49 protein-coding genes, 1 pseudogene and 3 riboswitches (1 of these 53 cut by a window edge) are annotated in these 55,888 nt (G+C 73.2%); of the genes and pseudogenes, 31 read left to right on the forward strand and 19 right to left on the reverse strand.

The features are described from left to right. Nucleotides 1-39: 39 nt before the first annotated feature. The 3 genes from ACH9D3_RS06615 to ACH9D3_RS06625 form a co-directional block, all read right to left on the reverse strand. The gene (locus ACH9D3_RS06615; protein ID WP_396410323.1) at nucleotides 40-1,458 is read right to left on the reverse strand and encodes an NtaA/DmoA family FMN-dependent monooxygenase; all 1,419 of its coding nucleotides are present in this window, start codon (nucleotides 1,456-1,458) and stop codon (nucleotides 40-42) included. Nucleotides 1,459-1,535: 77 nt separating this feature from the next. After that, nucleotides 1,536-1,650: riboswitch (SAM riboswitch) on the reverse strand. Nucleotides 1,651-1,721: 71 nt separating this feature from the next. After that, nucleotides 1,722-2,186 carry a CoA-binding protein gene (locus tag ACH9D3_RS06620; protein ID WP_396410324.1) on the reverse strand — a complete coding sequence of 155 codons (465 nt, stop codon included), beginning with the start codon at nucleotides 2,184-2,186 and terminating at the stop codon, nucleotides 1,722-1,724. Between the two features lie 53 nt (nucleotides 2,187-2,239). Then, nucleotides 2,240-2,920 carry a maleylpyruvate isomerase N-terminal domain-containing protein gene (locus ACH9D3_RS06625; protein ID WP_396410325.1) on the reverse strand — a complete coding sequence of 227 codons (681 nt, stop codon included), beginning with the start codon at nucleotides 2,918-2,920 and terminating at the stop codon, nucleotides 2,240-2,242. A gap of 106 nt (nucleotides 2,921-3,026) precedes the next feature. After that, a riboswitch (SAM riboswitch) is annotated at nucleotides 3,027-3,131 on the forward strand. A gap of 5 nt (nucleotides 3,132-3,136) precedes the next feature. On the opposite strand from ACH9D3_RS06625, the gene ACH9D3_RS06630 reads away from it, so the two are divergent. The 7 genes from ACH9D3_RS06630 to ACH9D3_RS06660 all read left to right on the forward strand — a co-directional run bounded on the left by ACH9D3_RS06630 (nucleotide 3,137) and on the right by ACH9D3_RS06660 (nucleotide 11,542). After that, nucleotides 3,137-3,958 carry an ATP-binding cassette domain-containing protein gene (locus ACH9D3_RS06630; RefSeq protein ID WP_396410326.1) on the forward strand — a complete coding sequence of 274 codons (822 nt, stop codon included), beginning with the start codon at nucleotides 3,137-3,139 and terminating at the stop codon, nucleotides 3,956-3,958. A gap of 102 nt (nucleotides 3,959-4,060) precedes the next feature. Continuing rightward, entirely contained in the window at nucleotides 4,061-5,098 is a 1,038-nt protein-coding gene (locus tag ACH9D3_RS06635) for an aliphatic sulfonate ABC transporter substrate-binding protein (protein ID WP_396410327.1), read from the forward strand. Next, complete coding sequence (locus ACH9D3_RS06640; protein WP_396398711.1) at nucleotides 5,095-5,934, forward strand: ABC transporter permease; 840 nt, start codon at nucleotides 5,095-5,097, stop codon at nucleotides 5,932-5,934. Before ACH9D3_RS06635 ends, ACH9D3_RS06640 begins: the two co-directional genes overlap by 4 nt. A 131-nt stretch (nucleotides 5,935-6,065) precedes the next feature. After that, the gene (locus ACH9D3_RS06645) at nucleotides 6,066-8,192 is read left to right on the forward strand and encodes an AMP-binding protein (protein ID WP_396410328.1); all 2,127 of its coding nucleotides are present in this window, start codon (nucleotides 6,066-6,068) and stop codon (nucleotides 8,190-8,192) included. An 85-nt stretch (nucleotides 8,193-8,277) separates the two neighbouring features. Continuing rightward, entirely contained in the window at nucleotides 8,278-9,036 is a 759-nt protein-coding gene (locus tag ACH9D3_RS06650) for a succinate dehydrogenase (RefSeq protein WP_396410329.1), read from the forward strand. Nucleotides 9,037-9,120: 84 nt separating this feature from the next. Continuing rightward, on the forward strand, nucleotides 9,121-9,843 hold the full coding sequence (locus ACH9D3_RS06655) for a 2Fe-2S iron-sulfur cluster-binding protein (protein ID WP_396410330.1): 723 nt from the start codon (nucleotides 9,121-9,123) through the stop codon (nucleotides 9,841-9,843). 79 nt (nucleotides 9,844-9,922) lie between these two features. Further along, entirely contained in the window at nucleotides 9,923-11,542 is a 1,620-nt protein-coding gene (locus tag ACH9D3_RS06660) for an SLC13 family permease (RefSeq protein ID WP_396410331.1), read from the forward strand. A 63-nt stretch (nucleotides 11,543-11,605) separates the two neighbouring features. Here the strand turns inward: ACH9D3_RS06660 and ACH9D3_RS06665 are convergent, their stop codons facing one another. Continuing rightward, nucleotides 11,606-12,706 (reverse strand): tartrate dehydrogenase, encoded by a 1,101-nt coding sequence (locus ACH9D3_RS06665; protein WP_396410332.1) that lies wholly within the window; start codon nucleotides 12,704-12,706, stop codon nucleotides 11,606-11,608. A 330-nt stretch (nucleotides 12,707-13,036) separates the two neighbouring features. Between ACH9D3_RS06665 and ACH9D3_RS06670 the strand changes: the two genes are divergently transcribed. Further along, nucleotides 13,037-14,380, forward strand: a complete 1,344-nt coding sequence (locus ACH9D3_RS06670) for an aminotransferase class I/II-fold pyridoxal phosphate-dependent enzyme (RefSeq protein WP_396410333.1) — start codon at nucleotides 13,037-13,039, stop codon at nucleotides 14,378-14,380. Then, nucleotides 14,377-14,871, forward strand: coding sequence for a CoA-binding protein (locus ACH9D3_RS06675; RefSeq protein ID WP_396398718.1), 495 nt, complete (start codon nucleotides 14,377-14,379; stop codon nucleotides 14,869-14,871). Before ACH9D3_RS06670 ends, ACH9D3_RS06675 begins: the two co-directional genes overlap by 4 nt. Nucleotides 14,872-14,935: 64 nt before the next feature. On the opposite strand, the gene ACH9D3_RS06680 is transcribed toward ACH9D3_RS06675, so the two are convergent. The 3 genes from ACH9D3_RS06680 to ilvD all read right to left on the reverse strand — a co-directional run bounded on the left by ACH9D3_RS06680 (nucleotide 14,936) and on the right by ilvD (nucleotide 19,039). Further along, entirely contained in the window at nucleotides 14,936-15,457 is a 522-nt protein-coding gene (locus ACH9D3_RS06680; RefSeq protein ID WP_396410334.1) for an OsmC family protein, read from the reverse strand. 81 nt (nucleotides 15,458-15,538) lie between these two features. Then, nucleotides 15,539-17,023, reverse strand: coding sequence for an amino acid carrier protein (locus ACH9D3_RS06685; protein WP_396410335.1), 1,485 nt, complete (start codon nucleotides 17,021-17,023; stop codon nucleotides 15,539-15,541). Nucleotides 17,024-17,206: 183 nt separating this feature from the next. Beyond that, entirely contained in the window at nucleotides 17,207-19,039 is a 1,833-nt protein-coding gene (gene ilvD, locus ACH9D3_RS06690) for a dihydroxy-acid dehydratase (RefSeq protein ID WP_396410336.1), read from the reverse strand. 219 nt (nucleotides 19,040-19,258) lie between these two features. Between ilvD and ACH9D3_RS06695 the strand changes: the two genes are divergently transcribed. Continuing rightward, a complete protein-coding gene (locus ACH9D3_RS06695) occupies nucleotides 19,259-20,785 on the forward strand; it encodes an FGGY family carbohydrate kinase (protein WP_396410337.1) in 1,527 nt (508 codons plus the stop codon). A gap of 298 nt (nucleotides 20,786-21,083) precedes the next feature. Beyond that, nucleotides 21,084-21,374 carry a hypothetical protein gene (locus ACH9D3_RS06700; RefSeq protein WP_396398723.1) on the forward strand — a complete coding sequence of 97 codons (291 nt, stop codon included), beginning with the start codon at nucleotides 21,084-21,086 and terminating at the stop codon, nucleotides 21,372-21,374. 30 nt (nucleotides 21,375-21,404) lie between these two features. Here ACH9D3_RS06700 and ACH9D3_RS06705 read toward each other — a convergent pair whose 3' ends face one another. The 3 genes from ACH9D3_RS06705 to ACH9D3_RS06715 are packed head-to-tail and all read right to left on the reverse strand — an operon-like array spanning nucleotide 21,405 to nucleotide 24,036. Then, on the reverse strand, nucleotides 21,405-22,595 hold the full coding sequence (locus ACH9D3_RS06705; protein ID WP_396398724.1) for an acetyl-CoA C-acetyltransferase: 1,191 nt from the start codon (nucleotides 22,593-22,595) through the stop codon (nucleotides 21,405-21,407). Then, the gene (locus ACH9D3_RS06710; protein WP_396398725.1) at nucleotides 22,592-23,296 is read right to left on the reverse strand and encodes a CoA transferase subunit B; all 705 of its coding nucleotides are present in this window, start codon (nucleotides 23,294-23,296) and stop codon (nucleotides 22,592-22,594) included. The genes ACH9D3_RS06705 and ACH9D3_RS06710 overlap by 4 nt, the downstream gene beginning before the upstream one ends. After that, on the reverse strand, nucleotides 23,293-24,036 hold the full coding sequence (locus tag ACH9D3_RS06715; RefSeq protein ID WP_396410338.1) for a 3-oxoacid CoA-transferase subunit A: 744 nt from the start codon (nucleotides 24,034-24,036) through the stop codon (nucleotides 23,293-23,295). Before ACH9D3_RS06715 ends, ACH9D3_RS06710 begins: the two co-directional genes overlap by 4 nt. 142 nt (nucleotides 24,037-24,178) lie before the next feature. Between ACH9D3_RS06715 and ACH9D3_RS06720 the strand changes: the two genes are divergently transcribed. After that, a complete protein-coding gene (locus ACH9D3_RS06720) occupies nucleotides 24,179-24,958 on the forward strand; it encodes an IclR family transcriptional regulator (RefSeq protein WP_396398727.1) in 780 nt (259 codons plus the stop codon). Between the two features lie 119 nt (nucleotides 24,959-25,077). Here ACH9D3_RS06720 and ACH9D3_RS06725 read toward each other — a convergent pair whose 3' ends face one another. After that, complete coding sequence (locus ACH9D3_RS06725) at nucleotides 25,078-25,842, reverse strand: 3-hydroxybutyrate dehydrogenase (RefSeq protein WP_396398728.1); 765 nt, start codon at nucleotides 25,840-25,842, stop codon at nucleotides 25,078-25,080. A 191-nt stretch (nucleotides 25,843-26,033) separates the two neighbouring features. Continuing rightward, a riboswitch (SAM riboswitch) is annotated at nucleotides 26,034-26,139 on the forward strand. 13 nt (nucleotides 26,140-26,152) lie between these two features. Between ACH9D3_RS06725 and ACH9D3_RS06730 the strand changes: the two genes are divergently transcribed. The 4 genes from ACH9D3_RS06730 (at nucleotide 26,153) to ACH9D3_RS06745 (ending at nucleotide 32,161) form a co-directional block, all read left to right on the forward strand. Then, nucleotides 26,153-27,355, forward strand: coding sequence for a cobalamin-independent methionine synthase II family protein (locus ACH9D3_RS06730; RefSeq protein ID WP_396410339.1), 1,203 nt, complete (start codon nucleotides 26,153-26,155; stop codon nucleotides 27,353-27,355). A gap of 74 nt (nucleotides 27,356-27,429) precedes the next feature. Continuing rightward, the gene (locus ACH9D3_RS06735; RefSeq protein WP_396410340.1) at nucleotides 27,430-28,647 is read left to right on the forward strand and encodes a cobalamin-independent methionine synthase II family protein; all 1,218 of its coding nucleotides are present in this window, start codon (nucleotides 27,430-27,432) and stop codon (nucleotides 28,645-28,647) included. Between the two features lie 291 nt (nucleotides 28,648-28,938). After that, nucleotides 28,939-30,348, forward strand: coding sequence for an MFS transporter (locus ACH9D3_RS06740; protein WP_396410341.1), 1,410 nt, complete (start codon nucleotides 28,939-28,941; stop codon nucleotides 30,346-30,348). Between the two features lie 142 nt (nucleotides 30,349-30,490). Further along, a complete protein-coding gene (locus ACH9D3_RS06745; protein WP_396410342.1) occupies nucleotides 30,491-32,161 on the forward strand; it encodes a thiamine pyrophosphate-binding protein in 1,671 nt (556 codons plus the stop codon). Between the two features lie 22 nt (nucleotides 32,162-32,183). Here the strand turns inward: ACH9D3_RS06745 and ACH9D3_RS06750 are convergent, their stop codons facing one another. Further along, nucleotides 32,184-32,978 (reverse strand): alpha/beta fold hydrolase, encoded by a 795-nt coding sequence (locus ACH9D3_RS06750; protein ID WP_396410343.1) that lies wholly within the window; start codon nucleotides 32,976-32,978, stop codon nucleotides 32,184-32,186. Nucleotides 32,979-33,067: 89 nt separating this feature from the next. On the opposite strand from ACH9D3_RS06750, the gene ACH9D3_RS06755 reads away from it, so the two are divergent. Together ACH9D3_RS06755 and ACH9D3_RS06760 are read left to right on the forward strand one after the other, a co-directional pair. Further along, nucleotides 33,068-34,399 (forward strand): condensation domain-containing protein, encoded by a 1,332-nt coding sequence (locus ACH9D3_RS06755; RefSeq protein ID WP_396410344.1) that lies wholly within the window; start codon nucleotides 33,068-33,070, stop codon nucleotides 34,397-34,399. Between the two features lie 200 nt (nucleotides 34,400-34,599). After that, on the forward strand, nucleotides 34,600-34,872 hold the full coding sequence (locus tag ACH9D3_RS06760) for a hypothetical protein (protein WP_396410345.1): 273 nt from the start codon (nucleotides 34,600-34,602) through the stop codon (nucleotides 34,870-34,872). Nucleotides 34,873-34,882: 10 nt separating this feature from the next. On the opposite strand, the gene ACH9D3_RS06765 is transcribed toward ACH9D3_RS06760, so the two are convergent. Next, a complete protein-coding gene (locus ACH9D3_RS06765) occupies nucleotides 34,883-35,254 on the reverse strand; it encodes a DUF1622 domain-containing protein (RefSeq protein WP_396410346.1) in 372 nt (123 codons plus the stop codon). 206 nt (nucleotides 35,255-35,460) lie between these two features. Here ACH9D3_RS06765 and ACH9D3_RS06770 point away from each other — a divergent pair, with 206 nt between their 5' ends. The 4 genes from ACH9D3_RS06770 to ACH9D3_RS06785 all read left to right on the forward strand — a co-directional run bounded on the left by ACH9D3_RS06770 (nucleotide 35,461) and on the right by ACH9D3_RS06785 (nucleotide 39,231). Then, the gene (locus tag ACH9D3_RS06770) at nucleotides 35,461-36,669 is read left to right on the forward strand and encodes an acetyl-CoA C-acyltransferase (RefSeq protein ID WP_396410347.1); all 1,209 of its coding nucleotides are present in this window, start codon (nucleotides 35,461-35,463) and stop codon (nucleotides 36,667-36,669) included. Beyond that, nucleotides 36,669-37,502, forward strand: a complete 834-nt coding sequence (locus tag ACH9D3_RS06775; RefSeq protein WP_396410348.1) for an enoyl-CoA hydratase-related protein — start codon at nucleotides 36,669-36,671, stop codon at nucleotides 37,500-37,502. The genes ACH9D3_RS06770 and ACH9D3_RS06775 overlap by 1 nt, the downstream gene beginning before the upstream one ends. A gap of 13 nt (nucleotides 37,503-37,515) precedes the next feature. Continuing rightward, on the forward strand, nucleotides 37,516-38,388 hold the full coding sequence (locus ACH9D3_RS06780) for a 3-hydroxyacyl-CoA dehydrogenase NAD-binding domain-containing protein (protein WP_396410349.1): 873 nt from the start codon (nucleotides 37,516-37,518) through the stop codon (nucleotides 38,386-38,388). A gap of 132 nt (nucleotides 38,389-38,520) precedes the next feature. Continuing rightward, nucleotides 38,521-39,231, forward strand: coding sequence for a tyrosine-protein phosphatase (locus ACH9D3_RS06785; protein ID WP_396398746.1), 711 nt, complete (start codon nucleotides 38,521-38,523; stop codon nucleotides 39,229-39,231). 174 nt (nucleotides 39,232-39,405) lie between these two features. Here ACH9D3_RS06785 and ACH9D3_RS06790 read toward each other — a convergent pair whose 3' ends face one another. Continuing rightward, nucleotides 39,406-39,855: a PaaI family thioesterase gene (locus ACH9D3_RS06790; RefSeq protein WP_396398747.1), complete on the reverse strand. Its 450-nt coding sequence runs from the start codon at nucleotides 39,853-39,855 to the stop codon at nucleotides 39,406-39,408. Nucleotides 39,856-40,008: 153 nt separating this feature from the next. Here ACH9D3_RS06790 and paaZ point away from each other — a divergent pair, with 153 nt between their 5' ends. Together paaZ and ACH9D3_RS06800 are read left to right on the forward strand one after the other, a co-directional pair. Beyond that, nucleotides 40,009-42,099, forward strand: coding sequence for a phenylacetic acid degradation bifunctional protein PaaZ (gene paaZ / locus ACH9D3_RS06795; protein WP_396410350.1), 2,091 nt, complete (start codon nucleotides 40,009-40,011; stop codon nucleotides 42,097-42,099). Between the two features lie 285 nt (nucleotides 42,100-42,384). Then, a complete protein-coding gene (locus tag ACH9D3_RS06800; RefSeq protein WP_396410351.1) occupies nucleotides 42,385-44,217 on the forward strand; it encodes a gamma-glutamyltransferase in 1,833 nt (610 codons plus the stop codon). Nucleotides 44,218-44,281: 64 nt separating this feature from the next. Here the strand turns inward: ACH9D3_RS06800 and ACH9D3_RS06805 are convergent, their stop codons facing one another. The 3 genes and pseudogenes from ACH9D3_RS06805 to paaI form a co-directional block, all read right to left on the reverse strand. Beyond that, nucleotides 44,282-44,905 (reverse strand): TetR/AcrR family transcriptional regulator, encoded by a 624-nt coding sequence (locus ACH9D3_RS06805; protein WP_396398750.1) that lies wholly within the window; start codon nucleotides 44,903-44,905, stop codon nucleotides 44,282-44,284. Nucleotides 44,906-45,010: 105 nt separating this feature from the next. Then, on the reverse strand, nucleotides 45,011-46,354 hold the full coding sequence (locus tag ACH9D3_RS06810) for an AMP-binding protein (RefSeq protein WP_396410352.1): 1,344 nt from the start codon (nucleotides 46,352-46,354) through the stop codon (nucleotides 45,011-45,013). Between the two features lie 143 nt (nucleotides 46,355-46,497). Next, nucleotides 46,498-46,896, reverse strand: a pseudogene (gene paaI / locus ACH9D3_RS06815) (hydroxyphenylacetyl-CoA thioesterase PaaI); the annotation flags it as partial. Between the two features lie 235 nt (nucleotides 46,897-47,131). On the opposite strand from paaI, the gene paaA reads away from it, so the two are divergent. The 7 genes from paaA (at nucleotide 47,132) to ACH9D3_RS06850 (ending at nucleotide 54,162) form a co-directional block, all read left to right on the forward strand. Further along, entirely contained in the window at nucleotides 47,132-48,148 is a 1,017-nt protein-coding gene (gene paaA, locus ACH9D3_RS06820; protein WP_396410353.1) for a 1,2-phenylacetyl-CoA epoxidase subunit PaaA, read from the forward strand. Between the two features lie 2 nt (nucleotides 48,149-48,150). Next, on the forward strand, nucleotides 48,151-48,468 hold the full coding sequence (gene paaB, locus ACH9D3_RS06825; RefSeq protein WP_017833090.1) for a 1,2-phenylacetyl-CoA epoxidase subunit PaaB: 318 nt from the start codon (nucleotides 48,151-48,153) through the stop codon (nucleotides 48,466-48,468). Further along, the gene (gene paaC / locus ACH9D3_RS06830; RefSeq protein ID WP_396410354.1) at nucleotides 48,465-49,292 is read left to right on the forward strand and encodes a 1,2-phenylacetyl-CoA epoxidase subunit PaaC; all 828 of its coding nucleotides are present in this window, start codon (nucleotides 48,465-48,467) and stop codon (nucleotides 49,290-49,292) included. The genes paaB and paaC overlap by 4 nt, the downstream gene beginning before the upstream one ends. 14 nt (nucleotides 49,293-49,306) lie before the next feature. Further along, nucleotides 49,307-49,855 (forward strand): 1,2-phenylacetyl-CoA epoxidase subunit PaaD, encoded by a 549-nt coding sequence (gene paaD, locus ACH9D3_RS06835; RefSeq protein WP_396398754.1) that lies wholly within the window; start codon nucleotides 49,307-49,309, stop codon nucleotides 49,853-49,855. Further along, a complete protein-coding gene (gene paaE / locus ACH9D3_RS06840; RefSeq protein WP_396410355.1) occupies nucleotides 49,855-51,015 on the forward strand; it encodes a 1,2-phenylacetyl-CoA epoxidase subunit PaaE in 1,161 nt (386 codons plus the stop codon). Before paaD ends, paaE begins: the two co-directional genes overlap by 1 nt. Before the next feature lie 142 nt (nucleotides 51,016-51,157). After that, nucleotides 51,158-51,934: an enoyl-CoA hydratase-related protein gene (locus ACH9D3_RS06845; protein WP_396410356.1), complete on the forward strand. Its 777-nt coding sequence runs from the start codon at nucleotides 51,158-51,160 to the stop codon at nucleotides 51,932-51,934. 245 nt (nucleotides 51,935-52,179) lie between these two features. Continuing rightward, entirely contained in the window at nucleotides 52,180-54,162 is a 1,983-nt protein-coding gene (locus ACH9D3_RS06850) for a M13-type metalloendopeptidase (RefSeq protein ID WP_396410357.1), read from the forward strand. Nucleotides 54,163-54,237: 75 nt separating this feature from the next. Here the strand turns inward: ACH9D3_RS06850 and ACH9D3_RS06855 are convergent, their stop codons facing one another. Further along, nucleotides 54,238-55,773, reverse strand: coding sequence for a DUF2142 domain-containing protein (locus ACH9D3_RS06855; RefSeq protein ID WP_396410358.1), 1,536 nt, complete (start codon nucleotides 55,771-55,773; stop codon nucleotides 54,238-54,240). Nucleotides 55,774-55,777: 4 nt separating this feature from the next. Next, a protein-coding gene (locus ACH9D3_RS06860; RefSeq protein WP_396410359.1) for a carbon-nitrogen hydrolase family protein crosses the window boundary here: on the reverse strand, nucleotides 55,778-55,888 show its 3' portion. It continues 696 nt past the right edge of the window; 111 of the gene's 807 nt are visible here — the last part of the coding sequence; its start codon lies beyond the right edge, outside the window; the stop codon is at nucleotides 55,778-55,780.

A 55,888-nucleotide genomic window follows, 5' to 3' on the forward strand; every position in this document is an offset into this window, starting at 1 on the left:
TCGTCCGTCCGTGACCGCCCCTCCGGGAGCGCGGCGGGGTCAGGGGGCCAGCGCGCGGGCGGGGGTGTCGGCGGCGGAGGGCTTGCCCGCGTAGGCGCCCCGGTGCGCGGCGGCCGGGTGGGTGCCGAGCACCTTGGTCCGGCCCTGGCCGTAGAGGTTCTCGCGCAGCGTGGTGCCCTCGTACCCGGTCCGGTAGCGGCCGCGCTTCTGCAGCTCCGGCACGACCCACTCCACGAAGTCCTCGAACGATCCCGGGGACACGTGGTAGGCGAGGTTGATGCCGTCCAGCCCGCCCTCGTCGATCCAGCGCTCGAGCTCGTCGGCCACCGTCTGCGGGGAGCCGACGATGGGCACGCCCATGCCGCCCATCGAGATGTGCTTCGCGACCTCCTTGACCGTCCACTTCTTGTGGGGGTCGGCGGTGGTGAACGGGGTCAGGAAGGACTGGATGGACTCGGTCTTGATGTACTCCAGGACGTCGTTCTCGTCGTAGCGGCCCAGGTCCACGCCGGACCAGCCGCCCACGAGGCCCAGGGCCCCGTCGGTGTCCGCGTAGCGCTCGTAGTCGCGGCGCTTCTGCTCGGCCTTCGCGTCGGTCTCGTCGACGATCACGTGCAGCATGGCGAAGATCTTGAGGTCGTCACGGCCCCGCCCGTGGGCTTCCGCCTCGTCCCGCAGCTTGTCGGTGACCACGCGGGTGAGGTCGGGTCGGATGCCGCCCACGAACACCGCCTCGGCGTGGCGGCCGGCGAACGCCCGCCCGCGGGAGGACGCACCGGCCTGGAAGATCAGCGGCGTGCGCTGCGGCGAGGGCTCGGTCAGGCCGATGCCCGGGACGTCGAAGTACTTGCCGTGGTGCTGGATGGGGTGCACGAGGGCCGGGTCGGCGAAGACCCCGTTGGCCCGGTCGCGCCGGACGGCGCCGTCCTCCCAGGAGCCCTCCCAGAGCTTGTAGCAGACCTCCATGAACTCCTCGGCGATCTCGTAGCGCTCGTCGTGGGAGATCTGCTCCGTCAGCCCGTGGTTCTCGGCGGCGGACCTGAGGTAGGACGTCACCACGTTGAAGCCCATCCGGCCCCGGGTCAGGTGGTCGAGCGTGGCGAACTTCCGGGCCAGCGGGTACGGCTGCTCGTAGGTGATGGCGCTGGTCACGCCGAAGCCCAGGTGCTTCGTCACGGCCGCCATCGCGGAGATCTGCATGAAGGGGTCGTTGACCGGGATCTGGGTGGCGTCCCTGATCACCGGTGCGGCGGAGTTCTGGTAGACGTCGTAGTACCCGACGACGTCCGCGAGGAACAGGGCGTCGAACAGCCCCCGCTCCAGGAGCTGGGCCACGTCCGTCCAGTACTCGATCGTGTTGTACTCGTCCGCGCGGGAGCGCGGGTGCTTCCACAGGCCGGGGGCCTGGTGGCCCACGCAGGTCATGTCGAACGCGTTCAGGGCGATGCGCTTGCTCAAGGGTGTTCCTCCCGGGTCGATGCCGACCCGCGCCCGTGCGTCGTGGAGACCTGCTCGCGGGTCCGACGCACTCAGGGGCGCCGTACTTGCCACGGAGCGGGTGCACCGCGGCCCGATGTTCATCTGGGGCACCCCGCTACGGGAGAGGGTTGCCGCCCGACCAGCCAGAGCTTCGCGTCGGGACTCGTCATCGTCGTCGCGGAACAGTTTAGCGGCTCTCCCCGCGCCCGGCGCAAGCCGCGTCCCGCCGGGGACGGGGCGGCTCAGGCGGGCGGGAGGAACGGCGGATCCCGGCGGGGGTCGAGGGTCCAGCCCCGCCGGAGCCGGGGCCGGAGCTCGATCAGGGGGCAGGTGTCCATGACCACGTCGAGGCCGGCCCGTTCGGCCCGGGCGGCCGCGTCCTCGTCCACGACGCCGAGCTGCAGCCACACCGCTCCCGCGCCGGCGGCGATGGCCTGGTCCACCACCGCGCCGACGCGCCGGGAGTTGACGAAGCAGTCCACCACGTCGATCGGCCGCGGGACCTCGGCGAGCGTGCGGAAGCCGCGCTCGCCGTGCACCGGCTCGCCCTTCGGGTTCACGGGGACGATCGTCATGCCGAGGTCGTCCCGGAGCCGCCGCGCGACCGAGTGCGCGGTGCGGGCCGTGTTGCCGGTCAGTCCCACGACGGCCCACCGGCCGGGCCGGGTCAGGAGGCGGTCGATGACGGCGGGGTCGTTGCGGCTCATGCCCCCAGCCTGGCACGGGAACCACGTCCCCGCCCCGGGGTAGCGGGGGAGGTTCAGGAGAAGAGGGGCAGGAGGTCGGCGTACGCTCCCAGCTCCGCGCGCTCCGGGGCGGACAGCTCCGCCCGGCCGGTGCCCACGCGGGCGAAGTGCTCGTCGCTCCAGTGCTCGAGCGGCTCCCGCTCCCAGAGGTCGGTGAGGACCCGGCGGACCTCGGCGAGCCCGTCCGCGGCGGGCCCGGGCGAGCCGTCCAGGTGCTGGATCAGGTCCAGGTGGTGCACCGTGGCCTCCACCGCGAGGGTGCTCAGCAGGTCCTCGACGCGCAGCACGTGCCCGTCGGTGCGGACCGCGCCGCCGCTGCCGCGGTGCTCGGCCGCGTGCACGAGCGCCCCGGCGGTCCCGCGGTAGAGCTCGCGCACGGCGTCCCAGTCCGGGAGCATGGAGGCCGCCACCCGGGCCCGGCGCCGGCTCTCGGCGGCCGCCTCCGGGTCCCCGCCCCAGTCCGTCCAGTAGGTCGCGGCGTCCCGGTCCGGGCGGGCGGTCGTGGGCGTGTGCAGGGCGACCAGCCCCCGCAGCCCATCCATCGCACAGTGGTGCACGAGGTCCCGGACCGACCACCCCGTGCACCCGGTCGCGGCCCAGGAGTCGTCGTCGCCGAGGCCGTCGAGGACCGCGCCGAACGCCGTGCAGGCGTCGCGCACCAGGTCGGCTCGGGGCGAGGGATTGCGGCTCGTCATGGGTCCATGGTGGGGCACGGACGGCCCGCGTGCCACCCGGTCCCGCCGTCGCCGCGGAGGGAGCGCATTTGCCAGGGAACACGTCGAGGACGTTCAATGGACCGCGTAACCATCCGGAGCGGCTGAGAGACCTGGCTCGTCGACGTCGCAGCAACCGGCACGGATCCTCCTGATCCCCCGTGCAAGGTGCTAAAGCCAGGACCGATGGAGTTGATCATGAGCACCTCCCTGCTCCGCCCTGCGCCGTCCGGCGCACCGGGCACCCCGAAGCGCGCCTTCTCCGTGGCGTTCGAGCACGTCGGCAAGGCCTTCCCGTCCGGCCGCGAGACCCACCACGTCCTGCAGGACGTGGACGTCACCGCCGGGCCCGGCGAGGTGCTGGCGATCCTGGGGCCGTCGGGGTGCGGGAAGTCCACCCTGCTGCGCGCCGCGGCGGGGCTCGACACCGCCTCCGCGGGCCGGGTGCTCATCGACGGCACGCCCGTGTCCGGGATCGACCCGCGCTGCGCGGTCGCCTTCCAGGAGCCCCGCCTGCTGCCGTGGCGCTCCGTCCGCGAGAACGTCCGCCTGGGCCTGCCCCGTGGGCTCCCCCGCGACGAGGGCAACGCCGAGATCGACGACCTGCTGCGCCTGGTCGGCCTCACCGCGCACGCGGACCACCGCCCCCGTGCGATCTCCGGAGGCATGGCCCAGCGCGCTTCCCTGGCCCGGGCCCTCGCCCGCAACCCCGGCGTCCTCCTGCTCGACGAGCCCTTCGGCGCGCTCGACGCCCTCACCCGCCTCCGGATGCAGGACCTCCTGCTCACGATCCACGAGGCCCAGCCCACGACCGTCCTGCTCGTCACCCACGACGTGGACGAGGCGCTGCAGCTCGCGGACCGGATCGTGGTCCTGGACCGGACCGGCCCCACCGCCCCGGCGTCGATCAGCACGGTGCTCCCGGTGCCCGGGGAGCGCCCCCGGGACCGGTCCTCCGAGGTCCTCGCCGACCTGCGCGTGCAGCTCCTCGGCCACCTCGGCGTCGACACCCACCACTGACGCGACCCGCTGACCCGCCCCCGAACCGCCCCGCCCCGTTCCCCGGACCGCCGCGCCCGCCCGCGCCACCGGCCCCGCCCGTCCACCACGAAAGGCCCCGCCATGCCCCTGCCCCAGCGCTCCGTCCGCACGATCCCCGCTCTCACCGCCGTCCTGGCGCTCGCCCTGACCGGCTGCATGGCCGGTGAGGGCGAGGGCCAGGCGGAGGCCGCCGGCGACGGCACCGTCCGCGTGGACTGGGCCACCTACAACCCGCTCTCCGTCGTGATCAAGGAGAAGGGGTGGCTCGAGGAGGCGTTCTCCGCTGAGGGCGTCGAGGTCGAGTGGGTGCAGTCCGCCGGGTCGAACAAGGCCAACGAGGCGCTGCGCGCCGAGGCGGTCGACATCGGCTCCACCGCGGGCTCCGCGGCGCTGCTGGCCCGCAGCAACGGCACCCCGATCCACGTGATCGACGTCTACTCGCAGCCGGAGTGGTCCGCCCTGGTGACCACGGCGGACAGCGAGGTGCAGGAGGTCGCCGATCTGGCGGGCCGCACCGTGGCCGCGACCAAGGGCACCGACCCCTACTTCTTCCTGCTCCAGGCCCTCGACGAGGCGGGGGTGGACCCGGGGGACGTCACGATCCAGACCCTGCAGCACGCCGACGGCCGCGCCGCCCTCGAGAACGGCCAGGTGGACGCCTGGGCCGGGCTCGACCCGATCATGGCCGCCGCGGAGGAGGACGGCGCCGAGCTGTTCTACCGCAACGTCGACTTCAACACCTACGGCTTCCTGAACGCGCACGAGACCTTCCTCGAGGAGCGGCCCGAGGCCGCCCAGACCGTGGTGGACGTCTACGCCTACGCCCGGGAGTGGGCGCAGGCGAACACCCGGGAGACCGCGCAGCTGCTCTCCGAGGCGGCCGGGATCGAGCTGTCCGTGGCCGAGAAGGTGCTCGAGCGCACCAACCTGGACATCGACCACGTGCCCGGCGACGAGCAGCTCGCGGTCCTCGAGAAGGTGGGTCCGATCTTCGTCGAGTCCGACGACGTGGCCGGCCAGGAGCAGATCGACGAGGCGCTCGCGAGCATCGTGGAGAGCTCCTACGCCGAGAACGCCGACGCCGACCGCGGGGCCGAGCTCGTCGGGGAGCAGGAATGACGCGGCCGCTGCCCCCTGCCGAGGAGGCCGAGCGCACCGACGCCCCGGACGACGCGCCCCCGCCGGCCGCGGAGGCTTCCCGGCGGCGGCCCCTGCTGCGCACCGGGCTGGGCCTGCTCCTGCCCGCGGCGCTGCTGCTGCTGTGGCACGTGCTGTCCACCGCCGGAGTCTTCAGCGCCGTCCAGCTGCCGGCCCCGCTCGCGGTGCTCGAGGCCGGGCTCGGCCTGCTGGCCGGCGGGGACCTGTGGACGCACGTGGGCATCTCGACCCAGCGCGTGCTGATCGGCTTCCTGCTCGGCGCCGGGCTGGGCCTCCTGGCGGGGTCCTTCATCGGCCTCTCCCGCTGGGGCTCCACGCTGGTCGGCCCCACGATCGGGGCCTTCCGGGCCGTGCCCTCGCTGGCGTGGGTGCCGCTGCTGCTGCTGTGGATCGGCCTCGGCGAGGACTCGAAGGTGACGCTGGTGGCCATCGGCGCGTTCTTCCCCGTCTACACCACCGTCTCCGCGGCGCTGCGGCACGTGGACCGCAACCTCATCGAGGCGGCGCGGGCCTTCGGGATCCACGGGCTGCGCCTGCTCACCACGGTGCAGCTGCCGGCGGTCATGCCGTCGGTGATCTCGGGTCTCCGCCTGGCCCTGGCCCAGGCGTGGCTGTTCCTGGTGGCCGCCGAGCTGCTGGGGGCCTCCATGGGCCTGGGCTGGCTGCTCACCGACTCGCAGAACAACGGCCGCACCGACCGCCTGCTCCTGGCGATCGTCCTGCTGGCCGTGCTCGGCAAGCTCTCCGACGCCCTGCTGGGCGTGTTCGAGAAGTGGGCCGTCCGGAAATGGGCGTGACACGTGCGCCTGGCACAGTGGACCCGTCCGCCCGAGCAGGAACCGCGCAGACCGGAGCCGGGCAGACAGGTTTCGCGCAGACAGATTTCGCGCAGACAGATTTCGCGCCGGCAGGAAAGGACCGCAGCACCGTGAGCCACAGCTGGAGCGACCCGCACTCCCCCGTCCCGAACCCCGCGCGCGTCTCGGACGAGGCCCGGATCGCGTTCTGGGAGAACCAGGCCTCCCGCCTGGACTGGGCCGAGCCGTGGACCACGGCCCACCGCTTCGCGGCGCCGCGGCGGATCGGCAAGGACGCCGACGGCAGCCCCACCTGGTCGGTCCCGGAGCTCGCGTGGTTCGAGGGCGGGAAGCTCAACGTGGCGCACAACTGCGTGGACCGCCACGTCGAGGCCGGCCGCGGCGCCCACGTGGCCCTGTACTTCGAGGGGGAGCCCGGCGACCGCCTAGTCTACACCTACGCGGACCTGCAGCGGGAGGTCTCCCGGGCGGCCAACGCCCTGCTCGCGCTGGGCGTGGAGCAGGGCGACCGGGTGGTGATCTATCTTCCCGTCATCCCGGAAACCGTGATCATCACCCTGGCCTGCGCCCGCATCGGTGCGGTGCACTCGCTGGTCTTCGGGGGCTTCTCCGCCGAGGCGCTGCGGTTCCGGGTGGAGGACACCGGCGCGAAGGTCCTCGTGACCACGGACGGGCAGCACCGGCGCGGGGCCGTGGTTCCCGTCAAGGCCGTCGCGGACGAGGCCTGCGGCGGCGACAACGCGGTCGAACACGTCGTCGTCGTGCGCCGCACCTCGCGGCCGGGCCGCACGGACCTGCCGCGGGGCACCCGGGGCACGCACTCCAAGGACGAGGACGCGGTCCCGTGGACGCGCGGGCGCGACGTGTGGTGGCACGAGCTGATCGCCGAGCAGTCCGACGTGCACGAGCCCGAGGCGTTCGACGCCGAGACGCCGCTGTTCATCATCTACACCTCCGGGACCACCGGGAGGCCCAAGGGCCTGGTGCACACGATGGGCGGCTACCTCGTGCAGACCGCGTACACGCACGCCCTGCTGTTCGACCTCCTACCGGACGTGCTCGACGACGGGGGGCGGCTGCGCCCGGACGAGCTGTCCACCCGCAACGACCCGGCCAAGGTGGACTCGACCGTGCACTGGTGCACGGCCGACCTCGCGTGGGTCACCGCGCACACCTACGAGATCTACGGCCCGCTGGTCAACGGCGTGTCCGAGGTGATCTACGAGGGGACCCCGAACACCCCGCACTGGGGCCGGCACTTCGAGGTCGTCGAGCGCTACGGGGTCACCACCTACTACACGGCGCCCACGCTGATCCGCTCCCTCATGGGCGCGTTCCCGAAGGGCGTCCCGCAGATCTACAACCTGAACTCGGTCCGGCTGCTCGGCTCCGTGGGCGAGTCCATCAACCCGGAGGCCTGGCGCTGGCTGCGCACCCAGGTGGGCCGGGACGAGGTCCCGTTCGTGGACACGTGGTGGCAGTCCGAGACCGGTGCCGCGGTGATGTCCCCGCGCCCGCACGACCCGCAGTTCGCGCCCCCGGGGACCTTCGACGACGGAGCCCCGCGCACCGCGCCCAAGCCCGGCTGCGCGACCCGCGCCGTCCCGGGGATCTCGACCCGCGTGGTCGACGAGGCCGGCCGGACCGTGCCGCCCGGGGTGCAGGGCTTCGTGGTGGTGGACCGGACCGGTCCGGCGATGGCCCGCACCGTGTGGGGCGATCCGCAGCGCTACCTCACCTCCTACTGGCAGGCCTACGCGGAGCAGGGCTGGTTCCTGGCCGGGGACGGCGCCCGCTACGACGAGGACGGGGACATCCACATCCTCGGGCGGATCGACGACGTCATCAACGTCTCCGGGCACCGGCTGTCCACCATCGAGATCGAGTCGGCGCTCGTCACCCACCCGTGGGTCGTGGAGGCCGGTGCGGCGCCCGTGCGCGACGACCTGACCGGGCACGCGGTCCTGGCCTACGTCGTGCTGACCCCCGAGGGCGGGCGGGTCCCGGAGGAGGCGCTGACCGCGGCGCTGCGCGAGCACGTGGCGCACCAGATCGGGCCGATCGCGAGGCCCCGGGCCGTCGTGGCCGTCCCGGACCTGCCGAAGACGCGGTCCGGGAAGATCACCCGGCGCCTGCTCGCGCAGCTGTGGGAGGGCGCCCCGCTCGGCGACCGCTCCTCGCTGCAGAACGAGGAGTCGCTCGAGCACATCGCCGAGGTCCTGGCCGCGCGGCGGTAGCCCCCGGCACCGCCGCGGGACGGCCCCCGGCTCCTTCCGCAAGGACGTTGAGCCATGTGACGTCCCAGCCCGCACCGCCCCTAGGATGAATGCCGTGAACGTTCCCCCCCGTCCCGCCGGCGCCGCCCGCTCCGCGCCCGCCCGGCTGCTGCCCGAGGTGCCGAACACCGACCTCAAGCTCGCGATGGCCGGTTCCGGCGCCCTGTTCTCGGCCTACGTGCTGGTGCACATGCTCGGGAACCTGAAGGTCTACCAGGGCGCGGAGAAGTTCGACGCCTATGCCGAGTTCCTCCGCACGGCCGGCGCCCCCGTGCTGCCGCGCGGGACCGTGCTCTGGACGGCCCGCGGGGTGCTCGCCGCCGGCCTGGTCGTCCACGTGGGCGCCGCCGCGGTGCTCACCGCACGGTCCTGGACGGCGAACGGGACGCTGCTGCCGCGCACCGGCCGGCGCCCGCGGGGACGCCGTCGCAGCCCCTGGCAGGTGGCGAAGCGCTCGATGCGCAGCACGGGCGGCGTGCTCGGGCTGTTCACCCTCTTCCACGTCCTCGACCTGACCCTGGGCGCCCGGCCCGCCGCGGCCCCGGGCTTCGCGCACGGCAGCGCCTACGGCAACCTCGTGGCCAGTCTCTCCCGCCCGCCGGTGGCGGCCGCCTACGCCGTGTCCATGGCGGCCCTGGCGGCCCACCTGGTGCACGGGATCCCGGAGATCGCGAACGACGTCGGCGCGGCCGGCGACCGGGACGTCCAGCGGCGGCTGCGGATCGTGGCGAACGCCCTCGGCGCCACGGTGGCCGCCGGCAACACCACGATCCCGGTGGCCGTCCTGACCCGCGCGGTCCGCTGACCCCGCGGCCGTCCCCCTTTTCCGCCCAGACGACAAGTTCCTTCCAGACGACAAGTTCCCCCCAGACGACAAGGACCCGAGCGAGTGAGCACCTTCTCCCTGACCGTGGACGTGTGGCGCCAGCCCGCCCCGGACGAGCCCGGGCGCTTCACGGTCCACGTCGTCCCGGACGCGCACCCGGAGATGACCGTGCTCGAGCTCCTCGACCGGATCAACGCGCAGCTGGAGGCCGACGGCGAGGAGCCGGTCGTCTTCGACGACGGCTGCCGCGAGGGCGTCTGCGGCAAGTGCGGCGTGACGGTCGACGGTGTGGCGCACGGGCCCGAGCGCAACGCCGCGAGCTGCATGCAGCACCTGGGGGCCTACCGGGACGGGGACCGGGTGCGCATCGAACCGCTGCGGGCGGCGTCCTTCCCGGTCAAGCAGGACCTCTCCGTGGACAAGAAGGCGCTGCGCCTGGTGGCGAAGGCCGGCAAGTTCCCGGTCGCGATGAAGGCCCTGGCCAACGGCGGCTGCATCAGCTGCGGGGCGTGCGTCGCGTCCTGCCCCAACGGGTCCGGCCAGCTGTTCGTGGGCACGATGCTGCGGGAGCTCCCGCCGCTGGCCAAGAACGACGACGAGCGCCGGGAGCGCTCCGCGAAGGTGATCGACGCGTCCGAGGAGCAGTTCGGGCCCTGCTCCCTGCTCGGCGACTGCGTGGAGGTCTGCCCTGCCGGGCTGCCGATCGAGAACCTCTCCGCGGTGGCGCAGGAGAATCTGCGCAACCGCTTCCCCCCGCGGTCCCGCGTGACGAAGACGCACGGGTAGGACTCGGCGCGGCGTTTGCCGCGCCCGGCCACCCCTGCTAGCTTCACAGCACATCCCGAGCACCTGTGAGGTGGATCCCATGAACGAGCACTCCGGCAGCATCGTCCCCGAACAGGGCGAGTTCGACCACGAACCGGAGGACCGCGACCCTGCTCGCGCCCCCGGGAGGACCTGGCTGTTCCGGGGTCTGGGGGTGCTGCTGGCCCTGGTGGTGTGGTTCCTGCTGGGCGGGGCCGACGTCTCGGCCGACGCCCGGGTGGTGGCCGGGGTGGCGACCCTGATGGCCGTGTGGTGGATGACGGAGTCCATGCCGTTGTCGGTGACCTCCCTGCTGCCGATCGTGCTGTTCCCGGTGCTCACCGCCCTGGAGGTCTCCGAGGTCACCGCCCCGTACGCGAACCCGATCGTGTTCCTGTTCCTGGGCGGGTTCCTGATCGCGATCGCGATGCAGAAGTGGAACCTGCACCGGCGGATCGCGCTGCTGACCCTGCGCCGGGTCGGCACCCACCCCCGGCAGATCATCCTCGGGATGATGATCGCCACCGCGTTCCTGTCGATGTGGGTCTCCAACACCGCGACCACCCTGATGATGCTCCCGATCGGGCTGTCCGTGCTGACCCTGGTCGTGGAGAACTCCAAGCAGGCCGGGTCCCGGGCCGAGACCGAGGCGATGACCGAGGAGATCCGCTCCGGGAAGGCCATCAGCGACGTGATCGACGACCGCGACGTGCGGATCTTCGGGGTCGCCCTGGTCCTGTCCATCGCCTGGGCGGCGACCATCGGCGGGCTGGGCACCCTGCTGGGCTCCCCGCCCAACGCGATCGTGGCCGGCTACATCAGCGAGGAACTGGGCCAGACCGTGGGCTTCGCCCAGTGGATGATGCTCGGGGTCCCGATCGTGGTGGTGTTCATCGGACTGGCCTGGCTGCTGCTCACCCGGGTGCTGTTCCGCTTCCACCTCGAGGAGGTCCCCGGGGGCAAGGAACTGATCAACGAGGAGATCGCCGAGCTGGGCCCGATGAGCCAGGGCGAGAAGATCGTGCTGGCCGTGTTCGTCACCGCGGCGTTCTTCTGGATCGTGCCCGGGCTGCTGTCCGGGATCGGGACCATCGGCGAGCAGCTGCCCTGGCTGAGCCTGTTCGACGACACCGTCATCGCCATCGGCGCCGGGGTGCTGCTGTTCCTGATCCCCGGGGACAAGCGCGGAAACATGACCCTGGAGTGGAAGGACGCCGAGGAAGGCCTGCCCTGGGGGGTGCTGCTGCTCTTCGGCGGCGGCCTGTCCCTGGCCGCCGCCGTGGCCGGCACCGGCCTGGACGCCTGGTTCGGCGCCCAGGTCACCGGTCTCGGGGCGCTGCCGATCATCCTGCTGCTGGCCGCTGTGGTCACGATCGTGCTGCTGCTGACCGAGATCACCTCCAACACCGCCACCGCCGCGACCTTCATCCCGATCCTCGGCGGGGTCGCGGTGGGCATCGGGGTCGATCCCATGACCCTGCTCATCCCCGCCGCCCTGGCCGCCACCTGCGCGTTCATGCTCCCGGTCGGGACCCCGCCCAACGCGATCGTCTACGCCACCGGCCAGGTCAAGATCGCCGAGATGGTCCGCGGCGGGGCCGTGCTCAACGTCGTCGGCATCATCCTCATCACCCTCTTCACCGTCCTCATCGGCCCCTTCGCCCTCGGCCTCGTCATCTGACCCCAGCACGCATGCGCAGGGGCCCGTGGCGCGCCACGGGCCCCTGCGCATGCCGCCGGTCCCCTACGGGGCGGCGGTGCACCGGGCGAGCACGGCCTGGGTGAACTCCTCGGTGCTCGCGGTCCCGCCGAGGTCCCCGGTGCGGGTGCCGTCGGCGAGAGCCTGTTCGAAGGCGGACTCCAGGTGCCGGGCCGCCGCGGCCTCCCCGAGGTGGTCCAGCATCATGGCGGCCGCCCACATGGTGCCCACGGGATTGGCGACGCCCCGGCCGGCTATGTCCGGCGCGGAGCCGTGCACCGGCTCGAACATGGACGGGTGGGTCTTCTCGGGGTTGAGGTTCGCGCTGGGGGCGACACCGATCGACCCGGCGGCCCCGGCCGCGAGGTCGGAGAGGATGTCGCCGAAGAGGTTGGAGGCGACGATCACGTCGAGGCTCTGCGGCTTGAGCACCATGCGGGCGGCCAGCGCGTCGATGAGCACCTTCTCGACCGTCACGCCCGGGTGCTCGGAGACCGTGGCCTCCACGACCTCGTCCCAGAACGGCATGGTGTGGATGATCCCGTTGGACTTCGTGGCCGAGACCAGCCGGCCCGAGCGGCGCTGGGCCAGCTCCGCGGCGAAGCGGGCGATCCGGGCCACGCCGGCGCGGGTGAACACCGACTCCTGGACGGCCATCTCCTCGGGCCGGCCGCGGTAGAGCCGGCCGCCGACCTCCGAGTACTCGCCCTCGATGTTCTCGCGGACCACCACGAGGTCCAGCTCGTCGATCCCGCGCAGCGGCGAGGTCACCCCGGGCAGGATCCGGATCGGCCGCAGGTTGACGTACTGGAAGAACTCCCGGCGGATCGGGATCAGCAGCCCCCACAGGGTCACCTCGTCGGGGATGTCGGGCGCGCCGACCGCCCCGAGCAGGATCCCGTCGCCGGAGGCGAGCTGTTCGATGCCGTCGGCCGGCATCATCCGGGAGTGGGCCCGGTAGTGGTCGGACCCCCAGTCCCGCTCGCGCCAGTCGACGGTGAAGCCGTGCACCGGCGCCAGTGCGTCGACGCAGCGCAGCGCGGCGGGCATGACCTCCCGGCCGATGCCGTCGCCGGCGATGACGTCGATCGTGTAGTGCCGGGTCTCCGGCACGGGGGTCGTCACAGGGGTCACAGGGGTGGTCACGGGATCCTCCGCAGCGTCGTCGGTGCAGTGCAGGCGGGTGCCTTCCACGCATGGCGCAGATCCTAGCGGTCGTCCGCTCCCGTCACGGACGGGACGGGAGCGGCCGCGGGCCCGGTTGGCACGCGGCGGTCCCGGGCAGCACAATGGGGACAGCCATCCCGAGCGGCCGAGAGACCTGGATCGACGACGCCGCAGCACCCCTGGTCGACGTCGCAGACCGCACGGTGCTGCCGCCAGGACCGACGGAGCAGCGCACCCCCGGCCCGCTCGCCCGGGGTCGTCTCCGCACGGGACCGTCCAGCGGCACCACTCGCACGAGGAGTTCTTCCCATGGCCGACCACCAGTTCGGGTTCCGCACCCGCGCCCTGCACGCCGGGGGCACCCCCGACGCCGAGCACGGCGCCCGCGCGGTGCCGATCTACCAGAGCACCTCGTTCGTCTTCAAGGACGCCGACGACGCCGCCAACCTGTTCGCCCTGCAAAAGTACGGCAACATCTACTCGCGCATCGGCAACCCGACCGTCGCGGCGTTCGAGGAGCGCATCGCCTCGCTCGAGGGCGGGATCGGCGCCGTGGCCACCGCCTCCGGCATGTCCGCGGAGTTCCTCGTGTTCGCCGCGCTCGCCCAGGCCGGGGAGCACATCGTGGCGTCCGCCCAGCTCTACGGGGGGACGGTCACCCAGCTGGACGTCACCCTCCGCCGCTTCGGGATCGAGACCACGTTCGTGCCGGGCACCGACCCCGCCGACTACCGGGCCGCCGTGCGCCCGGGGACCAAGGCGGTCTACACGGAGGTCGTGGCCAACCCGTCCGGGGAGATCGCCGACCTGGAGGGCCTCGCCGCGGTCGCGCACGAGGCCGGCGTCCCCCTGGTCGTCGACTCCACCATGACCCCGCCGTACCTGATCCGCCCGTTCGAGCACGGCGCGGACATCGTCATCCACTCCGCCACCAAGTTCCTGGGCGGCCACGGCACCACGCTGGGCGGCGTCGTCGTCGAGTCCGGCCGCTTCGACTGGGCGAACGGCAACTTCCCGTCCATGACGGAGCCGGTGCCGACGTACAACGACGTGACCTGGTGGGGGAACTTCGGGGAGTACGGGTTCCTGACCAGGCTGCGCACCGAGCAGCTGCGGGACATCGGCCCCGCCCTGGCGCCCCAGTCCGCGTGGAACCTGCTCCAGGGCGTCGAGACGCTGCCGCAGCGCATGGACGCGCACCTGGCCAACGCACGGGTCGTGGCGCGGTGGCTGGAGGAGGACCCGCGCGTGTCCTACGTCAACTGGGCGGGGCTGCCGAGCCACCCCCACCACGACCGGGCGCAGAAGTACCTGCCCCTCGGCCCGGGCGCCGTGTTCGCGTTCGGGGTCTCCGCCACGGAGCAGCTCGGCGGGCGGGAGGTCGGCGCCCGCTTCATCGAGCGCCTGCAGCTGGCCAGCCACCTCGCCAACATCGGCGACGCCCGCACCCTCGTCCTGCACCCGGCCTCGACCACCCACCAGCAGCTGAGCCCCGAGCAGCTGCGGGGGGCCGGGGTGCGGGAGGACCTCATCCGCCTGTCGGTGGGGCTCGAGGACGTCGAGGACATCCTCTGGGACCTGGACCAGGCTCTCACCGCGGCGACCGGGCACGCCCGGGAGTCCGCCCCGACCGCCGAAGGAGTGCTCCGATGACCACCGAGACCCGCACCTGGCAGGGCCCGAGCGCGCCCGAGCGGCTGGGCATCCTGCACGGCACCGAGTCCATCGCCATCGTGGGCGCCTCCGACAAGCCGTCCCGCGCCTCGTACTTCGTCTCCACCTACCTCCTGTCCTCCTCGCCGTACCGGGTGTACTTCGTCAACCCGGTGCTGCGGGAGATCATGGGCCGGCCCGTCTACCCGTCCCTCGCGGACCTGCCGGAGACCCCGGACATGGTGGACGCCTTCCGGCGCCACGACGACCTCCCCGACGTGGCCCGCGACGCCGTGGCCGTCGGGGCGAGGACGCTGTGGCTGCAGCTGGGCTCCTGGCACGAGGAGGCCGCCCGGATCGCCGAGGAGGGCGGGCTCGACGTGGTCATGGACCGCTGCGTGAAGATCGAGCACGCCCGGTTCCACGGCGGGCTCCACCTGGCCGGCTTCAACACCGGGGTGATCTCGGCGAAGCGGCAGGTCCTGTCCTGACCCGAGGCACGGCCCCGGGAGCTCGAGGCGTCCGGGGCCGTGCCGCCTCCCGAGGGGCGGGGCGCTACGCGCGCTCGAGGACGAACCGCACGTCGGCCTTGAGGCTCTGGCTGACCACGCAGTACCGCTCCGTGGCCCGGGCGAGGCGCTCCAGGGCGCCGTCGTCGAGGTCCGCGTCCACGCGGGCGGTCACGACGACGTCCTGGACCCCCACGGGCACGGTCCGGTCGACACCCAGGGTGCCGCGGGCGTCGAACATGCCGTCGGCGCTCAGTTCGGCCGAGCGCACCTCCACGCCCATGGCGGTGGCGACGCTGCGCAGGGTCACCCCGGCGCAGGCCAGGAGCGCGTCGAGGAGCATGTCCCCGGAGCAGGCGTCGCTGCCGTTCCCGCCGGTGGCGGCGTGCGGGCCGCCCCGCACGGGGCCCGCCCAGGTGTCGACCGTGCAGGTCAGCCCGGGGTCCCGGAAGTCGCCGTGGGAGTGCAGGGGCGTGCGGGCCGCCGCGGGGTCCTCCCGGTAGCGGTCCTTGAGGGGAGCCTGGAGCTGCCGGAGTTCCGTGGCCGTCATCTGGGTTCGAGATTCCATGCTGTCACTGTAGGGCGTCCGGTGCGGGCGGCACCACGCGGGGCGCCCGCACCGCCCGCACGGCGCCCGCGCCGGGCGGATTCAGCGGGTCCGCGCGAGCTTCTGCGGCTGCTCGTCCCAGTAGGCGCGGGTGGTCACCACGTCGGTGCCGTCCCAGGCGCCGAGCCCGGACAGGCCGGGGACGTCCCCGCTGTGGAAGATCGGCTCGACGCCCTGCTCGCGCTGGGCCTCGTAGTTCTTGAGCACCCGCACGGCCACCCCGGCGAGCAGGACCAGGGCGACGAGGTTGATCGTGGCCATGACCGCCATGAAGAGGTCGGCCAGGGACCAGACCAGGTCCAGGGCCAGCACGGCGCCGGCGAAGACGAACACCAGCACGAGCGCCCGGTAGGCGGCCATGGCCGCGGCGGAGCCGGTGAGGAAGCGGATGTTGGACTCGCCGTAGTAGTAGTTGCCGATCACGGAGGTGAACGCGAACAGGAAGATCGCCACGGTCAGGAAGTGCACCGCCCAGTCGCCCAGCTGCAGGGCCAGCGCGGACTGGGTGAGGGACGCCCCCTCCCGGCCGCCGAACTCGGGGTCGGAGAGGAGCACGATGAACGCGGTGATCGAGCAGATGAGCCAGGTGTCGAAGTACACGCCGAGCGCCTGCAGGAAGCCCTGCTTGGCGGGGTGGGACACGGACGCGGTGGCCCCGGCGTTGGGCGCCGAGCCCATGCCGGCCTCGTTGGAGAACAGGCCGCGCTTCATGCCCTGGATGATGACGCCGATCAGCCCTCCGGTGACGAACTCGCGGATGCCGAAGGCACCACCGAGGATCTGGCCGAGCACCGCGGGGATCTCGCCGACGTTGAGCACGACCACGAGCAGGCCCAGCAGGATGTAGAGCACCGCCATGACGGGCACGACGATCTCCGAGACCGCGGAGATCCGCCGGATGCCCCCGAAGATGATCGCGGCGGTCAACCCGGCGAGCACGGCGCCGACCAGGATCCGGAACCACAGGGCCTCCGCCGCGGCGATGTCCACGCCGAGCGAGCCGCCCAGGGCGTCCACGATCGAGTTGGACTGCACGGAGTTGAACACGAACCCGTAGGTCAGGGTGATGACGACCGCGAAGAGCAGCCCCATCCAGCGCGCGCCGATGCCGCGCTCCATGTAGTACGCGGGCCCGCCCACGTAGCCGGTGGGCGCCTTGACCTTGTACAGCTGGCCCAGCAGGGACTCGGTGAACGCGCTCGCGGCGCCGATGCCGGCGATGACCCACATCCAGAACACGGCGCCCGGACCGCCCAGGCTGATGGCGATCGCGACGCCGGCGATGTTGCCGGTGCCCACGCGGGACGCCGCGGAGACGGTGAAGGCCCGGAACGCGGAGATGCCCTGCTTGCCGTCCTCGGCCAGGCCGGGCTTGTCGCCCAGCACCCGGAACATCTCCGGGACCAGCCGCAGCTGCACCACTCCGGTGCGGACGGTGAGGTACAGGCCCACCCCGATGAGGATGGCGAAGACCACGTTCCACACCCAGCCGCCGAGGGTGCCCACGAGGTCGGTGACGAGTTCCATTGCAGCTCCGAACTGTGACGGACGCGGGTCCCCGGCGTGGGGTCTGCGGGGCCCGCGTGAACGACCGGGCGCAGCGGTTGCGCGCCCTGACGGAACTGTAGTGGAGGCGGCCCGCGGCGACCGGACGGTGCGCGGTCGCCGCCGGCCGCAGCCCCGCGGAAGGTGCGGGAGGGGCGCAGCCGGTCAGACGACGCGCACGGCGCCCTTGTCCGCGGAGGTGACCATCGAGGCGTAGGCGCGCAGGGCCTTGGAGACCTGGCGCTCGCGCGGCTTCGTGGGGTACCACGGCGCCGCGCCCCTGGCCCGGCGGCGGGCGGCGAGGGTGGCGTCGTCCACGTCCACGCGCAGCACGCGGCGGGCGACGTCGATCTCGATCCCGTCGCCGGTCTCGATGAGGCCCACGGCGCCGCCGGCGGCGGCCTCCGGGGAGATGTGCCCGATCGACAGGCCGGAGGTGCCGCCGGAGAAGCGGCCGTCGGTGATGAGCGCGCACTCCCGGCCGAGGCCGAGGCCCTTGAGGTAGGAGGTCGGGTAGAGCATCTCCTGCATCCCGGGGCCGCCCTTGGGCCCCTCGTGGGTGATGACCACGATGTCACCGGGCCGCACGTTCTTGGAGAGGATCTCGAACACGGCCTCGTCCTGGGACTCGACCACGAACGCCGTGCCCACGAAGTGGAACAGCTCCTCGTCGATGCCGGCGGTCTTGATGACCGCCCCGTCCTCGGCGATGTTGCCGTAGAGGATCGCCAGTCCGCCGTCCCGGGTGTAGGCGTGCGCCACGGACCGGATGCAGCCGTCCTCGCCGTCGAGGTCCAGGGACTCGAACCGGTTGGCCGTGGAGAACGCCTGCGTCGTGCGCACGCCGCCGGGGGCGGCCAGGAACAGCTCCTGCGCCCGCGCGGAGGCCGTGCCGCTGCGGACGTCCCACTCGTCGAGCCACGAGGCCAGGTCGGGCGCGTGCACGGTGTGCACGTCCTCGTTGAGCAGCCCGGCGCGGCGCAGCTCGCCGAGGATCGCGGGGATGCCGCCGGCGCGGTGCACGTGCTCGATGTGGAAGCGGGTGGAGTTCGGCGCCACCTTGCACAGGCAGGGCACCCGGCGGGACAGGGCGTCGATGTCCGGGAGGGCGAAGTCGATCTCGCCCTCCCGGGCGGCGGCGAGGATGTGCAGGATCGTATTGGTGGACCCGCCCATGGCGATGTCGAGGGCCATGGCGTTCTCGAACGCGGCCCTGGTGGCGATGTTGCGCGGCAGCACGGACTCGTCGTCCTGGTCGTAGTACCGGCGGCACAGGTCCACCACCCGTCGGCCGGCCTCGAGGAAGAGCTCCTTGCGGGCCACCTGGGTGGCGAGCGTGGTGCCGTTGCCGGGCAGGGACAGGCCGAGCGCCTCGGTGAGGCAGTTCATCGAGTTGGCGGTGAACATGCCGGAGCAGGATCCGCAGGTGGGGCAGGCGTTGCGCTCGATCTGGCCCAGCTGCTCGTCGGTGACGGACTCGTCGACGGCCTTGGACATCGCGTCCACCAGGTCCAGCCGGTGCTCCACGACGCCCTCGACGGGCTCGCCGGACTCCATGGGCCCCCCGGAGACGAAGACCACGGGGATGTTCAGCCGCAGCGCGGCCAGCAGCATGCCGGGGGTGATCTTGTCGCAGTTGGAGATGCAGACCAGGGCGTCGGCCCGGTGCGCGTTGACCATGTACTCCACGGAGTCCGCGATGATGTCGCGGGAGGGCAGGGAGTAGAGCATGCCGTCGTGGCCCATCGCGATGCCGTCGTCGACCGCGATGGTGTTGAACTCCTTGGCCACGCCGCCGGCCTCCCGGACCGCGGAGGCCACGAGGTCGCCCATGTCCTTGAGGTGCACGTGACCCGGGACGAACTGCGTGTAGGAGTTCGCGATCGCGACGATCGGCTTCCCGAAGTCGTCGTCGCCCATGCCGGTGGCGCGCCACAGGGCGCGGGCGCCGGCCATGTTGCGGCCGTGGGTCGAGGTGCGGGAGCGGAGGTGGGGCATGACGGTGCGGTGTCTCCTGGGTCGAGGGATTCCGGTGGCGGGACGGTCGGCGCACGGGGGCGGAGCACCCGGGGCCGGCCGTCGGCGATCCGCCGTCCAGAATACGCTTCGCAGCCGCAACGTCCTGACGGGCGGACGGGCGTCTCACGATGTGGCCGGACGAGCCCACCGTCCTCCTACACTGGGGCCAACTGCGCATCCCTCAGGAGGAGCCGACCCATGAGCGACCACCCGACGCCCCCACGGCCGGACGACGGCGCCGACTTCAGCGTGGAGCTGGAGGACGCGGCGGACCCGCTCGTGATGGCCCTCGACGTCGGCTCCACGGGGAGCCGCGGCGGCCTGCACGACGCCACGGGCACCCCGGTGCGGGGCTACCGGCACAAGATCGAGCACGAGTTCACGACGGCGTCGGACGGGACGTCCGTGATCGACCCCGACCAGGTGACGGACGAGCTCGCGGCGATCCTCGACCTCGTCCTGGCCGACCCCGCGCTGACCGGGAGGGTGGCGGGCGTCGCCCTGGACACCTTCGCGTCCTCGCTCGTGGGGGTCGGGGCCGACGGCGAGCCGGTCACCACGTGCTTCACCTACGCCGACTCGCGGTGCGCCGAGCAGCTGGCCGGGCTGCGCGAGGAGCTCGACGAGCCCTCGACCCTGCAGCGCACCGGCGCCCGTCTGCACACGTCGTACCTGGCCCCGCGCCTGCGGTGGCTGCGGGAGACGGACCCGGACGCGTGGGAGCGGGCACGGCGCTGGATGTCCCTGGGCGAGTACGTGCACCTGCGCCTGCTGGGCACCGCGCGCGCCGGGACCGCCACCGCCGCGTGGACCGGGATGCTGGACCGCCGCACGGGCCAGTGGGACGAGCCCCTGCTCCTGGCCTGCGGTCTGGACGCCGAGCACTTCAACCCCCTCGCCGATCCGCACGAGCCGATCCCGGACGTCGCCGCCTCCGTGACCGAGCGGTGGCCCGTCCTCGAGGGCGCGGCCTGGTTCGCCCCGGTGGCCGACGGGCTGAGCGCCAACCTGGGCACCGGCGGCGCCGACGCCTCGACGATGGTGGTCTCCACCGCCACCTCGGGGGCCGCGCGCGTGCTGCTGCACCGGATCCCGGAGCGGGTGCCGCCCGGGCTGTGGTGCTACCGCGTGGACGAAGGGCGGTGCCTGCTGGGCGGCGCCCTCAACGACGTCGGCCGGGCGATCAGCTGGCTCGAGAGCACGGTGGCCCTGCCGGAGGACACGACGCTCTCGGACGTCGCCGCCGCCGAGGTGGCCGAGGGCACTCCCGTGGTGCTGCCGTTCTTCACCGGCGAGCGCTCGACCGGCTGGGCCGGCGGCGCCCGCGCCGTGCTCGCCGGCGTCTCCGCCGCGAGCACCGGTGCCGACCTCGCCCGCGGGGTGCTCGAGGGCGTCGCCGTCTCCTACGCCCGGGTGGCCGACCAGCTCGAGGACGTCGCCGGCGGCGTGGAGCAGGTGCTCGCCTCCGGCAGCGCGTCGCAGGACGTCCCCGAGCTGCTCCAGCTCCTGGCCGACGCCCTCGGGAAACCGGTGGCACGGGCCGAGTTCAAGCGGGCGACGCTGCGCGGCACCGCCCTGCTCGCCCTGGAGACCCTCGCCCCGGACGTGGAGCGGGCCCGCCCGCCCTGTGGTCCGGCGCACGAGCCCTCGCCCGGGAGCGCGGAGCACTACCGCGCCGTCCGCGACCGCTTCGAGGAGCTGTACGGCGCGGTCGTCGGCTCCTGACCCGGTCGGTGCGCACCGCGCCCCCCGACCGGGCCGCTCGCTCCTCCCGACGCCGAGGCCGCGGGCGCACGCGGCGCGTCGGGCGGCGCGGAGGCCGTTGCGCACCGCGCGGTCCCGACGCCGCCCGGCTGCCGGACGTTGTCCTCACACGGGGACACAATGGTGTACCTCCGCTAATTGCGTGGTTCGGGTGCCCCCGCTTTTCTACCGTGGAGCACGTGGGTGCGGGTGCCCGCTCCGCGAGGAGTCCGGGCCACCGGCCCACACCCCCCTCCCCCACTGCACGGAAGGAACGACGATGGATGATTCCCTGGGCCGGGAACAAGCCGTCCGGCTGCACGAGTCGCTCGAGCGGGCCTCGATCCGGAGCCGGCGGCTCTGGGTCCGCTACCTCTGCCTCGGCGGGACCGCCGACGAGCTCGAGGTCGAGGCGTACCTGCACCAGTGCCTGGACCTGCCGACCCGTGAGCGGGACCTGCTGGCGTGGGCGGCCAACACCATGATCGACCGGAGGTACCACTCGCGCGTGCCGTCGAGCGCCGACCTGCTGCGACCGGAGCCCGACGAGCAGGGCGTCGGCGCCGGGTGACCGCGACCGACCCCGCCCACCCGGTGCGGGTCAGTCACGGTAGAGCAGCAGGGCCTCGCCCTGACCGCCGCCGCCGCACAGCGACACCGCGGCCTTGCCGGACCCGCGGCGGGAGAGCTCGAGGGCCGCGTGCAGCGCCAGACGCGCCCCGGAGGCGCCGATCGGGTGACCGACGGCCACGGCCCCGCCGTGGATGTTCGCCCGCTCGATCGGGTAGTCGAGGTCCCGCAGCGACTGGATGAGGACGGACGCGAACGCCTCGTTGATCTCGATGAAGTCCAGGTCCTGCACGGACCAGCCGGCCTTCGCCACCGCCGCCTGGATCGCCCGGGACGGCTGGGAGTGCAGCGAGGTGTCGGGCCCGGCCACCTGGCCGGGGGCGCCGAGCACGGCCAGGTGCTCGAGGCCGTGGCGCTCGGCGTACCCGCGGGTGGTCAGCACCACGGCGGCCGCGCCGTCCGACAGGGGCGAGGAGTTGCCGGCCGTGATGGTGCCGTCTCCCGCGAACGCCGGGCGCAGCCTCGCCATCGACTCCGCCGTGGACTCCGGCCGGACGCCCTGGTCGGAGTCCACGACCAGCGGATCGCCCTTGCGCTGCGGGACGGTGACAGGGGCGATCTCGTCGCGGAAGACGCCGTCCTCCGTGGCGCGGGCCGCGCGCTGGTGGCTCTGGGCGGCCACCCGGTCCTGTTCCTCGCGGGGAATCGAGCGCTCGCTGTTGCCGGACTCCGTGAGGGAGCCCATGGACACGCACGCGGCGACGTCGACGAGACCGTCCTTGGCCACGGCGTCCTCGAGCACGAGGTCGCCGTAGCCCTTGCCCTGCCGCACACCGGCCGCGAGGTGCGGGGCGTTGGTCATGGACTCCTGGCCGCCGGCCACGACGACCTCGGCCTCGCCGGCCCGGATCAGCCGGGCGGCGTTGGTGATGGCGACGAGCCCGGAGAGACAGACCTTGTTGACGGTCTCGGCGGGCACGCCCAGCGGGATGCCCGCGGCCACGGCAGCCTGCCGGGCGGGGTTCTGGCCGGCGCCGGCCTGCAGGACGTGGCCCATGACCACGTAGTCCACCTGCTCGGGGGCGATCCCGGCTCGCTCGAGCGCGGCACGGATGGCGTGGGCGCCCAGTTCGGCCGCGGTGAAGGACGCCAGCTGGCCGAGGATCTTGCCCTGGGGCGTGCGGGCGCCGGACAGGACGACGACGTCGGTGGCGGTGCTCATCGGTTCTCCTCGGTGCCGCCGGGTGCGGCGGCGGTCTCGGTGGGGACGGTGTCGGGGGTGACGTCCTGCAGGTCGGTGCGGAAGGACGCCTCGGTCTTCTCGCGGATCTCGTCCTCGGTCACCCCGGGGGCGAGGCTGCGCAGCACGAGCCCGCCGTCCTCGACGTCGAACACGCACAGGTCCGTGATGATGCGGTCGACCACGCGCACCCCGGTGAGCGGGAGGTCGCACTCGGTCTTGATCTTCGCGGCGCCGCCCTTGGTCACGTGCTCGGTCAGCACGACGACGCGCGGGGTGCCGGCCACCAGGTCCATGGCCCCGCCCATCCCCTTGACCATCTTGCCGGGGATCATCCAGTTGGCGAGGTCGCCGGTGCCGGAGACCTGCATGGCACCGAGGATCGCGATCTTGACGTGGCCGCCGCGGATCATCCCGAAGGAGGTGGCGGAGTCGAAGATCGAGGCCCCGGGCTGCAGGGTGATGGTCTGCTTGCCGGCGTTGACGAGGTCGGGGTCCTCGTCGCCCTCGTAGGGGAACGGGCCCATGCCGAGCACCCCGTTCTCGGACTGGAGCACCACGTCCACGCCCTCGGGCAGGTTGTTGGCCACCAGGGTGGGGATGCCGATGCCGAGGTTGACGTAGTCGCCGTCGGAGAGCTCGACGGCGGCGATCGCCGCCATCTCGTCGCGGGTCCAGCTCATGCCTGGTCTCCGTTTCGCTGGGAGGACGTCCCGGCCGCCGCGGGCCGCGGGCGGACGGTGCGCTGCTCGATGTCCTTGGGGGCGCCGCTGTACTGCACCACGTGCTGGACGTAGACCCCGGGGGTCGCGACGTGGTCCGGGTGGATCCCGCCGACCTCGACGAGGTGCTCGACCTCGGCGACGGTGACCCGTCCGGCCGTGGCGACCACCGGGTTGAAGTTGCGCGCGGTGTAGCGGTAGACGAGGTTGCCGTCGGCGTCGCCGGTGTGGGCGTGGACCAGGGCGACGTCGGCGACGATGCCGCGCTCCTGCACGTAGGTCTCGCCGTCGAACTCGGTGTGCGGCTTGCCCTCGGCCACGAGGGTGCCGACGCCGGTCTTCGTGTAGAAGGCGGGGATGCCCGCGCCGCCGGCCCGGAGCCGCTCGGCGAGCGTGCCCTGCGGATTGAACTCGACCTCGAGCTCGCCGTCCAGGTACTGCTGGGCGAACAGCTTGTTCTCGCCCACGTAGGAGGCGAGGACCTTCCGGACCTGTCGGTTCTCGAGCAGGACCCCGAGGCCCTTGCCGTCCACGCCCATGTTGTTGGAGACCACCGTGAGGTCCGTGACCCCGGAGTCCCGCACCGCGTCGATGAGGTCCCGGGGGATCCCGCTGAGCCCGAACCCGCCCACGGCGAGCGTCATGCCGTCCCGCAGGCTCTCCGCCAGCAGCTCGGCGGCGCTGTTCCTGACCTTGGACACCCTCGCCCCTTCCTGTCGTCCGACTGTGATCCAGCACTCAATCTAGGGAGCCTCCACATACCGGTCAACAGCACCGCCGGGATGACGGCACTTCTCCTCAGCATCCGGCCGATCATGCCCTCGGTGTCCATATAGTGGAGTCATGGGACTGGAGCGGACGACGGGTTCGGGGACACAGGTGGTCCACCGGGTGGGCCAGCTGCTGCGGGCCGTCGCGGGGCGGGAGCAGGGCAGCACGGTCGCGGAGCTCGCGGCCGGGACCGGGCTGACCCGCCCCACCGTGCACCGGCTGCTCACGGGACTGGCCGAGGAGGGCCTCGTGGACCGCGCCGCCGGGACCGGCACCTGGCAGCTGGGCCCGGAGCTGTACGTCCTGGGCGCCGTCGCGGCCCACCGCTTCCCGATCCGGGAGCTGGCCGGGCCCTCGCTGCGCCGGCTCGCGGAGTCCACCGGCGAGAGCGCGTTCCTCTCCGTCCGCCGCGGGCTGGAGACCGTCTGCCTGGCGCGCGTGGAGGGCGCCTTCCCCATCCGCTCGCACGTCCTCTACGAGGGACTGCGGCTGCCGCTCGGCGTGGCCTCGGCCGGGCTGGCCGTCCTGGCGCACCTGCGGGACGCGGAGGTGGACCGGGTCCTCGCCGCCACGGCCGGGGCCCGCGCCGGGTGGGGGCCCCAGCACACGCCCGAGCGGATCCGGGAGCTGCTCGCCGACGTGCGGCGGGAGGGCTTCGCGGTGAACCCGGGGCTGATCGTCGAGGGCAGCTGGGGCATGGCCGCGGCGGTCTTCGACGCCACGGGAGCGCCCGTGTACGCGCTGAGCCTCACGGGCATCGAGCCCCGGTTCACCGGCGAGCGCCGGGAGCCCCTGGGACGGGCCCTGCTCACGGAGGCCCACCGGCTCTCCCGCGAGCTGGGCCACCGCTGAGCGGGCGGCCCACCGCCGGACGGTGCACGGCCGGACGGCCCGGCCGGCCGCCGGAGAGCGGCCGGACGGAGAGCGGCCGGCCCGCCGCCGGGCCGGTTCCCCGGCGGCGGGGCGGGACGTCAGCGCGCCGTCCAGCCGCCGTCCATCGTGTAGGACGCCCCGGTGACCATGGAGGCGTGCGGGCCGGCCAGCCAGGCCACGAGGCTGCCGACGTCCTCCGGGTCCACGAGCTTCTTGACGGGCGTCTCGGCGAGCATGATCCGCTCCACCACCTCGGACTCGGGAATGCCGTGCACCTTCGCCTGGTCGGCGACCTGCTTCTCGACGAGCGGGGTGCGCACGTAGCCGGGGTTGACGCAGTTGCTGGTCACCCCGTGGGCGGCGCCCTCCATCGCCACGGTCTTGGACAGTCCCTCCAGTCCGTGCTTCGCCGAGACGTAGGCGCTCTTGTACGGCGAGGCGCGCAGGCCGTGGACGGACGAGACGTTGACGACCCGGCCCCACCCCCGGGCGTACATGTGCGGCAGCGCGGCGCGGACCAGCAGGAACGGGGACTCCAGCATCAGCACGAGGATCCGGTGGAAGTCCGCGGGGTCGAACTCCTGGACGGGAGCGACCTTCTGGATCCCGGCGTTGTTCACGAGGACGTCGACCTCGAGGCTCAGGTCCGCGAGCGCCGCGGTGTCGAGCAGGTCGACGGCCCACGCGCGGCCGCCGAGCTCGTCGGCGACGCGCTGCGCGCCGGCCTCGTCGACGTCGGCCACCACCACGTGGGCGCCCGAGCCGGCGAGGGCCCTGGCCGCCGCCAGGCCGATGCCGCTCGCACCGCCGGTGACGAGCGCCGTGCGGCCCTCGAGGTCGCGCTGCTGGTGCGTCTGGGACATGGAAGTCCTCCCTCTGGTCCGTCGTGCCCGCGGGGTGAGGGGCACGGATCACCGCCACGCTATGTGACCCGGGCCATGTTCGGGAGGACGACGCCGACCGCGAGCCGGCCCCGGACCGCGTCACACGGCGTCATGTGCGTCATCCGGGCGCCGAATGGCGCAATCCGCACGCGTGCGCTTGGATGACAGGGTCACCATCCAGAGCGGCCGAGAGACCTGGCTCGACGACGCCGCAGCAACCCGCGCAGAGGGCCCCCGAGCCCTCCGCCCCGGTGCTACCGCCAGGACCGATGGAAAGGACGTACGCCCCGTGCTGCACAGCGCCGACCGCATCCTCACGACCCACGCCGGGTCCCTCCCCCGGACCCCCGCGCTGCTCGGGGCGAACCGGGCGAGGGGCGCCGCCCCGGAGGCCGGGTACGACCGGCTCCTCCAGGACTCGGTGGCCGACGTGGTCCGCCGGCAGCACGACCTCGGGGTCGACGTCGTCAACGACGGCGAGTACGGCCACGTCATGGCCTCGGAGGTCGACTACGGCGCCTGGTGGCACTACGTCTTCGCCCGGATCTCGGGCCTCACCCCGGGGGACGTCGACCTCTGGGAGCAGGAGCCGCAGCGCTCGAGCCCCGGCAACGTGGTGCTGACGAGCTTCGGGGACCGCCGGGACCGGCAGGCCTTCGGCGACGCCTACACGGACCCGGCCTCGGGGATCACCGTCGGCAAGCAGGCGCCGTTCCCGAAGATCACCGGGAAGCTGAAGTACACGGGCCACGCGGCGCTGGAGGCCGACATCCGCAACCTCAAGGCCGCCCTGGAGTCCACCGGCGCGAGCGAGGGCTACCTCGCCGCGCTGTCCCCGGGCTCGTGCGCCCGCCTCGAGAACACCCACTACGCGGACGAGGACGAGGTCCTGACCGCCTGCGCCGAGGTCATGCGCGAGGAGTACCGGGCGATCACCGACGCCGGGCTGATCGTGCAGATCGACGACCCCTCCATCGCGGAGACCTGGGACCAGGTCAATCCCGAGCCCAGCGTGGAGGACTACCTGGCGTTCACCCGCAGGCGCGTCGAGGCCCTCAACTACGCCCTCGAGGGCATCCCGGAGGAGCAGGTCCGCTTCCACCTGTGCTGGGGCTCCTGGCACGGGCCCCACACCACGGACCTCGGGTTCGAGCACCTGGTGGAGCTCATGCTCTCCATCCGCGCGGGCGGCTACAGCTTCGAGGCCGCCAACGCCCGGCACGAGCACGAGTGGAAGGTCTGGCAGGACCACGAGCTGCCCGAGGGCAAGGTCATCATCCCGGGGATCGTCTCCCACGCCACCAACGTCGTGGAGCACCCCGAGCTGGTGGCCGACCGGATCGAGCGGTTCGCCCGCCACGTGGGCCGGGAGAACGTCATCGCCTCGACCGACTGCGGCCTGGGCGGTCGCATCCATCCGCAGATCGCGTGGGCCAAGCTCGAGACGCTCGCCCGCGGCGCCGAGCTGGCCACGCGCCGGCTCTGGGCCTGACCCGCCGCCCGCGCACCCTGCCGCACCCCTCTGTCGCACCCCCTGCGCCAACCCCAGTTCCCGGGAGGACACCCATGACCATGCAGAACACCGATCGCGTGCGGACCACCCACGTGGGCTCGCTGCCGCGCACCCCGCGGCTGCTCGAGGCGAACCGGCAGCACGCCGAGGGGGCCATCGACGTCGAGCGGCTCACGGACGAGCTCGCCGTGGGGGTCGAGGACGTGGTCCGCCGGCAGCGCGAGACCGGCGTGGACGTCGTCAACGACGGCGAGTACGGGCACACCATGTCCAGCGCGGTCGACTACGGCGCCTGGTGGAACTACTCCTTCTCCCGCCTCGGCGGACTCACCCCGTCCGACGAGGACCGCTGGGCCTCCACGGTGCAGAAGCGCTCCTCGCCCGGCAACATCGTGCTCACGAGCTTTCCCGACCGCCGGGACCGCGAGCGCTTCCGGGAGGCGTACGAGGACCCGGCGTCGGGCATCCTCACGGGCCGCTCCTCCACCACGCAGCCGAAGATCACCGGCCCGCTGACCTATACGGGCCAGGACGCCGTGGCCTCGGACGTCCGCAACCTCCGGGCCGCCATGGCGGCCACCGGCGCGGAGACCGGTTTCGTGGCCGCGCTCTCCCCCGGTTCCTGCGCGCGCGTGACCAACGAGTACTACCGGACCGACGAGGAGCTCGTGTACGCGTGCGCCGACGCGATGCGCGAGGAGTACCTGGCGATCACCGGCGCCGGGCTGATCGTGCAGATCGACGACCCCTCCATCGCGGAGTCGTGGGACCAGGTCAACCCGGAGCCCACGGTCGAGGACTACCTGGCGTTCACGCGGCTGCGCGTGGAGGCGCTCAACCACGCGCTGCGCGGGATCCCCGAGGAGCAGGTCCGCTTCCACCTGTGCTGGGGCTCCTGGCACGGACCGCACACCACGGACCTCGAGCTGAAGTACATCGTGGACCTCATGCTGACCATCAACGCCGGCGGCTACACGTTCGAGGGGGCCTCGGCCCGCCACGCCCACGAGTGGAAGGTCTGGCGGGACCACCAGCTGCCCGAGGGCCGCGTGATCATCCCCGGCGTGGTCTCGCACTCGACGAACGTGGTGGAGCACCCCGAACTGGTGGCGGACCGGATCGAGCAGTTCGCCTCCGTGGTGGGCCGCGAGAACGTCGTCGCGTCGACCGACTGCGGACTGGGCGGGCGCCTGCACCCGCAGATCGCGTGGGCCAAGCTCGGGTCCCTCGTGGAGGGCGCTCGCCTGGCGTCGGACCGGCTCTTCGGCTGAGCCCCCGCCCCCGCCGCCGGGCCCGGTCCTCCTCGGGAGGACCGGGCCCGGCCGCGTCCGGCGGGCGACGCCCGGGCCGGTGGGGCCTCGGTCCGGGCGGGCGGTCCGTGGACGGCCACGGCCGTGCCCGGGCGGCCCGTGTCACATTGGTGCTACAGATCCCGATGGTTCCGCACCGATAGTGACAGGGGTCACCTCGACCCGTAGGATCTCCTTGAACTACCGAACGTTCGGTTATTACTCGTTCGGTTCCGCGAGGACGTCACCGTCCCCGACCACACTGGAGATCCCATGGCCCACACTTCCTCCGCCCCGGCCGGGCGGCACGAGATGTCGCGCGAGGAGCGCAAGGTCCTCGCCGGCACCCTCGTGGGCACCACCATCGAGTGGTACGACTTCTTCATCTACGCCCAGGCCGCGGCCTTCGTCCTGGCCCCCCTGTACTTCGCGCCCCTGAACGAGGACAGCGCCGGCCTCGCCCAGGTCGTCGCCTGGGCCTCCCTGGGCATCAGCTTCCTGTTCCGCCCGCTCGGGGCGGTCGTCGCCGGCCACCTGGGCGACAAGTACGGCCGCAAGATCGTCCTCGTCCTGACCCTGGTGGGCATGGGCGTCGCGACGATGCTGATCGGCCTGCTGCCCACCTACGCCACGATCGGGATCTGGGCCCCGATCTTCCTCGTGATCCTGCGCATCATGCAGGGCTTCTCCGCCGGCGGCGAGTGGGGCGGCGCGGCCCTGATGTCCGTCGAGCACGCCCCGCGGAACAAGCGCGGGCTCTTCGGCGCCTACCCGCAGATCGGCGTGCCGATCGGCATGCTCCTGGCCACGGGCTTCATGTTCGCCCTCACCTCGATGATGACCCCCGAGGACTTCCAGGCGTGGGGCTGGCGCATCCCGTTCCTCTCCTCCGTGCTGCTCATCGTGGTCGGCTACCTGATCCGCAAGACCGTCGACGAGTCCCCGGTGTTCAAGGAGATGCAGCTGCGCAAGAAGGAGTCCTCCGCTCCCCTGGGCCAGCTGTTCAAGCACAACTCCAAGGAGGTCACGCTCGCGGCCCTGATCTTCGCCGCGAACAACGCCGCCGGCTACCTGGTCATCGCGTTCTTCGCCTCCTACGGAACCAACGTGCTGGGCATGCCCCGCTCGCAGACCCTCATCGCCACCTTCATCGGCGGCGTGGGCTGGCTCGTCTTCACGATGTTCGGCGGCTGGATCTCGGACAAGATCGGGCGCGTGCGCACCTTCCAGATCGGCTACGGCATCATCATCCTGTGGGCCGTGCCGATGTGGTTCCTGCTCAACACCGCGTCCCTGCCGCTGTTCGCCCTGGCCATCGTGATCCTCACCATGGGCCTCGGCCCGTCCTACGGACCGCAGTCGGCCCTCTACGCCGAGATGTTCCCGGCCCGCGTGCGCTACTCGGGCGTCTCGATCGGCTACGCACTCGGCTCGATCATCGGCGGTGCGTTCGCCCCGATGATCGCGCAGCTGCTGCTCGACGAGACCGGGATGTCCTGGACGATCGGCGCCTACATCGCCGGCATCGCGATCGTCTCGTTCATCGCCGTGTCCATGGTGCCGAAGAACATCCAGGAGATCGACCTGCACGTCCAGGACGTCCACCAGGACTACGTCTCCGAGCACCCCGAGGCCGCCGAGATCCTCACCGCCGCGGAGGCCGCCGAGAAGCGGCGCGACTGACCCCGCGGCCCCGGCCGAGCACCGAGCCGCCCGTCCGCACCCACGGGTGCGGGCGGGCGGCTCCGCCCGTGCGGGCCCTCCCCGAGCACACCCCGCTCCCGCCCCGGGGCTCCCACCGGAGACCCGCCGAAAGGACCTCCCCATGACCACCGACCCCCTGCTCCCCACGGTCTCGACGGCGGTGGCCGATGTGCTGGCCGCGCGCACCGACCACCTGTTCGGCCTGATGGGCAACGGCAACGCGCACCTGATCAGCTCGCTGACCTCCCGCGGTTTCGGGTTCACCTCCGCCCGGCACGAGGCCGCCACCGTGGCGATGGCCGACGCCTACCACCGCGCCACCGGCCGGGTCGGGGCCGCGACGACCACCTACGGGGCCGGGTTCACCAACACCTACACCGCCCTGGCCGAGGCCCGGATGGCCCGCATCCCCCTGGTCCTCGTCGTCGGCGACGCCCCGACCACCGGGGCCCGGCCCTTCGACATCGACCAGAGCGGCGCCGCCGCCGCCGTCGGGGTCAGCACGCTCGTGGCGACCCCGGACAACGCGGTGGCGATCACCCACCGGGCCTTCGACCTGGCCGTGCAGACGGTCCAGCCGGTGGTCCTGGCGATCCCCTACGACTGCGCCACCGCCGCGCTGGTGGACCCGGTGGGGCTGGAGCCGCTGCCGGCGAAGCCGGCCTGGCACGCCGGCCCCGAGGAGCTGGACCGGATCGCCGGGCTGCTGCGCGCCGCTGAGCGCCCGCTGCTCCTGGCCGGGCGCGGGGTGCTGCTGGCCGGGGCCGCCGACGAGCTGGCCGAGCTCGGCGACCGGCTCGGGGCCCTGTTCATGACCTCGGTGATGGCCACCAACGCCGTGGACTCCCCCTGGAACCTGGGCATCGCCGGGGGCTTCACCCGGGACCACCGCCTGGCCACCGCCCGCCAGGCCGACCTGGTGCTGGTCGCCGGGGCGTCCCTGAACGCCTTCCAGTCCCGCTACGGCACCCTCTTCGCCGAGGGCACCCGGATGATCCGCATCGACAACGAACCCGAGACGGCAACGGCCCACCCGGCCGTCACCGACTACCTCCGCGCCGACCTCCAGGTGGCCCTGGCCGGGCTGCTGGCCCGCACCCCGGCCGCCGACCCGCAGCGCACCTGGCGCGCGGCGGCCCCCGAGGTCGCCGGGGACGCCTTCCGCGGCTCCGCCCCGGTGGAGGACCCGGCCGAGTTCGGCCCCGACGGCCGCCTCAACCCGAGGGCCGTGGTCGCGGCCCTGGAGCACATCCTCCCCGCGGACCGGTCGGTGGTGATGGACGGGGGCCACTTCATCGGCTGGGCCCCGATGTACCTCTCGGTGCCGGACCCGCAGGCCATGGTCCTGGTCGGCACCGCCTTCCAGTCCATCGGACTGGGCTTCGGCTCGGCGGCCGGGGTCTCGGTGGCCCGCCCCGAGCGGACCACCGTGTTCTTCTCCGGCGACGGCGGCGGGCTGATGGGCCTGGCCGACCTCGAGACGTTCCTGCGCGCCACCCGGCACGGGGTGGTCGTGGTGCTCAACGACTCCGCCTACGGGGCCGAGCTGCACCAGTACGCGTCCAAGGGCCTGGACCCCACCGCGATGCTCATCGACGAGGTCGACTTCTCCGCCCTGGGCCGGGCCATGGGCGCGGCCGGGACCAAGGCCACCACCCTTGCCGACCTCCAGGTGCTGCAGGACTGGCTGGACACCCACCAGGAGGGCGTGTTCGTCCTGGACGTGGCCATCTCCCAGCAGGTCGTCGCCGAGTTCATGACCGCCTCCCTCACCGCCGGCCGCAGGCTCTGACGCCGATCCGCACCACCCGGGGTCAGCGGGTCCACCGGCCGGCCTCCACCGCCTGCACGAAGTCGGCGCACCGGCGCGGCCACCCGGCCAGCTCGGCGGGCGCTCCGGCCACGTGCAGGTCCTCGCCGGGCAGGGCCGCGCGCAGCGCCTCGGCCGTGGACAGCGGGTGGGTCGGATCGTCCGACCAGGCCAGCACCAGGGTCGGCAGGCGGAGCCGGGACAGCTCGCCGATCGGCGGGAGGTCGGTGCCCGCGGCGCCGCGCAGCACGGCGGCCAGAAGGGCCGGGTCGACGCGCGGCGGGTGCACCGGACGGTCGGCCACGGCGGGCGGCCGGGCCGCTGCCCGGCCGGCCCGGTGGTAGGCCTCGAGGCCGTGGCGCTCGACCAGCTCCGCGCCCTGCCGGTACGCCTCCGCCTGACCGCGGCGGGTGGCCCAGGCCGTCGAGGGCACGCACAGCGTGAGGGACCGGAACCGCTCGGGCCGGGCCAGGGCGGCGTGCAGCAGCGTGGCCGCACCCATGGACGGGCCGATGCCGTGCACCGGCTCACCGGGAACCACGGCGTCCAGCAGGCGCAGCAGGTCCTCGGCCAGCCGCGGCCAGGCCCAGTCCCCGGCCACGGGCTGCGCGGCGGAGCGGCCGTGGCCGCGGGCGTCGTAGCGCACCGTGCGGTGCCTGCTGAGTCCGGCCGCGAGGTCCAGGCCGCCTGCGGTGTTGGCGGCCCGGTCGGACAGGAGTCCGTGCAGCTGGACGACCGGGGGGCCGGAGCCGGTCACGTCGTAGGACAGGCGGCAGCGGGGGAGGTCGAGCGTCGGCATGCCGCCACGGTACGCGTAGATTGTGCACACCGGTGGACCGGGGGCGTCCTCGGCGGCCGGACCGCTCCCGGCCCGACCAGGAGGTGCGCATGCGGCTGACCAACATCACGCACGCCCGGCTGCCCGAGGGCCGCCTGTCCAGCTGCACGGTCCCGGCCGCGGCCGCCGGACGCCCGCTGCCCGTGTCCTTCGACCAGGGCATGCACGTGGGTGCGGGTCCCCGCCCCGGCTCGTGGATGGCCGTGGCCGTGGAGCTCACCGCGCCGGCGACGGCCGCGCAGCTGGGCGGCGCCTGGGCCGGCGTCGTGGAGCGGCACCACACGCTGCGCACCGTGTTCTCCACCGACGACGACGGCAGGGTCCGGCTGCACGAGATCGCCGACGCCGTGCGGCCGGTGTGGACCCGGCACGAGGTCGGCGCCGCCGGGACGAGGACGGCCCTGCAGGCGGTGGTCGACGGCGCCTGCTCGCCGCTGGCCCGGCCCTCGCACCGGCTGTGCCTGATCGAGCCCGCGGACGGTCCCCCCGTCGTCGTGCTCGCCGCCGACCACGCCCACGTGGACGCCTGGTCGCTGCCCCTGCTCGCCCGGGACCTGCTCGACGGGCTGGACGACCTCCGGGCCGGCAGACCGATCGCCGCGGGCCGTGCGCCCGCGGCGTCCTTCGCCGAGCACACGCGGGAGCTCGCCGCGCGCCCTGCGGCCCCGCAGCACGTGGCGCGGCGCTGGGCGCGGATCCTCGCGGACGGCGGCGGCGCCCTGCCCGTCTTCCCCCTGCCCCTGGGCGACCTCGGCGCCCCCGCGCCCGAGGCGGTGACCACGCGCGACGTGCTGGACGCCGACGGCCTGGCCCGCCTGGAGGCCCGCGCGGACGAGGTCCGCGTCCGGCTCCTGGACCTGGTGGTCTCGGTGCTGACCCGGGCGACCGCCGAGCTGGCCGGCCGGCCCCTCCGGGCGGTGCTGCCCGTGCACAGCCGCACCGAACCGCGGTGGCGCGACGCCGTGGGCTGGTTCATCACCAACTCGGTGCTCGACAGCCCGGACCCCGACCCGCAGGCCTGCCGGGCCGCGGTGCGCGAGACGCTGGAGCTGGGCTCCCACGCCCTGGAGCCGATCCTGCGGCCCCACGGGGGCATGCCCGTCCCGCCGGGCATGTTCATGCTGTCCTACCTCGACTACCGGCGGCTCCCCGCCACGCTGGCACCGGAGCTGCGGGCGCAGCACATCTCGGCCTCGGCGCCGACGACCGGGGTGCAGGTGTGGTTCGTGGTCGGCGACGGCGGGCTGCACCTGCGCGCCCGCTGCCCGGAGACCGCCCCGGCCCGCGCGTCGGTGGAGGCGTGGCTGGACGCGGTCGGCGCCGGGCTGCGCACCGAGGCGTCCACGGCCCGTCCGGCCCGGGAGCCGGAGGGCGCGGGGTAGCGAAGAGCGCGGGACAGTGGCGGGTCCCGACGCAGCGGCGGTGCGCGACGCAGAGGCGGTGCGCGACGCAGCGGGCGGCGGCCGGGTGCGTGGGCCGGCGGACCCGCTGCCGGGCGCCGCCGGCAGCGCCCGGGCACCGGACCGGCCCTCCTGCGCCGGCGGCCCCCACTATCCTGGTGCCAGCGGGCAGAAGGGGTCACATGGACGATCGGACGATCGCCAGGACGCAGGCCAGGATGATCCGCAGCGCGCTGACGAGCACCGGTCTGGGCGCGCGGGATCTGTGGCTGCGGCACGTGCAGCTGGGCGGAGAGCTCGGGGAGCTGGAGCTCGACGCCTATCTGCACCACGCCCTCTACCTGCCGCCCCGGCACCGGGACGGCCTGGCGAGGGCGGCCACCCAGCTGGTCCCCGGCCACCGCGTCCCGTGCAGCCGCGACCTGCGCCCGGAGGAGTACCCGCCCGAGATCTGACCGGCCGCGCCTATCCGGTGCGCTCGGGCGCGGCTTCGTCCTGCGCCTTGCGCCACGGCCAGTGCCCGCTGATCTCCATCTCGAGGGACCAGCTGAGGAACGTACGGACGACCACGATCAGCGCCAGCACGCCCACGGAGGTGAAGGTGGGAGTGATGGCGACCGTGTGGATGATGTCGGCGGCCACGAGCAGCTCCAGCCCGAGCAGGATCGACCGTCCCAGCCGTTGACGGAACAGCTCGTACGTCTCGCCCCGGTCGCGGTGCTGCAGCAGGGCGCGCAGCGCGAGCACGCTCGCCACCACGATCCCGACGACGATGGCGAGCACTCCGACGGCCTCGATGGCCTTCTCGAAGACCTCCATGGACTCCTGGAACGACATCCTGCACCTCCGGTGACCCCGGCGGGACGCGCCGGCTCGAGTCTGCGATGGAGACGTCAGGATCTCACGGGCCGCCCGTCATCCGGCGGCGAGGTCTGTTGACCGCGCGGGCGCGACCGTGGGAAGGTTTGATGAACGATCGGTCAGTAAATTTGGGCGACGGGGCCGGGATGCCGGCCCCTCCCCGTCGTGACAGGAGTCCCCACATGTCCTCGACCCCTCAGGCCCTGCTCGTCGGCGGAGCCCGCACCCCGGTGGGCCGCTACGGGGGTGCGCTCTCGGGCGTGCGCCCGGACGACCTCGCCGCGCTCGTGGTCAAGCACGCGGTGACCGACGCCGGGATCGACCCGCACGACGTCGACGAGGTCATCCTCGGCAACGCCAACGGCGCCGGCGAGGAGAACCGCAACGTCGCCCGGATGGCCTGGCTGCTGGCCGGCTTCCCCGACACCGTCCCCGGCATCACGGTCAACCGCCTGTGCGCCTCGGGCCTGTCCGCGATCATCATGGCCTCGCACATGATCAAGGCCGGAGCCGCGGACATCGTCGTAGCCGGCGGCGTGGAGTCCATGTCCCGCGCCCCCTGGGTGATGGAGAAGCCGGCCAAGGCCTTCGCCAAGCCCGGGGACGTCTACGACACCTCCATCGGCTGGCGCTTCACCAACCCGGAGTTCGCGAAGACCGACAAGATGACCTACTCGATGCCGGAGACGGCCGAGGAGGTCGCGACCGTCGACGGGATCTCGCGCGAGGACGCCGACGCGTTCGCCGTGGCCTCCCACGAGCGGGCGATCGCCGCGATCGACGCCGGGCGCTTCGCGCCCGAGATCGTCCCGGTGCCCGTCAAGGGCCGCAAGGGCGCCGAGACGGTCGTGGACACCGACGAGGGTCCGCGACCGGGCACGACCGCCGACGTGCTCGCCAAGCTGCGCCCGGTGGTCGACCACGGGACGGTCGTCACCGCCGGCAACTCCTCCTCGCTCAACGACGGCGCCTCGGCGATCCTCGTGGTCTCGGAGCGTGCCGCCGAGAAGTACGGACTGCACGCCCGGGCCCGGATCGTCGACGGCGCCTCCGCCGGCGTGCCCCCGGAGATCATGGGCATCGGACCGGTTCCCGCCACCCAGAAGGTCCTCGGGCGCACCGGGTGGAGCGTCGGGGACCTCGGGGCGGTCGAGCTCAACGAGGCCTTCGCGAGCCAGTCCCTCGCCTGCATCCGCCGCCTCGGCCTCGACGCCGGCATCGTCAACAACGACGGCGGGGCCATCGCCCTGGGCCACCCGCTCGGCTCCTCCGGATCCCGGCTCGTGGTGACGCTGCTGGGCCGGATGGAGCGCGAGGGCGCCGACCGCGGCCTCGCCACCATGTGCGTGGGCGTGGGCCAGGGCACCGCGATGCTCGTGGAGAAGCTCTGATGGCCGGCCCCGGAGAGGCCGCCGACGGCACGTCCGGGGAGGTCCCCGGGGACCTCCCCGGCGACCTCCTCCGCGGGGAGTTCACGGCCCTGCGCCTCGAGGAGCGCGAGGACCGCCTGCACGTGGTCCTCGACCGGCCCGCCGTGCGCAACGCCATCGACGCGACCATGGTCGAGGAGCTGCACACCGTGTGCGGCCACCTGGAGCGGCACCCGAAGATCCTGATCCTCTCGGGCACCCAGGTGAACGGCAGGGGGATCTTCGCCTCCGGCGCCGACATCGCCCAGCTGCGCGCACGACGCCGCGACGACGCCCTGGCCGGGATCAACTCACAGGTCTTCGACCGCATCCACCGACTGCCCCTGCCCGTGGTCGCCGCGATCGACGGCTACGCCCTGGGCGGCGGGGCGGAGCTGGCCTACGCCGCGGACTTCCGCATCGCCACCCCGCAGCTGAAGATCGGCCAGCCCGAGACCGGCCTGGGCATCATCGCCGCCGCCGGCGGGCTGTGGCGGCTCAAGGAGCTCGTCGGCGAGGCGATCGCCCTGGACATCCTGCTCGCCGGCCGGATCCTCGACGCGCAGGAGGCCCTGGCCCTGCACCTGGTCACCGAGCTGCACGAGCCCGCGGAGCTCGTCGGGGCCGCGCACGCGCTCGCCGACCGGATCGCCGCCCAGGACCCCCTGGCCGTGCGGATCTCCAAGCGGGTCTTCGCGGCCCCGCCGTCCGCCCACCCGCACATCGACGAGCTGGCCCAGGCGGTGCTCTTCGAGTCGCAGGCGAAGTTCGACCGCATGCAGGCCTTCCTGGACCGCAAGAAGAACAAGAACTAGGAGCATCCCGACCATGACCGAGAAGCACGCACTGGCCGTTCCCGCCGTCGTCGGCGTCCTGGGCGGAGGCCGCATGGGCGCGGGCATCGCCCACGCCTTCCTGCTCGCCGGCTCGAGGGTGACCGTGGTGGAGCGCGACGGGCAGGCCGCGGAGGCCGCGCGGGAGCGGATCGAGCGGGACCTGGCCAGGACCCTGGAGCGCGGCAGCGTGGACGGCAACCTGGACGAGTGGGCCGAGAACCTGTCCGTCTCCCTGGACCACACCGACTTCGCCCCGTGCGAGCTCGTCGTCGAGGCCGTCCCCGAGGTGTGGGACCTCAAGGTCGCCGCCCTGCAGGAGGTCGAGCGCCACCTCGCGGACACCGCGTGGCTGGCCACCAACACGTCCTCGCTGTCGGTGGACGGGCTCGCCGAGCAGCTGTCCCGCCCCGAGCGCTTCTGCGGGCTGCACTTCTTCAACCCGGTGCCGGCGTCGAAGCTCGTGGAGGTCGTGAACTCGAAGCACACCGGCGAGGAGCTCAAGCGGCTCTCGGTGCAGTGGGTCGAGGGCCTCGGCAAGACCGCCGTGGTGGTCAACGACGCCCCCGGCTTCGCCTCCTCCCGCCTCGGCGTGGCGATCGCCCTCGAGGCCGTCCGGATGGTCGAGGAGGGCGTGGCCTCCCCCGAGGACATCGACAACGCCATGGTGCTGGGCTACCGGTTCCCGGTCGGCCCGCTCGCGCTCACGGACATCGTGGGACTGGACGTGCGCCTGGGCATCGCCGAGTACCTCGAGTCGGAGCTCGGCCCGCGCTTCGCTCCCCCGCAGCTGATGCGGGACATGGTCGCCCGGGGCGAGCTCGGCCGCAAGACCGGCAAGGGCTTCTTCGCCTACGACCAGCAGTGACCGTCCCCTCCCTCCGCCGCACTCACCGGTGCTGCCCGAGATCGGCCCGGGGGTGCCGGCGTCTCGGGCGGCACCGGTGAGTGCGCACGGGGCGGAGGGGTGCGCGTCGGACCCGGGTCCTATCGTGGGGGCATGCATGCACAGCCCGGCGCCCCCGCCACGTGGGACGGTGCGCTCAACGCCCGGCGCCTGGCGGGCGACGTGTGGCGGATGGGCCGCTCCGAGCGGCTGAGCCCCGCGGGCTGGCGCGCCGCCGCCGCGGACGGCGTGCGCACGGTCGTGGACCTGCGCAACGCGGACGAGCGGCGCCGCCGGGCCACGGATCCCGTGGACGAACCCGCCGCCCGCGCCGGCATCACGGTGCTGCACCGGCCCACCGAGGACCCCGCCCATCCGCAGTTCCCGCTGGTGGGCACGCCCTACCTCAACCACCCGCGCGGCTACCGCGACTACCTGCGGCTGTTCCCGGACCACCTCGCCGAGGCGGTCCGGGCGGTGGCGACCGCCGAGGGCGCCGTGGTGGTGCACTGCTCGGCCGGCCGCGACCGCACCGGAGTGCTCGCGCTGCTGCTCCTGGGGCTCGCCGGAGCACCTCCGGAGCGCCTCGTCGCGGAGGACGAGGCCGCCGCGCGCGGGATCAACGAGTGGCACCGGGTCTCCCCGGTGCCCCATCCGGTCGAGCGACACCACCCCGAGCACGAGCTCAGCGCGCTGCTCGCGGAGCGCCGCACGGCCCTCGAGAAGCTGCTGGCCGGGTTCGACGCCGAGCGCTGGCTCGTGGACGCCGGGCTGACGCCCCAGGAGCTGGCCGCCCTGCGCCGGCGGCTCGACCGGCCGTCCTGACCGGCTCCCGGCCCTGTTGCCCGCCCGGCTCCCGGCCGGCCTGGTTCCCCGCCCGGATCACGGTCTGCATGCGGGCCCGGCCCCCGGTCCGGGGCACCCGGCCCGGGAGCGGCCGGTCTCCCGATCCGGAATCCGGCCCGGGACCGGGCCCGTCACCCGGCCCGGCGTGCTGGGTCAGCTCCCGGCCGGCCCCTCGGCCCGGAGCTCGGCCGGCCGCGGCTTGTCCCTGAGATAGTTCGTGATCCGCACGGTGCACAGCCGGGTGCCGTCCTCGTGCTCGATGACCACCTCGTGGCACGTGAGGGACCGGCCGAGCTGCAGGGCGGTGGCCGTGGCCGTCACGGTGCCCGCACGGGAGGACCGGTGGTGGGTGGCGTTGACGTCGACGCCCACGGCGACCCTGCCCGTCGTGGACGCGTGGATCACCGCCGCCCAGGAGCCCACGGCCTCGCCGAGGGCCACCATGGCGCCGCCGTGGAGCAGGCCCAGCGACTGGCGGTTGCCCTCCACGGGCATGGAGGCGACCACACGCTCCGCCGACTCCTCGAGAACGGTGACGCCCATCTTCTCGTCGAGCTCGCCCAGGACGATGCGCCAGGGCTCGTGGGTCTCGGTCGGGGTCATGGCACTCCTCGGGCGCTCGGCGACGTGACGGGACCACCGTGGGGCAGTGGTCCCGGGGTGTGACGTAGGTTATCGTGGTCATAATACCGAACGATCGGTCAGGATGCGGGCGACGGACCGTCCGCACGCACCCGAGCGAAAGGACCACCCACCGTGGCAGCACAGACCCAGACCATCCTCCCCAGCTACCTGCAGGGCCGGTGGTGGACCCCGGGGGACCCGCAGAAGGTCACGGAGGTCGCCGACGCCTCGACCGGCGAGGTCGTGGCGCGCGTGTCCACCGACGGCATCGACATCGCCTCCGCCGTGCACTACGGCCGGACCGTGGGCCAGCGCTCCCTCGGGGAACTCACCATCCACGAGCGGGCGCTCAAGCTCAAGGAGCTCGCCCAGCACCTCACCGAGCACAAGCAGGAGCTGTACGACCTCTCCTACTCGACCGGCGCCACCCTGAAGGACCACTTCTTCGACGTGGACGGCGGCATCGGCACCCTCTTCACGTTCTCCTCCAAGGGCCGGCGGGAGCTGCCCAACGCCAACGTCATCGTGGACGGCGCCGTGGAGCAGCTCTCCAAGGACGGCTCCTTCCTGGGCGAGCACATCTACACCCGCATGCCGGGTGTCGCCGTGCAGATCAACGCGTTCAACTTCCCGGTGTGGGGCATGCTCGAGAAGTTCGCCCCCGCCTTCCTCGCCGGCATGCCGACCCTCGTGAAGCCCGCGACGCCCACCGGCTACGTCACCGCCGACTGCGTGCGCCTGATGATCGACTCCGGCATCCTGCCCGAGGGCTCCCTCCAGCTGGTGTCCGGCTCGGCGCGCGACCTGCTCGACCACCTGGACTACCGCGACCACGTGGCCTTCACGGGGTCCGCGGGCACCGCCCAGTCGCTGCGCCACCACGACAACGTCATCGACGGCGGAGTGCGCTTCACGGCGGAGACGGACTCCCTCAACGCCGCGATCCTCGGCCCCGACGCCACCCCGGAGACCCCGGAGTTCGACGCGTTCGTGAAGGCCGTCTTCGTCGAGATCACCTCCAAGGCCGGGCAGAAGTGCACGGCCATCCGGCGCGTCATCGTCCCGCAGGACCGCGTGGAGGACGTCGTCGCGGCCGTCGCCGAGCGGGTGCAGCAGCGCGTGGTCATCGGCGACCCGCGCACCGAGGGCGTCACCATGGGCGCGCTGGCCTCCAAGGAGCAGCAGGGCGAGGTCCGCAGGGCCGTGGAGCGTCTGGTCGCCGCCGGCGGCACCGTCCGCCTGGGCGGCCCGGACGCCCCCGTGGGCGACGCCGACGCCGAGACGGGCGCGTTCTTCCCCGTGACCGTGCTGTCCTTCGACGACCCGGAGACCCCCGAGGTGCACTTCGTCGAGGCCTTCGGCCCGGTGACCTCGGTGCTCGGCTACACGGACGTCGACGACGCGGTGCGGCTGGCCGCGCTCGGCGGCGGCTCGCTCGTGGCGACCGTGTGCACGAACGACGGCGCGACCGCGGCCCGGTTCACGGCGGGCATCGGCTCCCACCACGGACGCGTGCACTTCCTCAACCGCCAGGACGCCAGGACCTCGACCGGCCACGGCTCCCCCATGCCGCACCTGGTCCACGGCGGCCCGGGCCGCGCGGGCGGCGGCGAGGAGCTGGGCGGTGTGCGCGGCGTCAAGCACTACATGCAGCGCACCGCGATCCAGGGTCCCCCGGACATCCTCACGGCCGTGACGGGCGTGTGGCACCAGGGGGCGGCGGCGAGCACCGTGACCCGCGAAGCGGTCGCGAACGGCAGCGGCGAGCACCCGTTCCGCAAGTCCCTGGAGACCCTGCGGATCGGCGACCAGTTCGCCTCCGAGCTGCGCACCGTGACCCTCGACGACATCACCGAGTTCGCGGAGCGGACCGGCGACACCTTCTACGCGCACACCGACGAGGAGGCCGCCACGGCCAACCCGTTCTTCCCGCGCCGGGTGGCCCACGGCTACCTCCTGGTCTCGTGGGCGGCCGGCCTGTTCGTGGAGCCGGCCCCCGGCCCCGTCCTGGCCAACTACGGGCTGGAGAACCTGCGGTTCATCACGCCGGTGACCTACGACGACAGCTTCCGCGTGACCCTCACCGCCAAGCAGATCACCCCGCGGGTCACCGACGAGTACGGCGAGGTCCGGTGGGACGCGGTCCTGCACAACCAGGACGACGAGATCGTGGCGACCTACGACGTCCTGACCCTGGTCGCGAAGACCTGGCCCGCCTCCTGACCGCCTGACCCCGCCCCGCGGCACCCCGGCACCCGCCGCACCCGCGGCGGGGCGCCGCACTCCGCCGAGCCCCCAGGAAGCACGCGACCCCCCACGCAACGGCGTGGGGGATCGCGCTGTTCGCGGGGGCTCGCGGTGCTTTCGGGGGGCGGGGGCGGGGCGGGGGCGACTGGTTGGGCGGTCGGGGCGGTGCTAGCCTGAGCGGCACGTTGACCGGACCCCGGGGCGTGCCCGCGCCGCTCCGCCGACGGACCGCGGAGGGGGACCACGGCCGGAGGAGACGCGATGCGCCCGAGCCCTGTCCCTGCGACGGCCGCCGCCGCGCTGTGCCTCCTCCTCTCCCTGGTGGGATGCGCGCCTCCCCCGGGGAGCGGCGCGGAGAGCACCCCCGGGCCGACCGGCACCGGGGCCTCCTCCCCGGGTGCACCCGGAGGAACGGACACCCCCGGCGCGACCCCCGAGCCGGACGCGTCCGAGGACCGGTCGCCGCACGTGCAGGCGGTGGTCTCCTCGCACGAACTGGCCACCGCGGCGGGCACGGAGATCCTCGAGGCCGGTGGCACCGCCGCCGACGCCTCCGTCGCGGTCGCCGCCGTGCTGAGCGTGGTGGAGCCCTTCTACTCGAGCGTGCTCGGCGGCGGCACGTGGGCGCTGTACTACGACGCCGACGAGGACGAGGTGACGAGTCTGAACGGCGTGGGCCCGGTGGGCAGCGCGGCGACGCTCGCCGACTACCGTCCCCGCGCCGGTGACTTCGGCATGCACCAGGCCATCCTGCCCGGCGCCTGGGACGGGTGGATGCTCTGGCTCGACGAGCACGGCGAACTGGGGCTGGGCGAGATCCTCGCGCCGGCGATCGCCGTGGCCCGGGAGGGGTACCCCGCGAGCTCCGAGATGATCTACTGGCTGACCCGGGAGGAGGCGAACATCCGGCAGAGCCCGGTCATGACCGACCTGTACACCCGGGACGGCGCCCTGCTGGAGGAGGGCGACACCGTGTTCCAGCAGGACATGGCCGACACCTTCGAGGACCTGGTGGCGGTCTACGACGGCGCGGCCGACCGCGCCGCCGGGATCCGGGCGGCGCGGGACCACGTCTACCGGGGACCGGTCGCCGAGGCCGTCGTCGCCTTCTCCGACCAGGAGGGCGGCTACCTCACGCTGGACGACTTCAGCAGCTACTCGGCGGAGCTGGTCGAGCCGATCTCGATCGACTACGGCGACGACGTCAGGGTGTACCAGAACCCTCCCAACAGCCAGGGCATCGCGATGCTGGAGGCCCTCAACATCCTGGACGAGGACGACTTCTCCGGCCGCTCCCCCGCCGACCCGGACGTGGTGCACCTGCAGGTCGAGGCGATCAAGCTCGCCTTCGCCGACCGGTACGCGCACGTGGGCGATCCGGAGCGCGCCGACGTGCCCGTGGCGGAGCTGCTGTCGGACGAGTACGCCCGGACGCAGCGGGCGCGCATCGACGCCGACCGCGCCGCGCAGTGGCCGATCGAGAGCGGGCTCGACCGGCAGGCCTCGGACACCACCACGTTCCACCTCACCGACCGGGCCGGCAACGCCGCCGCCGTGACGACGAGCCTGGGCGGCCAGTTCCTGGTGGTGGGGGACACGGGCATCCACATCAACGAGCGCATGAGCTTCCTGTCGCTCGAGGAGGGCAACGTCAACGCGGTGGCCCCCGGGGCCACCGTGCGGCACACCTCCGCCCCCTTCATGGCCCTGCGCGACGGCCGGCCGTACCTCCTCGGGGGGAACACCGGGATCGACACCCAGCCCCAGGGGCAGCTCCAGCAGTTCATGAACGTGGTGGACTTCGGCCTGACGCCGCAGGAGGCGGTGGCGCGGCCGCGCTTCGTGAGCACGGCCTTCCCCGCGTCCAACCACCCCCACGGGGCCGGCAACACGCTGCAGGTGGAGCCGGAGTTCTCCGACGCCGCGATCGAGGACCTGCGCCGCCGGGGCCACGACGTGACCGTGGGGGACGGCATCTTCGGGACGGCGAACATGCTCGCCGTCGACCAGGGCGGGACGGAGGCCCGGCTGGGCGTGGAACCGCGCAACGAGACGGCCGCCGGGACGGTGCTGCCCACGACGCCGGACCGGTAGCAGCGGCCGGAGCGGACGCGGACCCGCGGGCGCCCGGGTGCGACGGCCCGGGCCGGTTCCGGGGTCAGGGGGCCCGCAGCCCCGAGAAGGCGAGCGCGACCACGGTGTCGGCGAGCCCGTCGTCGGCCTTGTCCGGGCCCGGACGGTACCAGTCGACGATCGAGTTGATCATCCCCAGGAGCAGGCGCGATGCGGACCGGCCGCTGAGGTCGCCGCGCAGGTCCCCCTCCGCCTGGGCCTGCTCGATGAGCGCGCCCACCCGGCGGGTGACCGTCCGGCGGCGCTCCAGCGCCCGGGTCTCGACCTCCGAGTTGCCCCGCAGCCGCAGGAGCAGCGTCACGTAGGGCATCTGCTCCACGAGCACGCGCACGGTCCCGCGGATCACCCGCTCGAGGCGCTCGACCGCCGGGGCCTCCGTCCGCTCGGCCGAGACCAGGACGTCCTCGAGCGCGTCCAGGGCCCGGCCCAGGGCCTGCTCGAGGATCGCCTCCTTGGACTCCACGTGGTGGTAGATCGCGGACTTGGAGATCCCCAGGTGCTTGGAGAGCGTGCCCATCGACGTGGCGTCGTAGCCGTGGACGTTGAAGACCTCCACGCAGACGCTGAGCAGCGTCTCACGGTCGTAGCCGGGCCGGCCGCGGCGCGGAGCCACTCCGTCGGGAGGGGCCGGCGCCGGTGCGTGCGTCATGGGGACCTCGATCTCGGTGGGGTGGGGACGGTCGGGCAACGATCTTATGACGCGACGAGCCCCCGGGTGGTCCCGGGGGCTGCTGCGGACGGCCTCAGGGGCGGCTCACGCCTCTTTGCGGTGGTCGTAGACGCGGCGGAGCTTGCCGGAGGAGCGGGCCAGGGTCCCCGGCTCGGCGATCCGGATCGAGGCGGAGGAGCCGATCCTCGTCTTGATGGCGTGCACGAGCTGCCGTCCGCCCGCCTCGGCCGCCTCGACCGTGACCTCCTCGCGCCGCTCGATGTGGATGGTCATCTGGTCCATCCGGTCCGGTCGGGTGATCTCGAGCGTGAAGTGCGGGCTGAGCTCCGGCACCTGCAGGGCGAGCTCCTCGATCTGGGAGGGGAACAGGTTGACCCCGCGCAGGATGATCATGTCGTCGGAGCGGCCCGTGATCCGGCCCATCCGCCGGTGCCCGGGGCGGTCCGTGCCCGGCAGCAGGCGGGTGAGGTCGTGCGTGCGGTAGCGGATGATCGGCAGGGCCTCCTTGGTGAGCGCCGTGAACACGAGCTCGCCGGGCCGGCCGGTCTCCTGGACCTCGTCCGTGAACGGGTCGATGATCTCGGGTCGGAAGTGGTCCTCCCAGATGTGGGAGCCGTCCTTGGAGGCAGCGGACTCCCCGGCCACGCCGGGGCCCATGACCTCCGAGAGGCCGTAGATGTCGCACGCGTCGACGTCGAAGGCCGTCTCGATCTCCCGGCGCATCTCCTCGGTCCAGGGCTCCGCCCCGAGCACGGCGGTGCGCAGCGACGTGTCCCGGGGGTCCAGGCCGAGCTTCTTGAAGCCGTCGGCGATGGTCAGCAGGTAGGTGGGGGTCGACAGGACGGCCTCGGGCTCGAAGTCCCGGATCATCTGCACCTGCTTCTCGGTCTGCCCGCCGGACATGGGGATGACGGCGCAGCCCAGGCGCTCGGCGCCGTAGTGGGCGCCGAGCCCCCCCGTGAACAGCCCGTAGCCGTAGGCGTTGTGCACCTTGTCGCCGGGCCGCACGCCGGAGAGCCGGAAGCAGCGGGCCACGAGGCCCGCCCAGGTGTCGATGTCGTTCTGGGTGTAGGCCACCACGGTGGGCTGGCCGGTGGTGCCGGAGGAGGCGTGGATCCGGCGGACCTCGCCCATCGGCACCGCGAGGGACTTGAACGGGTACGCCTTCCGCAGGAACTCCTTGTCCGTGTACGGGAAGAGCTGGAGGTCCTCGAGCTCCTTGAAGTCGCCCGGGTGCACGCCGTGGTCGTCGAAGAGCTCCGTGTAGGCGGAGACCCTCTCGTAGGCGTGGTGCAGGGTCCAGCGCAGCCGCTCGACCTGCAGGGACTCGATCTGGTCCCGGCTCATCGTCTCCTCGGGGTCCGGCTGCGACCGGTCCGCGGGGGCAGGGGCGGGGGTGTAGGGGTTGGGGACGGAGCACTCGGTCAAGGTCAGACCTCCTCGGGCTGCGGGGCGGACGGCTGGGCGGGCTGCAGGACGGGCTGCTCGGCCGGATCTGCCGCCGGCTGCTCGACGGGATCGGCGGCGGGATCGGCGTCCGGCCGTTCCGCGGGCGCGGCCGCACGCAGGGCCGGGTTCGGGATGGTGCGGCTGCGGCCCCGGAACTCGGCGATGAGCCGGTCGCCGGCCAGGACCTGGATGTCGTAGACGCCGCTGCGCCCGGCCTGGGCGCGCACGGTCCCCACGGCGGTGAGCTCCTGCCCGCGACGGGCCGAGGCGAGGAAGTTGATGTCCACCCCGGCGGCGACCGTGATGGTGCTGCCGTCGCCGGCCGGGTCGTTGCATGCGAGGGCGAAGCAGGTGTCCGCGAAGGCGAAGACCATGCCGCCGTGGGCGATGCCGAACCCGTTGAGCATCTCCTCCCGCAGCGTCATGCGGATCCGGGCGTGGCCGTAGTCGGCGCGGTCCACCGTGATGCCCAGCCACCGCGAGGTGTGGTCCCCCGCGAGGATCGGATGGCCCTGCGACATGTAACTCTCCTCACACTTCACGACCGAATGGTCAGTAGACAATCCCACTCCGCGGCCCGTGTCAACCCGTGCCGCCCGCAGCGGAGCGGATACCGGGCCGAGCGCGGTGCGGAAGGCTTTCCGCCCGCCACCTGTTGACGCCGCCCCCCGGCGGCTTATATCCTGAACGAACGGTCAGTTAGTCGCGTGCGGTCCTTCCGCCCCGCGGCGCCATCTCGTTCGGAAGAGGGACACCATGACTACGCAGAACACCGGGCTCCACGCCGTGCCCGCCGCGGACGCGGCCGAGCAGGCCGAGCTGGACCGTGCGGGCGAGGAGCACTTCGACCGCATCATCGCCGAGGACTCCCGGATCGAGCCGCGGGACTGGATGCCCGCCGCCTACCGCAAGACACTGGTCCGCCAGGTCTCCCAGCACGCGCACTCCGAGATCATCGGGATGCAGCCGGAGGGCAACTGGATCTCCCGGGCACCGTCCCTCAAGCGCAAGGCCATCCTCATGGCCAAGGTGCAGGACGAGGCCGGCCACGGGCTGTACCTCTACTCCGCCGCCGAGACCCTGGGGACCCCGCGCTCCGAGCTCAACCAGCAGCTGCTGGACGGCCGCGCCAAGTACTCCTCGATCTTCAACTACCCCGCCCGCACCTGGGCCGACATGGGCGCCATCGGCTGGCTCGTGGACGGCGCGGCGATCGCCAACCAGGTGCCGCTGTGCCGCGCCTCCTACGGCCCCTACGGCCGGGCCATGGTCCGCATCTGCAAGGAGGAGTCCTTCCACCAGCGCCAGGGCTGGGAGATCCTCTACGAGCTCTCCCACGGCACGCCCGCGCAGAAGCAGATGGCCCAGGACGCGGTAGACCGCTTCTACGGCCCCTCCCTGCAGATGTTCGGCCCCCCGGACGACGACTCGCCCAACTCGAAGCAGTCGATGGCCTGGAACATCAAGCGCTTCTCCAACGACGAGCTGCGCCAGCGCTTCGTGGACATGATCGTCGAGCAGGCCGCCGCGCTCGACCTGACCCTGCCGGACCCGGACCTGAAGTGGAACGAGGAGCGGGGCCACTACGACTACGGACCGCTGGACTGGGACGAGTTCAAGGCCGTCGTCGGCGGCAAGGGCCCGTGCAACCTCCAGCGCATGCAGCGCCGCCGCACGGCGCACGAGGACGGCGCCTGGGTCCGCGAGGCCGCCGCCGCCTACGCCCGCAGGACCGCCGCGGAGCGTTCCTCCGCCGAACTCATCGGAGCCTGAGCATGAGCGAGAACACTGTGAGCCCGATCGGCGCCCCGTCGGACGAGTGGCCCCTGTGGGAGGTGTTCGTGCGGTCCTCGCGCGGGCTCTCCCACGTGCACGCCGGATCCCTGCACGCCCCGGACGCCACGATGGCCGTGCGCAACGCCCGGGACCTCTACACGCGCCGCAACGAGGGGACCTCCGTGTGGGTCGTGCCGTCCGCGGCCATCACGGCCTCCGACCCCGACTCCAAGGGCGGGTTCTTCGAGTCCGCGCAGGGCAAGAGCTACCGGCACGCCACGTACTACACCAAGAGCGAAGGGGTGAAGCACCTGTGAGCTACGCGTCCCACGAGTCCGCGACCAGGATCAGCGCGGGCGAGGCGATCACCGCGGAGGACATCGCGGCCGGCACCGCGAAGGCCCCGGAGGACGTGGCCCGCTACGCCCTCTGGCTGGGCGACGACGCCCTGATGCTGTCGCAGCGCCTCGGCTGGTGGATCGCCCGGGCCCCGGAGCTGGAGGAGGACATCGCGCTGGCCAACATCGCGCTGGACCTGCTCGGGCACGCCCGGTTCTTCCTCGCCTACGCGGGCACCGCGTGGGGGAAGACCGAGGACGACCTCGCCTACTTCCGGGACGAGGAGGAGTTCCGCTCCTGCCGTCTCGCGGAGCAGGAGAACGGCGACTTCGGGCAGACCATCGCCCGGCAGCTGATCTTCTCCTACTACCAGTACGAGCTCTACCGCCGGCTGGTCCGCTCCTCCGACCCGACGCTCGCGGCCATCGCCGAGAAGGCGCTCAAGGAGATCCAGTACCACCAGGACCACGCGAGCCAGTGGGTGCTGCGCCTGGCCCTCGGCACCGAGGAGTCCAAGCGCCGGATCACGGCGGGGCTGCTCTACATGTGGCCCTACGTGGACGAGCTGTTCCACGACGACGAGCTCATCGACGCCCTCGGGGACGTCGCCGTGCGCCCGTCCGAGCTGCGCGCCGACTTCGACACGCGGATCGCGGCGATCCTGGACGAGGCCGAGCTGTCCGTGCCCGAGGTCCTGGGCGCCTACGGCGGGGACCGCTCCGGGCAGTTCAGCGAGCAGCGGGGCCACATCCTCGCCGAGATGCAGGTGCTCGCGCGCCAGCACCCCGGCGCCACCTGGTAGGGACTGGGAAGGAGATGACGACGATGACCGACTCCGAGCAGACGGGCACCACGGAGGTGACCGGCCGGGAGCTGCGCCCCCGCGACGAGGCCGCCGGCCGCGTCTGGGACGTCGCGGCCACGGTGAACGACCCGGAGATCCCCGTGCTCTCCATCGCCGACCTCGGCATCCTGCGGGACGCCCGGGTCGAGGACGGGCGCGCCGTCGTCGTCATCACCCCGACCTACTCCGGGTGCCCGGCGATGGAGACCATCACCACGGACGTCACCCGGGCGCTCGCCGCCGAGGGCTACGACGACGTGCGGGTGGACCTGGTGCTGCACCCGGCGTGGACCACGGACTGGATGAGCGACGACGGCAGGCGCAAGCTCGACGAGTACGGCATCGCCCCGCCCAGCGGCCGGGCCGCCGCCGGCCCCGTCCGGCTGGGGCTGACCGTCAAGTGCCCGCGCTGCCACTCGCTGAACACCCGCGAGATGACCCGCTTCGGGTCGACCGCCTGCAAGGCGCTCCACGTCTGCAACGAGTGCCTGGAACCCTTCGACTACTTCAAGGTGCACTGATGACCGAGATCACCGCCCCAGCCCGGCGCCGGGCCACGTTCAACACCCTCGAGGTCTCCCAGGTCCGCAAGCTGACCGCGGACTCGGTCGAGGTCGCCTTCGCGGTGCCCCCCGAGCTCGTGGACGACTACGACTACCTGCCGGGCCAGTACGTGGCGCTGCGCGCCCACATCGACGGGCAGGAGGTCCGCCGGTCCTACTCGATCTGTGCGGAGCCCGAGCCCGGCGAGATCCGGGTGGCGATCAAGCAGGACATCGGCGGGGTCTTCTCCACGTGGGCCAACGAGTCGCTGCAGGCCGGGGACACCCTCGACGTCATGAACCCGCAGGGCGCGTTCACCTCCAAGCTCGGCCTCACGAGCATGAACGACCCCGAGCGGCTCGCCGCGGAGGAGGTCGCGAAGAACGCCTCGGTCCACCTCGTGGCCTTCGCCGCGGGCTCCGGGATCACCCCGATCATGGCCATCGCCAAGGCCGTGCTGCGCGCCTCGGAGTCCTCCACGTTCGACCTCGTCTACGCCAACCGCTCCGCCATGGAGGTGATGTTCGCCGAGGACCTCGGGGACCTCAAGGACAAGTACCCGTCCCGCCTGGCGATCCACCACGTGCTCTCCCGCGAGCAGCGGATCAGCCCGCTGATGTCCGGGCGGATCGACGCCGACAAGCTCCAGGACATCCTGGACGAGGTCCTCCAGGTGGACCGGACCGACGAGTGGTTCCTGTGCGGTCCGTTCGAGCTCGTCCAGCTGTGCCGGGACACCCTCGCCGAGCGGGGGGTGCCGGAGGACAAGATCCGCTTCGAGCTGTTCAGCACCGGTCGCCCCGAGAACCCCCAGGGGCAGCAGGGCCGTGTGGTGCCGGCGGACCCCTCGGGCGAGAGCTACGACATCACGTTCACCCTGGACGGGCTCTCCAGCTCGGTCGAGTCCCCGAAGAACGCCCAGGAGACCGTCCTCAACGCCGCCCTGCGGGTCCGTCCGAACGTCCCGTTCGCCTGCGCGGGCGGGGTGTGCGGCACGTGCCGCGCGAAGATCGTCTCCGGGGAGTTCGAGATGGAGGAGAACTACGCCCTCGAGAAGGACGAGATCGAGAACGGCTACGTGCTCACCTGCCAGACCCGACCCACCGCCGAGGAGCTCGTCGTCGACTACGACGCCTGAGCCCCACGCCCCGGGGTCCGGCACCTGCGCGGTGCCGGGCCCCGGCCCGTCCGGCGCGGCCCGCAGCCCGGCCCCGGACGCCCTGCCGACCCCGGCACCGACCCGTGCCGGACCCCGTCCCCGATCTCCCCGAGGAGCAGCAGTGATCGACCTGACCATCGACGGATCCGTGGCGGAAGTGGTGCTGAACGCACCCGGGAGGATGAACGCCCTGGACGAGGCGGCGCTCGCCGAGCTCGGCGAGGCCTACGCCGAGGCCGGGCGGGCCGGTGTCCGGGCCCTCGTGCTGCGCGGCGAGGGCCGCGGCTTCTGCGCCGGGCGGGACATCTCCGCCGTGGACCCCGCGACCGACGACGCCCACGGCTACCTCGCCGGGAAGGTCACCCCCCTCCTGCGGGCGATGACCCGCTTCCCCGCCCCGACGTTCGCGGCCGTGCAGGGCCCCTGCCTGGGCGTGGGGCTCGGCCTGGCGATCGCCACGGACGTGGTCTACGTCGCCGACAGCGCGAAGATCGGGTCCCCGTTCGCGAACCTGGGCGCGACCCTCGACTCCGGCGGGCACGCCCTGTTCACGGAACGGCTCGGCGCCCACCGGACCCTCGACCTCATCTACACGGCCGAGCTGATGAGCGGCCAGGAGGCCGTGCGCTCGGGGCTGTTCAGCCGCTCGGTGCCCGCCGAGGAGCTGCTCGAGCTCACCCGGGAGAAGGCCGCGGCCGTGGCCGAGGGCGCGACCGGCGCCTTCCTCGCCTCCCGCGAGCTCGTGGCGCAGATCCGGGACGAGCGCCTGGGGCTGTGGGAGTCGGTGGACCACGAGAACCGGGTGCAGGGCGAGCTGTGCCGCAGCGCCGACTACGCCGAGGGCTTCGCCGCGTTCCAGCAGAAGCGCCCGCCGCGGTTCACCGGCACCCCGCGCTGAGCCCGGGACGCCGGGACGCCCCGCCGGGTCCGGGACGCCCTGCCGGGTCCGGGACGCCCTGCCGGGTCCGGGACGCCCTGCTGGGCCGGGGACACCGGCGCGCAGACGCGTCCGGGCGCGCGCCGGCACGCGGCCCCGGCGCCCCCCGCGCCCCCCGGCACCTCGCCCCGGGGGCGGGGCGCCGGGGCGTTAAGCGGTCGGGGAACAGCCCGTCCGCGCGGCTGCACGCCGGTTAGCGTGTGGGCATGACATCTACGGTGACCTCTTCGGTGTTCGACCTCTCCGGCTTCGACCGCTCCGTCCGCCCGCAGGACGACCTCTACCGCCACGTCAACGGCACATGGCTGCGCCGGACCGAGATCCCCGACGACAAGCCGTCCGTGGGCGCGTTCATCGAGCTCCGGGACCAGGCGGAGGCCGCCGTGCGGGAGCTCATCACCCGGGCGCGGGCCGGGGACCCGGAGGCGATCGAGTCCAAGATCGCGAACCTCTACGCGTCCTTCATGGACGAGGAGCGGATCGAGGCGGCGGGCGCGCAGCCGCTGGCCCCGGACCTCGCCGAGATCGACGCGGTGGCGGACGTCCCCGGGCTGGTGCGCCACCTGGGCCGGATGATCCGCCGCGGCGCGGGCGGGCTCGTCGACGTGGACGTGGACGCCGACCCGGGCGACCCCGAGCGCCAGCTCGTGTTCGTGGGGCAGTCGGGGCTGGGCCTGCCCGACGAGGAGTACTACCGGGACGACCAGCACGCCGCGATCCGGGGGAAGTACCTGGAGCACGTGCGGACCATGCTGTCCCTGGCCGGGGTCGAGGAGGCCGAGGAGCAGGCCCGCGCGGTCGTGGAGCTCGAGACGCGGATCGCCGCCCACCACTGGGACAAGGTCTCGGTCCGCGACCTCACCAGGATGTACAACCCCATGGACTTCGAGGAGCTCGCGGCCTCCACCGAGGTGCTCGACTGGAGGATCCTGGCGGAGGGCGCGGAGCTGCCCGTCTCGGCGCTGCGCACCGTGGTCAACGCCCAGCCGTCCTTCTTCACCGGCGTCGAGGGACTGCTCGTCGACGAGCTGCTGCCGGCGTGGCGGGCCTGGGCCCGCTGGCACCTGGTCTCCGCCCGGGCGTCCTACCTCTCCACGGCGTTCGTGGCGGAGGACTTCGCGTTCTACGGCACCGTCATCTCGGGGACCCCCCGGCTCAAGGACCGCTGGAAGCGCGGGGTCGAGCTGGTCAACGGGGTGCTCGGCGAGGCCGTGGGCGAGCTCTACGTCGCGGCGCACTTCTCCCCGACCGCCAAGGAGCGGATGGACGAGCTGGTGGCGAACCTCCTGGAGGCCTACCGCGTCTCGATCACCGAGCTGGACTGGATGACGGAGGAGACCCGCCAGGAGGCGCTGAAGAAGCTCTCCCAGTTCACCCCCAAGATCGGCTACCCGGAGCAGTGGAAGGACTACTCCTCCCTGCGGATCGGCGGCGACGACCTCGTGGGCAACCGCATCCGGACCACGGAGTTCCGGCTCGCCGAGCTCGTCCGCAAGGCCGGCCGGCCGGTGGAGAAGCACGAGTGGCTGATGACCCCGCAGACGGTCAACGCCTACTACCACCCCCTGCGCAACGAGATCGTCTTCCCGGCCGCGATCCTCCAGCCCCCGTTCTTCGACGAGGACGCCGACGACGCCGTGAACTACGGCGCGATCGGCTCCGTGATCGGCCACGAGATCGGGCACGGCTTCGACGACAAGGGCTCGACGTGCGACGGCGACGGCCGGCTGCGCAACTGGTGGACCGACGCCGACCGCCGGGCCTTCGAGGAGCGCACCGCGGAGCTGGTGCGCCAGTACGACCGCCTGGTCCCGGAGCAGCTGCAGGACGAGGGGACGCACCTCAACGGCGAACTCACCCTCGGGGAGAACATCGGGGACCTGGGCGGTCTCACGATCGCCCACCGGGCGTGGCGGATGTCCCGGGAGACCGGCAGCGCCTTCGGTGCGGGGGAGCTGGTCGACGGCTACAGCCCCGAGCAGCGGCTCTTCCTGTCCTGGGCGTACGTGTGGCAGCAGAAGTCCCGTGACGAGGCCCTGCGCCACCGCATCGCCACGGACCCGCACTCCCCCAACGAGTTCCGGGCGAACCAGGTGGTGCGCAACGTCCCCGCCTTCTACGAGGCGTTCGGGGTCGTGGAGTCGGACGCGCTGTGGCTGCCCGAGGTGGAGCGCGTCCGCATCTGGTGAGCCGTGGGGGCCGGGCCGCCGCGCCGCGTCGGAGCGGCCCGGCAGCCGCGGGACCCCCGCGCGGCCGGAGGCCGGTCAGGGCAGCGGATAGTGGCCCGGGATGTGCACCTGGGTCGCGTAGCCGGCCACGGCCAGCGCGGCCGAGACCGGGACCAGCACGAGGACGGTGGTGTCCACCCTGCGCAGGGCCGCCGGTGCGGCGGGCAGACGGGCGGAGACCACCGGGAGCAGCGTCCCCGCGAGCAGCAGGGCCAGGGGGACGAAGTACCGGCCCTGCACCCCGTTGACGACCCCGGACTGCACGGGGGCGAAGCTCAGGTACAGCGTCCCGAAGACGGCCGCGACGTTGAGCAGCAGCACGGCGGCGAGACCCGCCGTGACCCGTCGCGGGACCGCGGCCCGGGGGGAGTGGAGGAACGCGGCGCCCAGCGCCACGAACCAGCACACCGCGCCCACGAACGGTCCGTTCACGTTCTCGCCGCGCCCGTAGCCCATCTGGCCGACGAAGCTCGCGGCATAGGTCCAGTCCAGGGTCAGGACGGTCCGCAGCGCCACGCCCAGGACGGCCACCGGCTCCCCGAGCACGAAGGCCAGCTGGTCACCGGGCCGGACGGTGTGCCGCTCCTCCGGGCCGCGGAGCAGGCCCATCGCCTCGGTCGTCCCCGCGGACAGCGCCGTCCACCACGCGAAGGCCGCGAGGGTCACCAGCAGGCACCCGCCGAGCAGCAGGGCCGCCCGGACCGGCCGGCCGTCGGCCCGGCGCGGCAGCGGGTACGCGCGCAGCGGGACGACGAGCAGCAGCAGCGACAGGATCACGTAGGTGGGCTTCATCAGCGGCAGGGCGACCGCGCTCGCGAGCAGCACCGCCAGCCCGGTGCGGGAGAGCGGCTCCCGGGACCGGTCCAGCACCGTGGCGCGCAGCACGAGCGCGGTGAACGTGAAGGCGACGGCGTTGGTGACCGAGTCCGCCGAGATCACCGCCGACTGGTAGAGGGCGGTGGGCAGCAGCGCCACGCAGAAGCCCACCCAGAGGAACCGGGTCCGCCGCAGGGCCCACAAGCCGGCCGCCGCCACCGCCGTGTACGACACGACCTGCAGCATCCGCATGAGGACCCACGTCCCGCCGACGCCGAGGTCCGCCGCGGCTCCGAGCCGCGCGCCGAGGGCCGCGGGCAGGTAGGGGACGGGCGAGTACGCGGCCGTGTTCGGGAACCAGGCCGTCGCCGACTCCCCGGCCAGGGGCTCGGCGAGCGCCTCGCGGCGCGCCTCGGACGGGACGAACAACGGGTCCGAGCGGTGCTCCGTGGACCTCGGCGGGCCCTGGAACTCGCGGATGAAGTCCGTCGCGGCGGCGGGGGAGGATCCCCCGTACACGGGGTACGGTCCGTCGTCCGGGAGCCGATCGGGGGCGAACCCGCCCTCGGACACCTGGTGGGCGCGGTGGAAGTGGGAGCCCTCGTCCGGACCCCAGGCCACGGGCACCAGCACGGCGAAGACGGTCCCGAACAGCAGGGACAGCCCGGCGAACAGCGCGACCACGGTGCGGGGACGGTCGATGGGCCCCACCACGTCCCCGGGCGCGCGGTCCGCGGCCGGGAGCGCCGTGCCCATCGGCTCAGTCCTCGTCGGCGGGCAGCAGCTCCGCGGGTCCGAACCGGCGGTTCGCGAGCACGGGCACGGTCTGCCGGACCTGCTCGATCCGCTCGCGCGTGACCTCGGCGCGCAG

The organism is Kocuria kalidii (assembly GCF_044462225.1).
In the GTDB taxonomy this organism is placed as follows: domain Bacteria; phylum Actinomycetota; class Actinomycetes; order Actinomycetales; family Micrococcaceae; genus Kocuria; species Kocuria kalidii.

Bases quoted from the DNA above. Each gene is read 5' to 3' on its own strand.
- paaE (WP_396410355.1), top strand. From the start codon at position 49,855: ATGACCGAGATCACCGCCCCAGCCCGGCGCCGGGCCACGTTCAACACC.
- ACH9D3_RS06755 (WP_396410344.1), top strand. From the start codon at position 33,068: ATGCGGCTGACCAACATCACGCACGCCCGGCTGCCCGAGGGCCGCCTG.
- ACH9D3_RS06685 (WP_396410335.1), bottom strand. From the start codon at position 17,023: ATGGAACTCGTCACCGACCTCGTGGGCACCCTCGGCGGCTGGGTGTGG.
- ACH9D3_RS06700 (WP_396398723.1), top strand. From the start codon at position 21,084: ATGGATGATTCCCTGGGCCGGGAACAAGCCGTCCGGCTGCACGAGTCG.
- ACH9D3_RS06735 (WP_396410340.1), top strand. From the start codon at position 27,430: ATGACCATGCAGAACACCGATCGCGTGCGGACCACCCACGTGGGCTCG.
- ACH9D3_RS06670 (WP_396410333.1), top strand. From the start codon at position 13,037: ATGGCCGACCACCAGTTCGGGTTCCGCACCCGCGCCCTGCACGCCGGG.
- ACH9D3_RS06850 (WP_396410357.1), top strand. From the start codon at position 52,180: ATGACATCTACGGTGACCTCTTCGGTGTTCGACCTCTCCGGCTTCGAC.
- ACH9D3_RS06775 (WP_396410348.1), top strand. From the start codon at position 36,669: ATGGCCGGCCCCGGAGAGGCCGCCGACGGCACGTCCGGGGAGGTCCCC.
- ACH9D3_RS06770 (WP_396410347.1), top strand. From the start codon at position 35,461: ATGTCCTCGACCCCTCAGGCCCTGCTCGTCGGCGGAGCCCGCACCCCG.
- ACH9D3_RS06725 (WP_396398728.1), bottom strand. From the start codon at position 25,842: ATGTCCCAGACGCACCAGCAGCGCGACCTCGAGGGCCGCACGGCGCTC.
- ACH9D3_RS06780 (WP_396410349.1), top strand. From the start codon at position 37,516: ATGACCGAGAAGCACGCACTGGCCGTTCCCGCCGTCGTCGGCGTCCTG.
- ACH9D3_RS06630 (WP_396410326.1), top strand. From the start codon at position 3,137: ATGAGCACCTCCCTGCTCCGCCCTGCGCCGTCCGGCGCACCGGGCACC.
- ACH9D3_RS06710 (WP_396398725.1), bottom strand. From the start codon at position 23,296: ATGAGCTGGACCCGCGACGAGATGGCGGCGATCGCCGCCGTCGAGCTC.
- paaB (WP_017833090.1), top strand. From the start codon at position 48,151: ATGAGCGAGAACACTGTGAGCCCGATCGGCGCCCCGTCGGACGAGTGG.
- ilvD (WP_396410336.1), bottom strand. From the start codon at position 19,039: ATGCCCCACCTCCGCTCCCGCACCTCGACCCACGGCCGCAACATGGCC.
- ACH9D3_RS06800 (WP_396410351.1), top strand. From the start codon at position 42,385: ATGCGCCCGAGCCCTGTCCCTGCGACGGCCGCCGCCGCGCTGTGCCTC.
- ACH9D3_RS06635 (WP_396410327.1), top strand. From the start codon at position 4,061: ATGCCCCTGCCCCAGCGCTCCGTCCGCACGATCCCCGCTCTCACCGCC.
- ACH9D3_RS06765 (WP_396410346.1), bottom strand. From the start codon at position 35,254: ATGTCGTTCCAGGAGTCCATGGAGGTCTTCGAGAAGGCCATCGAGGCC.
- ACH9D3_RS06745 (WP_396410342.1), top strand. From the start codon at position 30,491: ATGACCACCGACCCCCTGCTCCCCACGGTCTCGACGGCGGTGGCCGAT.
- ACH9D3_RS06675 (WP_396398718.1), top strand. From the start codon at position 14,377: ATGACCACCGAGACCCGCACCTGGCAGGGCCCGAGCGCGCCCGAGCGG.
- ACH9D3_RS06620 (WP_396410324.1), bottom strand. From the start codon at position 2,186: ATGAGCCGCAACGACCCCGCCGTCATCGACCGCCTCCTGACCCGGCCC.
- paaA (WP_396410353.1), top strand. From the start codon at position 47,132: ATGACTACGCAGAACACCGGGCTCCACGCCGTGCCCGCCGCGGACGCG.
- ACH9D3_RS06750 (WP_396410343.1), bottom strand. From the start codon at position 32,978: ATGCCGACGCTCGACCTCCCCCGCTGCCGCCTGTCCTACGACGTGACC.
- ACH9D3_RS06650 (WP_396410329.1), top strand. From the start codon at position 8,278: ATGAATGCCGTGAACGTTCCCCCCCGTCCCGCCGGCGCCGCCCGCTCC.
- ACH9D3_RS06785 (WP_396398746.1), top strand. From the start codon at position 38,521: ATGCATGCACAGCCCGGCGCCCCCGCCACGTGGGACGGTGCGCTCAAC.
- ACH9D3_RS06680 (WP_396410334.1), bottom strand. From the start codon at position 15,457: ATGGAATCTCGAACCCAGATGACGGCCACGGAACTCCGGCAGCTCCAG.
- ACH9D3_RS06625 (WP_396410325.1), bottom strand. From the start codon at position 2,920: ATGACGAGCCGCAATCCCTCGCCCCGAGCCGACCTGGTGCGCGACGCC.
- ACH9D3_RS06705 (WP_396398724.1), bottom strand. From the start codon at position 22,595: ATGAGCACCGCCACCGACGTCGTCGTCCTGTCCGGCGCCCGCACGCCC.
- ACH9D3_RS06760 (WP_396410345.1), top strand. From the start codon at position 34,600: ATGGACGATCGGACGATCGCCAGGACGCAGGCCAGGATGATCCGCAGC.
- ACH9D3_RS06855 (WP_396410358.1), bottom strand. From the start codon at position 55,773: ATGGGCACGGCGCTCCCGGCCGCGGACCGCGCGCCCGGGGACGTGGTG.
- ACH9D3_RS06790 (WP_396398747.1), bottom strand. From the start codon at position 39,855: ATGACCCCGACCGAGACCCACGAGCCCTGGCGCATCGTCCTGGGCGAG.
- ACH9D3_RS06805 (WP_396398750.1), bottom strand. From the start codon at position 44,905: ATGACGCACGCACCGGCGCCGGCCCCTCCCGACGGAGTGGCTCCGCGC.
- ACH9D3_RS06660 (WP_396410331.1), top strand. From the start codon at position 9,923: ATGAACGAGCACTCCGGCAGCATCGTCCCCGAACAGGGCGAGTTCGAC.
- ACH9D3_RS06640 (WP_396398711.1), top strand. From the start codon at position 5,095: ATGACGCGGCCGCTGCCCCCTGCCGAGGAGGCCGAGCGCACCGACGCC.
- ACH9D3_RS06695 (WP_396410337.1), top strand. From the start codon at position 19,259: ATGAGCGACCACCCGACGCCCCCACGGCCGGACGACGGCGCCGACTTC.
- paaD (WP_396398754.1), top strand. From the start codon at position 49,307: ATGACGACGATGACCGACTCCGAGCAGACGGGCACCACGGAGGTGACC.
- ACH9D3_RS06720 (WP_396398727.1), top strand. From the start codon at position 24,179: ATGGGACTGGAGCGGACGACGGGTTCGGGGACACAGGTGGTCCACCGG.
- ACH9D3_RS06740 (WP_396410341.1), top strand. From the start codon at position 28,939: ATGGCCCACACTTCCTCCGCCCCGGCCGGGCGGCACGAGATGTCGCGC.